Source organism: Streptomyces sp. NPDC003042, assembly GCF_053591315.1.
In genome coordinates, this window is record NZ_JBSFTP010000061.1 from 1 (window position 1) to 45,263 (window position 45,263).

The window sequence follows — 45,263 nt, forward strand, 5'->3', positions numbered from 1 at the left end:
GTGGCCTTCCTGGAGCCGCACATGGAGAAGACCGACGATGAGGGCAAGGGCACGATCGTGCTGGCCACGGTGCGTGGGGACGTCCATGACATCGGCAAGAACCTCGTCGACATCATCCTGACGAACAACGGCTACAACGTGGTCAACATCGGCATCAAGCAGCCGGTCTCCGCGATCCTGGAGGCCGCCGCCGAGCACAAGGCGGACGTCATCGGCATGTCGGGTCTCCTGGTGAAGTCCACCGTGATCATGAAGGAGAACCTCCAGGAGCTCAACCAGCGCAAGCTGGCAGCCGACTACCCCGTCATCCTCGGCGGCGCCGCCCTGACCCGCGCCTACGTCGAACAGGACCTCCACGAGATCTACGAAGGCGAAGTCCGCTACGCCCGCGACGCCTTCGAAGGCCTGCGCCTCATGGACGCCCTGATCGCCGTCAAGCGCGGCGTCCCCGGCGCCACCCTGCCCGAGCTCAAGCAGCGCCGCGTCCCCAAGCGGGACACACCGGTGCTCGAGGTGGACGAGCCGGAGGAGCCCGGCGGCCGCTCCGACGTCTCCGTGGACAACCCCGTCCCCACCCCGCCGTTCTGGGGGACCCGCGTCGTCAAGGGCATCCCGCTCAAGGACTACGCCTCCTGGCTGGACGAGGGCGCCCTCTTCAAGGGGCAGTGGGGCCTCAAGCAGGCCCGCGCCGGCGGGGCGACGTACGAGGAACTCGTCGAGAGCGAAGGACGCCCGCGGCTGCGCGGCCTCCTGGACAAGCTCCACACCGAGAACCTGCTCGAAGCGGCCGTCGTCTACGGCTACTTCCCCTGCGTCTCCAAGGGCGAGGACCTGATCATCCTCGACGAGCAGGGCAACGAGCGGACCCGCTTCACCTTCCCGCGCCAGCGCCGCGGCCGCCGCCTGTGCCTCGCGGACTTCTTCCGTCCCGAGGAGTCCGGCGAGACCGACGTCGTCGGCCTCCAGGTCGTCACCGTCGGATCCAGGATCGGCGAGGCCACGGCCAAGCTGTTCGCGTCCGACTCCTACCGCGAGTACCTGGAGCTGCACGGACTGTCCGTCCAGCTCGCCGAGGCCCTGGCCGAGTACTGGCACGCCCGCGTCCGCGCCGAGCTCGGATTCGGCGGCGAGGACCCGGCGAAGGTCGAGGACATGTTCGACCTCAAGTACCGCGGCGCCCGCTTCTCCCTCGGCTACGGCGCCTGCCCCGACCTGGAGGACCGCGCGAAGATCGCCGACCTCCTCCAGCCGGAGCGGATCGGCGTCCACCTCTCGGAGGAGTTCCAGCTCCACCCCGAGCAGTCCACCGACGCCATCGTGATTCACCACCCCGAAGCGAAGTATTTCAACGCGCGCTGAGGCGGACCGGCGTACACTGGTCGGTCCCATACAGGCCGGTCACCTGTTCCCCAGGGCACGTTTGCACGGGGCGAGGTGACCGGCCTTGTCGTCCCCTGCGAGAGGCCCGCGCATGACCAGCACCGTTCCCGCCCCCGTCACCCGTACGGCCGACGGGCACGCCCTGCAGGCGGTGCTGCTCGACATGGACGGCACCCTCGTCGACACCGAGGGCTTCTGGTGGGACATCGAGGTCGACGTCTTCGGCCAGCTCGGGCACCGACTGGACGACGCCTGGCGGGACGTGGTGGTCGGCGGCCCCATGAGCCGCAGCGCCGCCTTCCTGATCGAGTCCACCGGCGCCGCCATCGACCTCGCCGAACTCAGCGTCCTGCTCAACGAGAGGTTCGAGGCGCGGATCGCCGACCGGGTCCCGCTGATGCCCGGCGCCGAGAGGCTGCTGTCCGAGCTGGCCCGGCACAACGTGCCCACCGCCCTGGTCTCCGCCTCCCACCGCCGCGTCATCGACCAGGTCCTGCTCTCCCTGGGCCGCGACCGCTTCGCCTTCACGGTCGCCGGGGAGGAGGTGTCGCGCACCAAGCCGCACCCCGATCCGTACCTGTTCGCCGCGAATACCCTCGGCGCGCACCCCTCGCGGTGCGCGGTCATCGAGGACACCGCCACCGGGGTCGCCGCCGCCGAGGCCGCCGGCTGCCGGGTCGTGGCCATCCCCTCGGTCGGCCGCATCGAGCCCGCCCCGGGCCGGACGATCATGCGTTCGCTGGAAGACGTGGACGTGCCGTTCCTGCGCTCGCTCATCACTCCGCTGAACTGAACGCGCACGCTCGGTACCGAACGGTTCAGGGTCGAGCCCGGGGTCCCACGAGAGGATGTTCCGCCCCTCCGCCCGGAGGCCGAAATTCCATCCTCGACCGGGCCGTTGTGCCGGGTGACCTTGGTCACCAGCGAAGCGCTCCGCGGCCCTGGTCGGTCGTCGTCGGGGCTTCCCATGTGTCCGGATTGATCATCTCCTGACCCCATCTGCGCAGACTCCCGCATGAGCGGTCAGTCCGCACTGATCACCGTCCGATTACGTCCCGACTCCTGCCAATTCCAGCCATCCCGTCCCAGGCCACTAATGTCGACCGCGGGCACTACGCCGCACCTCTGCCGTACCGGACGCACACCCCTGTGCCGGTACCGCGTGGACCGATCGTCACACACCGGCCCGATCGTTCCGCCCTGAACGGGCGACCGCCGCGAAGTGCCCTTTACGCCGCTTTGAGCAAGCGCCGGGTGAGGGAGTACTTCCAGCATGAACCGCAAGACCATGGTGCTGACGGCCGCGGCCGGACTGCTCACCCCCACGCTGGCCGCCTGTGGCACAGCGGCCGGCGGGGGAGCGGGATCCGGAACGATCGTCGTCGGGACCACCGACCGGTTCGAGGCAGCCGACTACGCCCCCGCACCCTTCGACCCCGCCCACGCCTACGACGCCGGCGCGTGGAACGTACTGCGCCAGACCGTCCAGACGCTGATGCGCACCCCCCGCGGCGGCGGCCGGCCCGTCCCCGAGGCGGCGTCCGACTGCCGCTTCACCGACACCGGCAACGAAAGCTACCGCTGCACCCTGCGCCCGGGCCTGAAGTTCGCGAGCGGCGACCCGCTCACCGCCAAGGACGTGAAGTTCTCCATCGACCGGGTCCTCGCGATCAAGGACGAGAACGGCCCGTCCACCCTGCTCTCGACCCTCGACACCGTCGAGGTCAAGGGCGCCGACACCATCGTCTTCCACCTGAAGACCGCCGACGCGACCTTCCCGTACAAGCTCTCCACGCCCGCCGCCGGCATCGTCAGCGAGAAGAACTACGACGCCAAGAAGCTCCGCGCGGGCTTCTCCGTCGACGGCTCCGGCCCCTACACGATGAAGCCCGAGGTCAAGGACAACCACCTCGTGCGGGCCGTCTTCACCAAGAACCCGCACTACCAGGGCGACATCAAGCTGCGCAACGACAAGGTCGAACTGCGCTCCTTCGACGACTCCGCAGCCATGGGCAAGGCCCTCACCAGCGGCTCCGTCCACGTCGTCTCCCGCACCCTGTCGCCCGCACAGATCAACGAGTTCTCCGCCAAGGCACCCAAGGGCGTCAGGCTCGTCCCGATGCCCGGCCTGGAGATCCGCTACATCGGCTTCAACACCGAGGCCCCCGTGGTCAAGGAGAAGGCCGTACGCCAGGCACTCGCCGCCGCCGTCGACCGGGGCGCGCTCATCTCCAAGGTCTACGGGAACTCCGCGCAACCCCTGTACTCGCTCGTCCCCACGACCGTCGCCGGCCACGTCAACTCGTTCTTCAACAAGTACGGCGAGGCCAACACCGCCAAGGCCGCGAGCCTGCTCAAGGACGCCGGGATCAAAACCCCGGTGAAGCTCACCCTGAACTACACCACGGACCACTACGGCGACGGCACCGCCGCCGAGTTCGAGGCCCTCAAGACCCAGCTGAACTCCACCCAGCTGTTCGACATCACCGTCCAGGGCAGCGAGTGGGGCGACTTCCGTCCCGCGCAGAAGAAGGGCGACCACGCCGCCTACGGGCTCGGCTGGTTCCCCGACTACCCGGACGCCGACAACTTCCTCGCCCCGTTCCTGGAGCAGGACAACTTCCTGGGCACCCCGTACGCGAACCCCGCGATACGCACCAGGCTCATCCCCGAATCCCGGCGCACGGCCGACCGTACCGCCGCCGCGCCGGCGATCACGGAAATGCAGGACATCGTCGCCGAGGACGTGCCCGTCCTGCCCCTGTGGCAGGGCAAGCAGTACGTCGCCGCACGCGACGGGATCACCGGAGTCGAGTGGTCCCTCAACGCAATCTCCGACCTCCAGCTGTGGGAACTCGGCCGGGGCGTCAGCAGCTGACCCCCCGACCAGCACGGCAACAGCAGCCGGCAGCTCTCCCGCAGGCCGGCGTCGCAACCGATCAGACAAGACTGAAGGACATTCGCGTGAAGAGACGTAACCAGTGGTTGGCGGCCCCGCTCGGCGCAGCCACCGCCGCCGCGCTGCTCAGCGGTTGCGGTTCGCAGGACGGCTCGGCCGCAGGCAGCGGCAAGGGCGTGGTCATGGGTATATCCGACAAGGTGAAGTCCACCGACCCCGCGTCGGGTTACGACCCGGGTTCCTGGCTGCTCTTCAACAACGTCTTCCAGTCCCTGCTGACCTTCCCCAAGGGCGGCACCATGCCCGAACCCGACGCCGCCCAGAGCTGCGCCTTCGAGGGCACGGACAGCAAGGTCTACAAGTGCGTACTGCGCCCCGGCCTGAAGTTCAGCAACGGCAACGACCTGACCTCCAAGGACGTCAAGCACTCCTTCGAGCGCACGCTGAGGATCAATGACGAGAACGGCCCCGCCGTGATGCTCTCGTCGATCGCCGGCATCGACGTCCCCGACGCCAAGACGGTCGTCTTCCGCCTCAAGACCTCCGACGCGACCTTCCCCAGCAAGATCGCGGCGGGCGCGGGCTCCATCGTCGACCACACCGAGTACCCCGCGGACAGGCTCCGTACGGACGGCAAGGCCGTCGGCTCCGGCGTCTACAAGCTGGACGCGATCAGCGCCAAGAGCGCCAACTTCTCGGTGAACGACTCGTACAGCGGCAAGGCCAAGCCGAAGAACACCGGCGTCACCATGAAGTTCTTCAACGAGGACCAGGCCGCCCTGCGCAAGGTCCTCGAAAGCGGGGACGTCGACTTCGCCTTCCGCGGCCTCGCCGCCAAGGACATCGCCGGCCTCGCCTCCAAGACCGGCGACCAGAAGGTCGAGGTCGTCCAGGGCACCGGCGCCGAAGTCCAGCACCTGGTGTTCAACATGAACGACCCGGTCGCCGGAAAGCTCCCCGTCCGCAAGGCCATCGCCTTCCTCGTCGACCGCGAAGCCCTCGTCAAGGACGTCTACGACTCCACCGCGACCGCCCTGTACTCGGTCGTCCCGGCCGGCATCGGCTCGCACAACACCGCCTTCTTCGACCGCTACGGCGGCAGCCCCCAGCCCGAGAAGGCCAAGGCCGTCCTGCGCGCGGCCAACATCAAGGACAAGGTCAAGATCACCTTGTACTCGACACCCACGCGCTACGGCCCGTCCACCGACCAGGAATTCCAGCTCATCGCCAAGCAGCTCAACGAGAGCGGGCTGTTCGACGCGGACGTGAAGTCCGTCGAGTTCGAGCAGTACGAGAAGGACATCCAGGACGGCAAGTACGGCATCTACGTGAAGGGCTGGGTGCCCGACTACCCGGACGCCGACAACTTCACCCAGCCGTTCTTCGGCCCGGACAACGTGCTCCGCAACAACTACGACAACAAGGAGATCTCCGGGACGATCATCCCGTCGACCTCCGCCAAGTCCGACCGCGCCACCGCCGGCGCCGACTACAACCGCCTCCAGGACATCGTCGCCGAGGAGATCCCGCTCCTCCCGCTCTGGCAGGGCAAGCAGTACGCCGTCACCCGCCAGAACGTGACCGGCCTCCAGTGGTCCCTCGACGCCTCCACGGTCTTCCGCTTCTGGGAGATCCGAAAGGGCTGAGCACCACCGGAACGCACGAGGGGCCGGCAACCGCACCACGCGGCTGCCGGCCCCTTCGTCGTCCCCGCGGCCCGGGGACCTACTGGCCGGCTCCCGGCCGCACCAGACCACTCTCGTACGCGTACACCGCCGCCTGCACCCGGTCGCGCAGAGCCAACTTCGTCAGCACATGCCCCACATGCGTCTTCACCGTCGTCTCGCTCACGAACAGATCCGCCGCGATCTCCGCATTCGACAACCCGCGGGCCACCAGCTTCAGCACCTCGACCTCACGCTCCGTCAAGGTCCCCAGCGCATCCGGGACCCTGTCCTCACCCGACGGCAGATGCCCCGCGTACTTGTCCAACAGCCGCCGCGTGATGCTCGGCGCGAGCATCGCCTCGCCCGCCGCGACCACCCGGATCGCCTGCACCAGCTCGTTCGCGGGCGCGTCCTTCAACAGGAACCCGCTCGCCCCCGCCCGCAGCGCCTCCACCACGTACTCGTCCAGGTCGAAGGTGGTCAGCACCAGCACCTTCGCCGGCCCGTCACGCTCCGGACCAGTGATCTGACGCGTCGCCTCCACCCCGTCCATCCGCGGCATCCGGATGTCCATCAGCACCACATCCGGCTGCAACGCCCGCACCTGGTCCAGCGCCTGCAGACCGTCCCCGGCCTCACCCACCACCACCAGATCCTGCTCGGCCTCCAGAATCATCCGGAAACCAGTGCGCAGCAGTGGCTGGTCATCGACCAGCAGGATGCGGATGGCCACAAGGAGTACCTCGAATTCATGAAACGGCTTCGACGGGACGCCGCCCATTCTGCCCTGACCGCACGATCAGGATTCCGCGGGCCGACCCCCCTCGACAGCCGGCCTCGGCACGATCGCCAGCGGATAGGCCGGGGGAGTCCCACCGAACTCCGGACACACCGCCTGATGATCACACCAGCCGCACAGCTTCGTCGGCCGAGGCCGCCACACACCCGTCTCCGTAGCCTCCCGGATCGCCTCCCACAACGCGTGCAACTTGCGTTCCACCAGCTCCAGATCCGCCACCACCGGGTCGTACGTCACCACGTCCCCACTGCCCAAATACACCAGCTGAAGCCGCCGCGGCACCACCTGCTTCAGCCGCCACACCACCAACGCGTAGAACTTCATCTGGAACAGCGCACCCTCGGCGTACTCCGGCCGCGGCGCCTTGCCCGTCTTGTAGTCGACGATCCGCACCTCACCCGACGGCGCCACATCCACCCGGTCGATGATCCCGCGCAACCGCAGCCCCGACTCCAGCTCCGTCTCCACGAAGAACTCCCGCTCCACCGGCTCCAGCCGCGTCGGGTCCTCCAGCGTGAACCAGCGCTCCACCAGCGCCTCCGCCTCCGTCAGCCAGCGCGCCAGCCCCGCCCCCTCGTCCCCCGACGGGAACAGCTCCGCCAGCTCCGGCTTCGCCTCCAGCAGCCGGTCCCACTGCCCCGGAATCAACGCCTTCGCCCGCGGCGCCGTCCGCTCCCCCGCCGGATGATCGAAGAGCCGCTCCAGCACCGCGTGCACCAGCGTCCCCCGCGTCGCCGCCGCACTCGGCTTCTCCGGCAGCCTGTCGATCACCCGAAACCGGTACAGCAGCGGACACTGCATGAAATCGCCGGCCCGCGAAGGGGACAGCGAAGTGGGCCGCGCAGCGCCCGGCGCCGCCTCGCCATCGGCCGCGCCTGACACAGCACCGGAGCTCATCGTCATGCGTAAAACCCTAAGGCCCACCACCGACAGCACGCGCATACCATCGACGACAAGCCCCATCGCACTGCATGATCGGAGCATCACACCCCGCTACAGCCGCACCCGCTCCAGCACACCGCCCCGCATACGCGGCGCGAACCACACCGGAACCACACGCACCGAACGCACCGAACGAAGGAAAGCCGTGGCAGACACCGACGAAACCGGCGAGCGCGCACCCAAGCGCTCCGACCCGGGCGGCGGCATCCTCATGGGCCGCCCCTTCGGCGTGCCCGTCTACGTCTCGCCCAGCTGGTTCCTCGTCGCCGCCCTCATCACCTGGGTCTTCGGCGACCAGCTCGACCGCGTCCTGCCCGACCTCGGGCCCGCCCGCTACCTCGTCTCCCTCTTCTTCGCCGTCGCCTTCTACGCCTCGGTCCTCGTCCACGAACTCGCGCACACCATCGCCGCACTCCGCTTCAAACTCCCCGTGCGACGCATCAGACTCCAGTTCTTCGGCGGAGTCTCCGAGATCGAGAAGGAATCCGAGACCCCCGGCCGCGAATTCGTCCTCGCCTTCGTCGGCCCCCTGCTCTCCCTCGCCCTCGCCGGGATCTTCTACCTCGCGATGTTCGCCGTCGACCCGGCCACCGTCCCAGGCGTCCTCCTCGCCGGCCTGATGATCTCCAACCTGCTCGTCGCGGCCTTCAACCTGCTCCCCGGCCTACCCCTCGACGGCGGCCGCATGCTCCGCGCCGTCATCTGGGGCATCACCGGCAAACCCATGGCCGGCACCGTCGCCGCCGCCTGGGTCGGCCGCGGCCTCGCCGTCACCGTCCTCCTCGGCCTGCCCCTGCTCACCCACACCGGCCTCCTCGGCAACCCCGCCCAGGAGATCGGCGGCATGGACACCGTCATGGACGCCCTCCTCGCCGCGATCCTCGCCGCCATCATCTGGACCGGAGCCGGCAACAGCCTGCGCATGGCCCGCCTGCGCGAACACCTCCCCGAACTCCAGGCCCGCGCACTCACCCGCCGCGCCATCCCCGTCGAGAACACCACCCCCCTCTCCGAGGCCCTGCGCCGCGCCAACGAGGCCGGCGCCCGCGCGCTCGTCGTCGTCGACGGCCACGGCGACCCCACCGCCATCGTCCGCGAGACCGCCATCGCCTCCGTCCCCGAACACCGCCGCCCCTGGGTCGCCGTCAGCACCCTCGCCCAAGACCTCACCGACGGCATGAAGGTTTCCGCGGAACTCACCGGCGAGGAACTCCTCGACCACCTGCGCACCACCCCCGCCACCGAATACCTCGTCGTCGAACCAGGCGGCGAGATCTACGGCGTCCTGTCCACCCTCGACGTCGAAAAGGCCTTCGTGAAGGCCATGGCGCGGCCCCACTCCTGAAGCCAATACACTGGTCACATGTCCGAACCGACCGGTGCCGCCCGCCGACGCGGGCCCTTCGAGGTCGGGGACCAGGTCCAGCTCACCGACCCCAAGGGCCGCCACTACACGTTCACGCTCGAAGCCGGGAAGAATTTCCACACCCACAAGGGTTCCTTCCCCCACGACGAGCTGATCGGTGCCCCCGAGGGCAGCGTTGTCCGTACCACGGGCAACGTCGCATACCTCGCGCTGCGTCCCCTGCTCCCCGACTATGTCCTGTCCATGCCCCGCGGCGCCGCCGTGGTCTACCCCAAGGACGCGGGCCAGATCCTGGCCTTCGCCGACATCTTCCCCGGCGCCCGCGTCGTGGAAGCGGGAGTGGGCTCCGGCTCCCTGAGCAGCTTCCTGCTGCGCGCCATCGGCGACCAGGGCATGCTCCACAGCTACGAGCGCCGCGCGGACTTCGCCGAGATCGCCACCGCCAACGTCGAGCGCTACTTCGGCGGCCCCCACCCCGCGTGGCAGCTGACCGTCGGCGACCTCCAGGACAACCTGTCCGACACCGACGTCGACCGCGTCATCCTCGACATGCTCGCCCCCTGGGAATGCCTCGACGCCGTCTCCAAGGCGCTCGTCCCCGGCGGCATCCTGTGCTGCTACGTGGCCACCACCACCCAGCTCTCCCGCACCGTCGAGTCCATCCGCGAATTCGGCTGCTACGCCGAGCCGCAGCCCTGGGAATCGATGATCCGCAACTGGCACGTCGAGGGCCTCGCCGTCCGCCCCGACCACCGGATGATCGGCCACACCGGCTTCCTCGTCACCGCCCGCCGCCTCGCGGACGGCGTCGAACCCCCGATGCGCCGCCGCCGCCCCTCCAAGGGCGCCTACGGCGACGACTACGACGGCCCCGGCAGCGACCGCTCCGCGTAGTCCCACCCTCCAACACCAAGGCGCTGCGGCGCAGTTCCCCCAACGAACCGGGAACTGCGCCGCAGCGCCTTTTCGTTGCCGCGGTGACGATCCGGCCACCGTCCCATCCGGTCCGGACCCGGCCGTTCCGCCCGCGTGTGACGTATGGCACGATGCTGGCTCCCCGTCACCCTTCGCACAGGAGACACCCCGCGTGCTGCACAGCCCCGTCGAGCCGGGCCCGACACTGGAAGACCTGGCACACCGTCGCGCCGGCCCCGTCCACTGGCTCGCCACGGCCACCGCCATGGCCGCCGTCATCGCCGGCGCGGGCCTGCTCCAACCCGACCCCGCCGGCGCCGCCCACACAGCCGGCACCACGAGCGGCCCACAAGCCGCCGCCCCCGACGCGCACAGCGCCCCGTACCCCCTGGACTGCAAGGGCGCACCGCACGCCGTCACCGACACCGCCCAGGGCGACCTCGACGGCGACGGCCGCCCCGAAACCGTCGCGGCCGTCCGCTGCCAGGCCGGATCCGGGACACCGCCCCACGCGCTCTACGTCCTCACCCCGGCGCCCACGACAAAAGCGGGGCCCGCGGGCCCGCCACGCGTCGTGGCCACCCTGCTGGACCCCGCCCGACGCCAGAGCGTCACCGCACTCACCGTGCGCGACGGCTCCGTTACCGCGAGCCTCCTCGGCTACTCCGCGCCCGAGATCCCCCGCTGCTGCCCCGACCGCAAGCAGCTCGCCAAGTGGCGCTGGACCGGCGGAAAATTCCGCCAGGAGCTGACGGACTCGGCCGCCGCGAGTGTTTGAACCGTCACTGCGCGTCCGGGCCGTACACCTCGACCCTGTCCGAAACGCGCCTTACGTGGATACAGTCACCAGGACATTCCTTGGCCGAATCCACCACGTCCTGGAGCAGCGTCAGAGGAACCGGAGTCGTCGCCCCCACGTCCTGGAGCAGCTCGTCCTCAGAGCTCTTCACGTACGCCAGACCGTCGATGTCCAGCTCGAACACCTCCGGCGCGTACTGCACGCAGATGCCGTCCCCGGTGCAGAGGTCCTGGTCGATCCAGACCTCCAGCGGCTGCCCAGGCCCGCCGGCGCCGCTCGTGGGAGCCTCCTGCTGCACGGTCATATCTCCTGCCGTTCCCTGCGCTGAGTGATCCGTCCCGGACACAACTCGCGGCAAGTCGCGCGAGCCCTGACGGGTGTTGAACACTTCGACCTTACAACCGGCTGCTTTCCGATGTTGAAGGGTGGGTATTTCCTTGGAGTGAGGGAGTACGCAAGGGTGAAGATCGGACACACCTCTACCGTCTTTGTGATCTAGGGGTTTCAATCACCACCAGCCCAGGTAGGGTCAGGAAGCGTCCAGCTCCCCTTGGAGGAGGTGAGGACCGTGGCAGCCCACGACGACGACATCAACCGCGGCATCCGGCCCGGGCGAGGGTCTGAGGACCCCGCCGGCCAGGTTGCCTATCTCGAGCAGGAAATCGCCGTCCTGCGACGTAAGCTCGCCGACTCTCCGCGTCACACGAGGATTCTCGAAGAGCGGATCATCGAGCTCCAGACAAATCTGGCAGGCGTCTCCGCGCAGAACGAACGACTGGCGAATACGCTCCGTGAGGCCCGCGACCAGATCGTGGCCCTCAAGGAGGAAGTCGACCGGCTCGCACAGCCGCCGGCCGGCTTCGGTGTCTTCCTTCAGGCGAACGAGGACGGCACCGTCGACATCTTCACCGGCGGCCGAAAGCTCCGCGTGAACGTGAGCCCCAGCGTCGACCCGGAAGACCTCCGGCGCGGCCAGGAGGTCATGCTCAACGAAGCACTCAACGTGGTCGAGGCCATGGAGTTCGAACGGGCCGGGGAAATCGTCACCCTCAAGGAGATCCTCGAGGACGGCGAGCGAGCCCTGGTCGTCGGGCACACCGACGAGGAAAAGGTGGTGAGGCTCGCCGAGCCGCTCCTGGACATCACCATCCGCGCCGGCGACGCCCTGCTGCTCGAACCCCGCTCCGGCTACGTCTACGAGGTCGTCCCCAAGAGCGAAGTCGAGGAACTCGTCCTCGAAGAGGTTCCGGACATCGACTACTCCAAGATCGGCGGCCTGGGCAACCAGATCGAGCTGATCCGCGACGCCGTCGAACTCCCCTACCTCTACCCCGACCTCTTCAAGGAGCACGAACTGCGGCCGCCGAAGGGCATCCTGCTCTACGGCCCGCCCGGATGCGGCAAGACGCTCATCGCCAAAGCCGTGGCCAACTCCCTTGCCAAGAAGGTCGCCGAGGTGACCGGCCAGCCCGCGGGGAAGTCCTACTTCCTGAACATCAAGGGCCCCGAGCTCCTCAACAAGTACGTCGGCGAGACCGAGCGGCACATCCGCCTCGTCTTCCAGCGTGCCCGGGAGAAGGCGAGCGAGGGCACCCCCGTCATCGTCTTCTTCGACGAGATGGAATCCCTCTTCCGCACCCGCGGATCCGGAGTCAGCTCGGACGTGGAGAACACCATCGTCCCGCAGCTGCTCGCCGAGATCGACGGCGTGGAAGGCCTGGAGAACGTCATCGTCATCGGCGCCTCCAACCGCGAGGACATGATCGATCCGGCCATCCTGCGCCCCGGCCGCCTCGACGTGAAGATCAAGATCGAGCGCCCGGACGCCGAGGCCGCGAAGGACATCTTCGCGAAGTACCTCAAGGCCTCGCTGCCCCTGCACACGGACGACCTGTCCGAGCACCAGGGCTCCTCGGCCGGCACCGTCCACAGCATGATCCAGACCGTCGTCGAGCAGATGTACGCCGAAACCGAGGAGAACCGCTTCCTCGAGGTCACGTACGCCAACGGCGACAAGGAAGTCCTCTACTTCAAGGACTTCAACTCGGGCGCCATGATCCAGAACATCGTGGACCGTGCGAAGAAGATGGCCATCAAGGCCTTCCTCGAGCACAACCAGAAGGGTCTTCGGGTCGCCCACCTCCTCCAGGCCTGCGTGGACGAGTTCAAGGAGAACGAAGACCTGCCCAACACCACCAACCCGGACGACTGGGCCCGCATCTCCGGAAAGAAGGGCGAGCGGATCGTATTCATCCGTACGCTCGTCACCGGAAAGCAAGGCGCGGACACCGGACGCTCCATCGACACGGTGGCGAATACCGGTCAGTACCTCTGATGAAGCGGGCGGCTGCGGGTGCCCACGGCGGGCACCCGCAGCCGACTGTTTTACCGCCCGCTCTTTTCGGCCGGTGACAGGGCAAAGTCAATGACTGAAATGATCTCCCCACCAGCGCGGAGTGGTTCTAGGCTCTTCCGTACCGCCGGTCGCGCAGTGCGGGGACGGGCACCGCACATGACGCACCGGAGCACCAGCGGTACTTGAGCGCCGCTCCCGAACGGGAGCGCCGCCGGGCAAGGAGGGCCGCATGACCGTACGGCGAGTAATGGGAATCGAAACGGAGTACGGGATCTCCGTTCCGGGACACCCGAACGCCAATGCCATGCTCACCTCGTCCCAGATCGTCAACGCCTACGCGGCGGCGATGCACCGGGCGCGACGCGCCCGCTGGGACTTCGAGGAGGAGAATCCACTGCGGGACGCCCGGGGCTTCGACCTCGCCCGCGAGGCCGCCGACAACAGCCAGCTCACCGACGAGGACATCGGCCTGGCCAACGTCATCCTCACCAACGGAGCGCGGCTCTACGTCGACCACGCGCACCCCGAGTACAGCTCCCCGGAGATCACCAACCCGCTCGACGCCGTCCGCTGGGACAAGGCCGGCGAACGGATCATGGCCGAGGCCGCCGAGCGCGCCGCCCAGCTCCCCGGCGCCCAGCCGATCCACCTCTACAAGAACAACACCGACAACAAGGGCGCCTCCTACGGCACGCACGAGAACTACCTGATGAAGCGGGAGACCCCCTTCTCGGACATCGTGCGCCACCTGACCCCCTTCTTCGTCTCCCGCCAGGTCGTCACCGGCGCCGGCCGCGTCGGCATCGGCCAGGACGGACGCGAACACGGCTTCCAGATCAGCCAGCGCGCGGACTACTTCGAGGTCGAGGTGGGTCTGGAGACCACGCTCAAGCGCCCCATCATCAACACCCGCGACGAACCGCACTCCGACGCGGAGAAGTACCGCCGGCTGCACGTGATCATCGGCGACGCCAACCTCTCCGAGATCTCCACCTACCTGAAACTGGGCACCACGGCGCTGGTCCTCTCCATGATCGAGGACGGCTTCATCAACGTCGACCTGGCCGTGGACCAGCCGGTACGCACCCTGCACCAGGTCTCCCACGACCCCGACCTGCACCACCTGATCACGCTGCGCAGCGGGCGCACCCTGACCGCCGTACAGCTCCAGATGGAGTACTTCGAGCTGGCCAGGAAGTACGTGGAGGAGCGGTTCGGGTCCGACGCGGACGAGCAGACCAAGGATGTCCTCACTCGGTGGGAGGACGTCCTGGGCCGGCTCGAGACCGACCCGATGAGCCTGTCGGGGCAGCTGGACTGGGTCGCCAAGCGGGAGCTCCTGGAGGGCTACCGCAGGCGCGACGGACTGGACTGGGACGCGGCGCGGCTGCACCTGGTGGACCTCCAGTACGCGGACGTACGGCCCGACAAGGGGCTGTACAACCGTCTGGTGGCCCGCGGGAAGATGCAGAGGCTGGTGGAGGAGCCGACGGTGGAACGGGCGGAGACCAAGCCGCCGGAGGACACCAGGGCCTACTTCCGCGGCCGGTGCCTGGAGCAGTACGCCGACGACGTGGCGGCGGCCTCCTGGGACTCGGTGATCTTCGACCTCCCGGGCCACGACTCCCTCCAGCGCGTCCCGACGCTGGAGCCGCTGCGGGGCACGCGGGCGCACGTCAAGGAGCTCCTGGACCGCTGCCGCACGGCGCAGGACCTGGTGCGGGTGCTTTCGGGGCGCTGAGCGGGCCTGAAAGGCCTCCGGTCCGGGAATCATGAATACAGCCGGACGTTATGAACAACTGCGGGGACGAATGTCGGACCCTCCTTGTAGGGTCCGACGTAGGGTCTGATCTTGAGAGGGGTCCCGATCCGGGGTCCTTCGACGTGAGCGTGCGAACCGAGCGGGGTGAGGTAGACATGGCGACCAAGGACACCGGCGGCGGACAGCAGAAGGCGCAGCGCTCGACCGAGGAGGTCGAGGAGGCGGCGGTCGAGGAATCGACCGACCTCAAGGAGCGCCAGGAAAAGCTCTCCGACGACGTCGACTCCGTACTTGACGAGATTGACGACGTCTTGGAAGAGAACGCCGAGGATTTCGTGAGGTCGTTCGTGCAAAAGGGTGGCCAGTAAAGCTCCTTTAGGAACTTGGCCTTCGAATCGAAGGTGCGGGGGGTGGGCGTGGTCGAGGTGGCGCCTGAAGGAATGAAGCGTTGCTCGCGCTGTAAGCGTGTTCAACCATTCGAGGCCTTCGCGAGTAATCGCTCGATGCGGGACGGTCTTCAGGCGTACTGCCGCGAGTGCCAGGCCGATCACTACAAGCGGCAACAAGAAGCGAAAGGGCGGACGGTGCGGGCGAAGATCCCCGTGCCGTCCGGCCACAAGCGGTGTCCCCAGTGCGGGGAGATCAAACCTCATGCGGAGTGGGAGCGGAACAAGACGAGCTCGGACGGTTGGGCCAGCTACTGCCGAGAGTGCCGAGCGCAACGGAACCGGGCCGCTTACTTCAAGCGCCACTATGGGATTACCGAGGCTGAGCGTGATGACATGATCGCGGCTCAGGACGGGGTCTGCCTGCTCTGTCAGGATGCTCCGGCCGAGCACGTTGATCACGATCATCAGACGGGTAAGGTCCGAGGCGTACTGTGTTTCAGCTGTAACGCCGCACTGGGGCAGCTCAAGGATCGGCCGGACGTCATACGGCGTGCAGCCGCTTACGTGGAAGGAAACCTGTGGAAGCCAACAATCGTGGCACAGGGCGTCTACCGGCAGCCTTCCTGACGCCGGGGTCGTCGTCCTTCATGGACTTCCTGGGCGCGCACTCGCCCGACATGCTGCCCGGCAACCGCAAGCTGCCGGACGGAGTCATCGAGGCGCCGCACGGGACGACCATCGTGGCCGCGACCTTCCCCGACGGGGTCGTGCTCGCCGGTGACCGGCGGGCGACCATGGGGAACATGATCGCGCAGCGGGACATTGAGAAGGTGTTCCCGGCGGACGAGTACTCGGCCGTCGGCATCGCCGGTACCGCCGGTCTGGCCGTGGAGATGGTCAAGCTGTTCCAGCTGGAGCTGGAGCACTTCGAGAAGGTGGAGGGGGCGACCCTTTCCCTGGAGGGCAAGGCGAACCGGCTGTCCACCATGATCCGGAGCAATCTGGGCATGGCGATGCAGGGGCTGGCCGTCGTGCCGCTCTTCGCCGGCTACGACGAGGCCAAGGAGAAGGGCCGGATCTTCTCCTACGACGTGACCGGCGGCCGCTCCGAGGAGCACGGCTTCGCCGCCACCGGTTCCGGTTCGATCTTCGCCCGCGGTTCCATGAAGAAGCTGTACCGCGACGATCTGACGGAGCAGCAGGCGACCACCCTGGTCGTGCAGGCTCTGTACGACGCCGCCGACGACGACTCGGCGACCGGTGGCCCGGACCTGTACCGCCGGATCTTCCCGATCGTCACCGTCATCACCGACGAGGGCTTCAGGAGGCTCAGCGAGGCGGAGTCCTCCGAGCTCGCCCGTGCCATCACCGAACGGCGTATGGAGCAGCCCGACGGGCCGCGCGCCGCCCTGCTCTGACCGTTCGTCGCCCCGTAGGAGCCCAGAAGAAAGGGACGGACAGCCGGTGTCGACTCCGTTCTATGTGTCACCCCAGCAGGCCATGGCCGACCGGGCGGAATACGCCCGGAAGGGCATCGCCCGCGGTCGCAGCCTTGTCGTGCTGCAGTACGCCGACGGCATCGTGTTCGTCGGCGAGAACCCGTCCCGTGCGCTGCACAAGTTCAGCGAGATCTATGACCGGATCGGCTTCGCGGCCGCCGGTAAGTACAACGAGTACGAGAACCTGCGGATCGGCGGTGTGCGGTACGCGGATCTGCGCGGTTACACCTACGACCGTGACGATGTGACGGCCCGTGGGCTGGCGAACGTGTACGCGCAGACGCTCGGCACCATCTTCTCCAGTGCCGGTGAGAAGCCGTACGAGGTGGAGCTGGTGGTGGCGGAGGTCGGTGCGACCGCCGCCGGGGACCAGATCTACCGGTTGCCGCACGACGGGTCGATCGTGGACGAGCACGGTTCGGTCGCGGTCGGCGGGAACGCCGAGCAGATCAGTACGTTCCTGGATCAGCGCCACCGGGAGGGGATGACGCTGCCCGACGCGTTGAAGCTGGCGGTGCAGGCGCTGTCGAGTCAGGCCAATGGCGCCGACAAGACGATTCCGGCGGAGCGGCTGGAGGTCGCGGTGCTGGACCGGACGCGGGCGCAGCAGCGGAAGTTCAAGCGGATCCGTGGGCGGCAGCTGGCGCGGTTGCTGGAGGCGGATGTTCCGGCGGCGGCTCAGGCGGATGCCGTGTCGAACGAGCCGGAGGACGAGGCGGAGTAGTGCTGCGTGTGTGAGGCCCCGGTCTGCCCCTTGGGGGTGGGCCGGGGCTTTGTCGTGTCCGGGTTCAGTGGGCGGGGGCGGGGCCCGAGGAGTCGCGGACGATGAGGTCGACGGGGATGTCGGGGGCGTTCCAGGGGGTGCCGTCGAGGACGGCGAGGAGGGCGGTCATGCCCTGTTCGCCGACGGTTTCGGCGGGGAGGTGGACGGTGGTGAGTTCGGGGTCCACGGCGGTGGCGAGGGCGAGGTCGTCGAAGCCGGTGACGGAGAGGTCTTCGGGGATGCGCAGGCCGAGGCGGCGGGCGGCTTTGCAGGCGCCGGCGGCGAGGATGTCGTCGTCGCAGATGACGGCGGTGGGGCGGTTGTGGGGGGCTGCGAGGGCGATCTCCGCGGCCGTGCGGGCGCCGTCGACGCTGAGGGGGGCGCGTACGGTGCGCAGCTCGGCGTGGGGCGCGAGGTGGGTGGTGAGGGCTTGGGCGCGGATGTCGAAGGTCCAGGAGTCGACGGCGGAGGCGAGGTGCAGGAAGCGGCGGTGGTGGAGGGTGAGGAGGTGTTCGGTGACCTGGCGCATGCCGTCGGCCATGGCGAGGTTGACGTGGGCGGCGGCGTTGCCGGTGGTGGGGTCGCTGTCGAGCATGACGAGGGGGAGGTCGTCGCCGCCGATGGCGTCGAGGGTGTCGGCGGCCATGGAGGAGGCGATGACTCCGTCGAGGGCGGCGCGGGCGGAGGCGAAGGGGTCGCGGGCGGGGCCGGTGCCGTCGGGGGAGGGGTAGAGGACGACGCCGAAGCCGTGTTCGGCGGCGATGCGGGCGGCGCCGGTGTAGACGCGGGCGAAGAACTCGTTGGTGAGGGCGGGGACGACGAGGAGGGCGGTGCGGGTGCTGCCGAGGCGGAGGTTGCGGGCGGCGAGGTTGGGGCGGTAGCCGAGTTGGGTGGCGGTGTCGCGGACGAGGCGGGCGGTGCGTTCGGAGACGCGGCCGCGCCATTTTTCGCCGAGGACGAGGGAGACGGTGGCCTGGGAGACTCCGGCGGCGGTCGCCACGTCGCGGCTGGTGGGTCTCGTCACAGGGGGCTCCTGAAGTGCGAGGTCGGGGGGTGGGGGCGGTTCGTGGGGGTGGACCGGGGGGTTGGGGTCATGGTACGTATGACGGCCTCACGTTATACGTATTACCCGGCCGGGGCCGGGCAGGAAGGGGCGGACATGGCCGCGGGTTATGCGGAGCTGATGAAGACCCGGCACGCCGCGAGGCTGCTGGTGGGCACGCTCGTCGGCCGGCTGCCGAACGGCACCGGGCCGATCGCGATCGTGCTGTTCACGCGGGCCGAGGGGGGCAGCTACAGCCTCGCGGGGGCGCTCGCCGCCGTGTACGGGGTGGCGAATGCCGTGGGTCAGCCGCTGCTGGGCCGGGCCGTGGACCTGTACGGGCAGCCGCGCGTGCAGTTGCCGGCCGCGGTGGTGTCGGCGCTGGGCATGGTGTGGCTGGCGCTGGCCGGGACGGGTTCGGCGGCCGTGGCTTACGCGGCGGTGGTGGTGGCGGGGCTGTTCACGCCGCCGCTTGAGGGCGGTCTGCGGGCGCTGTGGCCGAGTGTGCTGGGCGGCAAGGAGGAGCGGGTCCACGCGGCGTACGCGATGGACGCGGTGGCGCAGGAGGTCATGTTCACGGTCGGGCCGCTGCTGGTGACGCTGTTCGTGTCGCTGTGGTCGCCGGCTGTGGCGCTGCTGGCCATCAACGCGATCGGTGTGCTGGGCGCGCTGTCGGTGGTGGTGTGTGCGCCGGCGCGTACGTGGCGTTCGGCGCCGCGTGAGGCGCACTGGCTGGGCGCGCTGCGTTCGCGCGGGCTGCTGGCGCTGCTGGGGGCGTTCTTCTTCGTGGGTACGGCGCTGGGCTCCATCACGGTGGCGGCGGTGGCGTACGCGGACGAGCACGGGGGTCAGGCGGTCTACGGCTGGCTGATGGCGGCGCTGGGTCTGGGCGCGCTGGTCGGGGGCGTGGTCTACGGGGCCCGGCAGTGGGCGGGCGCGCCCGAGCGGCGGCTGCGGATGCTGGTGGCCCTGCTGGCGGTGTGCTATTTGCCGCTGATGCTGACGGTGGGTCCGGTGGTGATGACGGCGCTGTCCGCGCTGGCCGGTGTGTTCCTGGCGCCGGCGATCGCCTGCGCGTTCATCGTCGTGGACCGGCACGCTCCGGCCGGCACGGTGACGGAGGCGTTCTCCTGGCTGGTCACGTTCTTCGGGGTGGGTGCGGCGATCGGTACGGCGGCGGCGGGTCCGGCGGTGGAACTGGGCGGTACGGCGGCCGGTTTCGCGGTGGCGAGTGTCGCGGGGGCGGCGGCCTTGTTGGTGCTGATGGCCACTCAGCGGGCGCTGGCGGGTCCGGGCCGCAGTCGCGCGGTGGCGGGCTCCTCGGATGGCGGCGCCGAGGGCTCGGCGGAGGGCTCGGAGGGGGGCTCCGCGGAGGGTCCGTCGGAGCGGCTCATCAGAAACTGATCGGAACGCCGCTCTCGAACCCGGTTTCAGAAGAGGGCAGAAGGCGTAATGTTCAGTCATGGACCGCCGCATTTTCGGGCTGGAGAACGAGTACGGCGTCACGTGCACGTTCAGGGGACAGCGCCGACTGTCTCCTGACGAAGTGGCGCGCTACCTCTTCCGCCGTGTTGTGTCATGGGGCCGCAGCAGCAATGTCTTCCTGCGGAACGGCGCCCGCCTCTACCTCGACGTGGGATCGCATCCGGAATACGCAACACCCGAGTGCGACAACCTGATCGAACTGGTCACTCACGACAAGGCCGGCGAGCGCATTCTCGAAGGCCTGCTCGTCGACGCCGAACGCCGCCTGCACGAGGAGGGAATCGCGGGCGACGTCTACCTCTTCAAGAACAACACCGACTCGGCGGGTAATTCGTACGGCTGCCACGAGAACTACCTGGTGGCCCGGCACGGAGAATTCTCCCGCCTTGCGGACATCCTGATTCCCTTCCTCGTCACGCGCCAGCTGATCTGCGGCGCGGGCAAGGTGCTGCAGACCCCGCGGGGCGCGGTCTACTGCGTCAGCCAGCGGGCCGAGCACATCTGGGAGGGCGTCAGCTCCGCCACCACCCGCTCCCGGCCGATCATCAACACCCGTGACGAGCCGCACGCCGACGCCGAGCGCTACCGGCGTCTGCATGTGATCGTCGGGGACTCGAACATGTCCGAGACGACCATGCTGCTCAAGGTCGGCGCCACGGACCTGGTGCTGCGCATGATCGAGGCGGGCACGGTGATGCGGGACCTGACCCTGGAGAACCCGATCCGGGCGATCCGTGAGGTCAGCCACGACATCACCGGCCAGCGCAAGGTGCGCCTCGCCAGCGGTCGCGAGGCGTCCGCCCTGGAGATCCAGCGCGAGTACTACGACAAGGCCGTGGACTTCGCCGAGCGGCGGGGGATCCGTACCGGGGTCGTGGATCAGGTTCTGGAGCTGTGGGGCCGGACCCTCGACGCGATCGACGAGGAGGATCTGGACCGGATCGGTACCGAGATCGACTGGGTCATGAAGTACCAGCTCATCGAGCGGTACCGGGGCAAGCACAACATGACCATGTCGAATCCGCGGGTCGCTCAGATAGATCTCGCGTACCACGACATCCACCGCAGGCGCGGGCTGTACTACCTGCTGGAGCGCAAGGGGCAGGCGGCGCGGGTCTGCAACGACCTCAAGATCTTCGAGGGCAAGTCGGTGCCCCCGCAGACGACGCGGGCCAGGCTGCGCGGGGACTTCATCCGCCGGGCGCAGGAGCAGCGGCGTGACTTCACGGTGGACTGGGTGCACCTGAAGCTCAATGACCAGGCGCAGCGCACGGTGCTGTGCAAGGACCCGTTCCGGTCGGTGGACGACCGGGTGGAGAAGCTGATCGCCGGGATGTAGCCGGATATGGGCGACGACAGAGTGTGACATCCCACAGATCTTCGGCAGGGCCCCGTACGAATCTCGTACGGGGCCCTGCGCACGGCTTAGAGTGGCGGGCGACCGCCCGCCGTCTGAGATCTGAGGAACACGTGCGCCGACTTGCCGGCCTTCTTGTCGTACCCCTGCTGCTGCTTTCGACGGCGGCCTGCGGTGACGGCAAGGGCTCCGACTCCACCGAAGCGAAGAACGGGATCCCCGCGATCACGGAGGGTGCCAAGTTCGGCGAGACGCCCACCCTGGCTCAGGGGAAGGGTGCTCCGCCCAAGGAGCTGAAGGTGGAGGTCATCAGCGAGGGCGACGGCCCGGCGCTGAAGAAGGGCGATGTCGCCCAGGTCAACTACTCCGGCCAGGTGTGGGACGGCAAGGAGCCGTTCGACGCGAGCTTCGGCAAGGGCAAGACCTTCGATGTGACCATCGGTGCCGGCATGGTCATCAAGGGCTGGGACCAGGGCCTGGAGGGCCAGAAGGTCGGCAGCCGTGTCGAGCTGGTGATCCCGCCGGAGCTCGGTTACGGAGCGCAGGGCTCCGGCGAGAAGATCAAGCCGAACGCGACGCTGGTCTTCGTCGTGGACATCGTCAAGGGTGCCTCCATCCCGGCCTCGGCCACGGGCAAGGAGGTCCCGCAGGACAGCAAGGACCTGCCGAAGATCGGTACGAACACGGACGGCAAGGAAGTCTCCGTGACCGTGCCGAAGGACACCGCGGAGCCCGCCAAGCTGGTGTCGAACTATGTGATCGAGGGCACCGGCCCGGTGGTCAAGGACACCGACAACGTCGTGGTCAAGTTCAACGGCAAGACCTGGAAGGACGACAAGTCCTTCGAGAGCACCTACGCCACCGACCAGACGGTGACCTGGCCGATGGCGGAGCTGTCGGTCAAGGGCCTGAAGGACGGCATCGTGGGCAAGAAGACCGGCAGCCGCATCCTGCTGGTCATCCCGCCGGACCAGGCCTTCGGGGACAAGGAGCAGGGCACCATCCCGGCCAAGTCGACGCTGGTCTTCAGCCTCGACATCCTCGCGGTGATGTAAGACTGTTCCGGTTGACCGTTTCGTACGTATGAGGAGCAGTTCCGTGAGCGACAAGCTCGAGAAGCCCGAGATCGACTTCCCCGAGGGCCCGGTCCCGACCGACCTGCTGATCGAGGACATCTGGGAGGGCGAGGGCGCCGAGGCCAAGGCCGGTTCCCGGGTCTCCGTCCACTACGTGGGCGTGGCCTTCTCCACCGGTGAGGAGTTCGACGCCTCGTGGAACCGCGGCTCCGCGCTCCAGTTCCAGCTCGGTGCCGGCCAGGTCATCACCGGCTGGGACAAGGGCATCCAGGGCATGAAGGTCGGCGGCCGTCGCAAGCTGACGATCCCGGCGCACATGGCGTACGGCGAGCGTGGCGCGGGCAACGCGATCGCCCCGGGCGAGACGCTGATCTTCGTCTGTGACCTGATGGCCGCCTGATCATCCGGCTGCTGACAGCTGTGGGCCCCCGCCGGACGGCGGGGGCCCTCGCTTTTGCCGGGGACCGCCGGGGCGGTACGGTCAACGGTCACGAGTGTGTGTGTCGAGAGCGGGGGAACGGCGTCGATGGCGATTGCCAAGGCCGAGCGGCTGATGAATCTGGCGCTGTGTCTGCTGGGGACCCGCCGGCCCCTCAGCAAGCGCGAGCTGCGCGGTTCCATCGAGGCCTATATGGAGGCCGGGAACGACGAGTCCTTCAACCGCATGTTCGAGCGGGACAAGGACGATCTGCGGGAACTCGGCCTGGTGATCGAGACGGTGGAGAACCTGGAGGGTGACACCGGCTACCTGGCCCGTCGGGACAGCAACCGGCTGCCGCCCGTCTCCCTCGACGCCGAGGAGGCCGCCGCCCTGGGGCTGGCGGCCAAGGTGTGGCAGCAGGCCCGCCTGGCGGGCGCGGCCAACGGCGCCCTGCAGAAGCTGCGGGCCGGCGGGATGCCGGAGGCCGGTGACCCGTACGAGGGCCAGCACAGCGCCATCGAGCCGCGCATCCCGGTCCACGAGGCGGCCTTCGAGCCGCTGATGCTGGCCTGCCGGGACCGGCGGCCGGTGGTCTTCGACTACCGCAAGTCCAATGCCGCGCGGCCCGAGCCGCGTCAGGTGGAGCCGTGGGCGCTGGAGTGCTGGCGCGGCCACTGGTACCTGGCCGGCTTCGACCGCGACCGCCGGGCGGAGCGGGTGTTCCGGCTCTCCCGGATCACCGGCAAGGTCCGCTCCCGGGCGGGCGCGTACACCGCCGAGGTGCCGGACGTGGTGACGGTACGGGAGACCGTGGCGAGGTGGGCCGGGGAGGGCGCGGAGCGTTCGGCGCTGATCCGGCTGCGTGCCGGGGCCGGGTACCCGCTGCGGGCGAAGGCCACCGCGGTGCGGGAGGGCGCGGACGGCTGGGACGAGCTGGAGATCCCGTACGGGCACGGGCTGGACGCCTGGCTCGTGGAGTTCGGCCCGGACGTCGTGGTGGTGGAGCCCGCGGACCTGCGGGCCGACGTGGTGGACCGGCTGCGCGCCGTCGCCCAGGGCTGACCGGAACATCAGTAGCAACGCCCTGAGGGGGAGACGTACAAGCATGGCTGCCAACGCCATCGACCAGACCCGCCGGATGCTGTCCCTGGTGACGTACCTGCGCGAGCGCCCCGGGGCGCACGTCGCCGACGTCGCGCGCGCCTTCGGCATCACCGAGGACGAGCTGATCTCGGACCTCGACGTGCTGCCCATGTGCGGGACCAGCTTCCGGGGCGGGGACCTGCTCGACATCGACACCGACGGGGAGCGCATCTGGTGGCGCAACCCCGACGCCTCGGGGGAGTCCACCGCCGAGCCGCTGCGGCTCGCCGCCGACGAGGCGACCGCGCTGCTGGTCGCAGCCCGGGCGGTGGCGACGCTGCCGGGCCTGCGCGAGAGCGACCGGGACGCGCTGCTGCGGGCCACCGCCAAGCTGGAGGCGGCCGCCGGCGAGGTCGCCGGGGCCAGCGCCCGGCTGTCGGTGACCTTCGAGTCCGAGGGCGGGGTCTTCGCGGACGTCGACCGGGCCATCGCCGAGCGGCGGCGGCTGTGGCTGCGCTACTACTCGCCCGCGCGGGACGAGCTGACCGAGCGCACCGTCGACCCGATCCGGCTCTTCGCGGTCGGGCACACGTACATGGAGGGGTGGTGCCACCTCTCGGAGGCCAGGCGCACCTTCCGCCTGGACCGGGTCGCCGAGATCAGGATCCTCGACGAGCGGGCCGACCCGCCCGCGATCGAGCCCCGCGACCTGTCCGAGGGGCTGGTCCAGCCGGCCGCCGAGGACCCCGAGGTGGTCGTCGAGGTCGGCCCCGGCGGACGCTGGGTCGCCGAGTACTACCCGCACGACAGCGCCGAGGAGCTGCCTGGAGGGGGCCTGCGGATCACCCTGCGCAGCCCCGACCCGGCTTCCCTGCGCCGCCTCGCGCTGCGCCTGGGCCGGGACGGGCGGATCGTGTCGCCGCCGGAGCTGGCCGACAGCGCGCGCAAGGCCGCCGCGGAGGCGCTCGCGGGGTACGGGGAAGAGCGTTAGGGAAGAACTGGGGAAGAGGGCGGGGCGAGAGGGAGCGGGGGGCGATGTCGACATCATCTGGGTCCGTGCAGGGCAGGGTTTCCGGTGCGCCGGGGCCGGCGGCGGGCGCCGGCCCGGCGGGGCCGGTCACCTTCAAGGCCGCCTGTCCCGAGTGCCGGGCCCGCTTCGAGCTTCCGGCGGCCGCGCTGCGGCTGGCCATCGGTGGCAGCCGGCGGACCACGTTCTACTCGTTCACCTGTCCCGAGTGCGCGGCCTCGGTCCGCAAACCGGCCGGTGAGCGCATCGTGGAGCTGCTGACCGGTGGTGGCGTGAGCACTCTGCGCAGCATCTGAGCCAGGCGTTAGGCTCCTCCCATGCTGTGGCCGATGCTCGCAATTGCCCTGGGCTTCCTCGGGGTCGCCGTCCTCTCCGTCCTGGCCGTACGGGTCTTCGTCGAGGTGCGGCGGCTGTCCGGCCAGGTGGCCGAGGCCAGCCGCCGCATCACCGAGGCCTCGGGCGACCTGGAGCGGGCCGCCACCGACCTGGCCCGGGCGGGCCGCGCCGCCCGTCCGTAGGCGCCCTTCAGGCCCCTCGTGTGTCGGCGGCCGCACGCCCATGGAAAAGGCGGCGGCGGACCCGTACCGTCTAAGCCGCACGGATACGTGGAGACCCCGGGGGATTGCCGGGCGTTAACCATCGGGGGTTACGATCCATGTGAGAGCGGGACCGGATCTTCGTCCGGAGCCGCCAGGCCACCACAACCAGCCGCTCCGGTGAGAAGGAAGACACACATGATCGGCAATCTGAAGCCCCTTGAGATCCTTCTGATCATCGCTGTCATCGTGCTGCTGTTCGGCGCCAAGAAGCTTCCCGAGATGGCCCGTTCCCTCGGCAAGTCGGCCCGCATCCTCAAGAGCGAGGCCAAGGCCATGAAGAAGGAAGGCGAGTCCGACGACGCCGCTGCGGCGGCCACCGCCGCTCCGGCCGCCGACCATGCCGCGCAGCAGCCCGTCGTCGCCCCGCGCACCATCCAGGCCGCGCCCGGTGACGTCACCAGCGCCCGGCCCGTCAGCGAGCCGAACCGCACCGCCCAGGGCTGACACCCGGTTCACACCGGACCGCCGGTCATCTGCAACGAGACAAGGGACGTGGGTTGCTCAAGTCTGCCCGCAAGCGGGGGAAACTAGACCAGCAGGCGAAGGACGCCGAAGGGCGGATGCCGCTCGTCGAGCACCTGCGCGAGCTGAGAAACCGTCTGCTGAAGTCGGTCGTGGCGATCCTCGTGATCACCGTCGTGGCGGCCTTCTTCTACAAGGACCTCATCGACTTCATGCTGAAGCCGATGCTGGACTCCGTCGGCTGTACCGACGGCGTGGTCTCGCAGCGCAACGGCCGCCCCTGCGCCGACATGACCGTCAACGGCCTCATCGCGCCGTTCTCGATCGCCCTGAAGGTCTCGCTCACCGCCGGTGTGGTGCTGTCCGCGCCGGTGTGGCTGTACCAGCTGTGGGCCTTCGCCGCCCCCGGCCTGCACAGCAACGAGAAGAAGTACGCGATGAGCTTCGTCGCGGTCGGTGCTCCGCTGTTCGGCGCGGGCGCGGTCCTCGCGTACAACGTCCTTCCGCAGAGCGCCACGATCCTGCTCGAATTCACGCCCGATCACGCGCGCAACCTGCTGCCGGTCGACGACTACCTCGACCTGGTCACGCGCATGGTCGTCGTCTTCGGCCTGGCCTTCGAACTGCCGCTCCTGCTGATCCTGCTCAACTTCACCGGCGTGCTGACCGGGAAGCGGCTGGCGAGCTGGTGGCGGGCGATGGTCCTCGGCATCACCCTCTTCGCCGCCTTCGCGACGCCCACCGGTGATCCGCTGACCATGCTGGCGCTGGCCAGCCCGATCGTCGCCCTCTACTTCATCGCGCTCGTCGTCTGCCTGCTCAACGACCGCAGGCGCCGGCGCAACGACCCCGACGCGGGTCTCGGCGACGACGAGGCCGCCCCGCTGGACCTGACCCCGCAGCCGGTCGGCGCGATGGAACCGGTCGCGGCCCCCTCCGCGCTGCCCGGACAGGACGACGGCGGGCGCCGGCGGATCAACGGATACGAAGACGCGACCTGAGCGTTTCCAGGATTTCGAGCGTTCCCGCCGCCTGAGCACTCCGCTTAAATGATCGCGACTGTTGTCGGAGGCGGCGGGTAGGCTCGAATCAAGATGACCGAAGAACTTTCACCCGCCGAGCGGTACGCCGCTGCCCGGATCCGCGCCGCCGAAGAGGCCACCTCGCTGGCCCCCTTCCGCGAGATGTACGAATTCGACCTGGACCCGTACCAGGTCGAAGCCTGCAAGGCACTGGAGGCGGGCAAGGGCGTCCTGGTGGCCGCCCCGACCGGCTCGGGCAAGACGATCGTCGGCGAGTTCGCCGTGCACCTCGCCCTCCAGCAGGGCCGCAAGTGCTTCTACACGACGCCGATCAAGGCCCTGTCGAACCAGAAGTACGCCGACCTGGTCAAGCGCTACGGCGCCGCCAAGGTGGGCCTGCTGACCGGCGACAACAGCGTCAACGGCGACGCGCCCGTGGTCGTGATGACCACCGAGGTGCTCCGCAACATGCTCTACGCGGGCTCCCAGGCGCTGCTCGGCCTCGGCTACGTGGTGATGGACGAGGTGCACTACCTCTCCGACCGCTTCCGGGGCGCCGTCTGGGAGGAAGTGATCATCCACCTCCCCGAGTCGGTGACCCTGGTCTCGCTGTCCGCCACCGTCTCCAACGCCGAGGAGTTCGGCGACTGGCTCGACACCGTGCGCGGCGACACCGAGGTGATCGTCTCCGAGGAGCGGCCCGTACCCCTGTGGCAGCACGTCATGGCCGGGCGCCGGATCTACGACCTCTTCGAGGAGGAGTCCGACCACGGAGGCCGCGGCTCCGCCCGCCGGGAGGTCAACCCCGACCTGCTGCGCATGGCGCGCGAGGAGAACAGCCGCACGTACACCCTGAACGACCGGCGGCGCGGCAGGACGGTCCGCGAGGCCGACCGCGAGCGGGAGCGCCGCTCCCGCGGCCGGGTGTGGACCCCCGCCCGCCCCGAGGTGATCGGACGGCTGGACAACGACAACCTGCTGCCGGCCATCAACTTCATCTTCAGCCGGGCCGGCTGCGAGGCCGCCGTCCAGCAGTGCCTGTACGCGGGCCTGCGGCTCAACGACGACACCGCGCGCCTCCAGGTCCGCGAGATCGCCGAGCAGCGCACCGCCTCCATCCCGGCCGAGGACCTGCACGTCCTGGGCTACTACGAGTGGCTCGAAGGCCTGGAGCGGGGCATCGCCGCGCACCACGCGGGCATGCTGCCCACCTTCAAGGAGGTCGTGGAGGAACTCTTCGTACGCGGCCTCGTGAAGGCCGTCTTCGCCACCGAGACCCTCGCGCTGGGCATCAACATGCCCGCGCGCACGGTCATCCTGGAGAAGCTGGTCAAGTGGAACGGCGAGCAGCACGCCGACATCACCCCCGGCGAGTACACGCAGCTCACCGGCCGGGCCGGGCGGCGCGGCATCGACGTCGAGGGCCACGCGGTGGTGCTGTGGCAGCGGGGCATGGACCCGGTGGCGCTCGCCGGGCTCGCGGGTACCCGTACGTATCCGCTGCGCTCCAGCTTCAAGCCCTCGTACAACATGGCCGTGAACCTGGTCAGCCAGTTCGGGCGGCACCGCTCGCGCGAGCTGCTGGAGACCTCCTTCGCGCAGTTCCAGGCGGACCGCTCGGTCGTCGGGATCTCCAAGCAGGTGCAGCGCAACGAAGAGGGCCTGGAGGGCTACCGGGAGGGCATGACCTGCCACCTCGGCGACTTCGAGGAGTACGCGCGGCTGCGCCGCCAGCTCAAGGACCGCGAGACCGACCTGGCCAAGCAGGGCGCGGCGCAGCGCCGGGCGCAGGCGGCCAGTTCGCTGGAGAAGCTCAAGCCGGGCGACGTCATCCACGTGCCGACCGGGAAGTTCGCCGGGCTGGCCCTGGTCCTGGACCCGGGCGTGCCGGCGGGCCGCTCCAACGGACACCGGGGCCACGAGTACACCGAGGGCCCGCGCCCGCTGGTGCTCACCGCCGAGCGGCAGGTCAAGCGGCTCGCCGCGATCGACTTCCCGGTGCCGGTGGAGGCCGTCGACCGGATGCGGATCCCCAAGACGTTCAACGCGCGCTCGCCGCAGTCCCGCAGGGACCTGGCGACCGCCCTGCGCAGCAGGGCCGGGCACCTCGTCCAGGAGCGGCACCGCCCCGGGCGGGCAGCGGCGGCCGACGACCGCGAGATCGCCCGGCTGCGCACCGAGCTGCGCGCGCACCCCTGCCACGGCTGCGACGAGCGCGAGGACCACGCGCGCTGGGCGGAGCGCTACTACCGGCTCAAGCGGGACACCCAGCAGCTGGAGCGGCGCATCGAAGGACGGACGAACACCATCGCCCGCACCTTCGACCGGATCCACGCGCTGCTCACCGAACTGGACTATCTGCGCGAGGACGAGGTCACCGTGCACGGCAAGCGGCTGGCCCGGCTCTACGGAGAGCTCGACCTGCTGGCCGCGGAGTGTCTGCGCGAGGGTGTCTGGGAGGGGCTGAACCCCGCCGAACTGGCCGCCTGTGTGTCGGCGTTGGTCTTCGAGGCCCGGCAGTCCGATGACGCGGTGGCGCCGAAGGTGCCGGGCGGAGCGGCCAAGGCGGCGATGGGAGAGATGGTCCGCATCTGGGGCCGGCTCGACGCGCTGGAGGAGGAGCACCGCATCAACCAGGCGGAGGGCGTGGGCCAGCGTGAGCCGGACCTCGGTTTCGCGTGGGCCGCGTACGAGTGGGCCTCCGGCAAGAGCCTGGACGAGGTGCTGCGCGAGGCGGAGATGCCGGCGGGTGACTTCGTGCGCTGGTGCAAGCAGGTCATCGACGTGCTGGGGCAGATCGCGGCGGCGGCGCCGGTGTCCTCCGCTCCGCCGTCCTCGGAGGGCGGCAGCACGGTGGCGCGCAATGCCCGGAAGGCCATGGACGCACTGCTTCGGGGTGTAGTGGCCTACAGCTCGGTCGGGTAGGCGCTTTTGGGGCTTCCTCCGAGACCCGGGATGGCCGGATCTCATCTCTTGCCATGATCGGTTCTGCGTGTCCTGTGCGACGATCGAAGTATGAGTGGGGGAACGGACGAAGGTCCGAGACGGGTCGGTCGGCCACGCGCCGATCAGCTGAGACCGCCGAGCGGCCGGCCGCCGCGCGAGGAACTCCTCTGCGCGGCGGCCGAGTTGTTCACGGTGCAGGGGTACGCGGCCACCACCACGCGGGCGGTGGCCGAACGGGCCGGAATGCGCCAGGCGACGATGTACCACTACTTCGGGGGCAAGGAGGAACTCCTCGCCGAACTGCTGGAGTCCACGGTCGCGCCTTCGCTGGCCGTGTCGCGACAACTGCTGGCCGAGACCGGCCGACCCGCCGCGGACCGGCTGTGGGAGCTGTGCCGTTCGGATGTGATGCTGCTGTGCGGGGGGCCGTACAACCTGGGCGCCCTGTACCTGCTGCCCGAGGTGCGGGGGCCGCGGTTCGGGCAGTTCCGGCGGATGCGGGAGGAACTGCGCGACAGCTACCGGTCGTTGCTCGACGCGACCTCCGTCGGCGCCGAACTGGCCGGGAACGAGGCCGGGCTGACCCTGCGCAACGATCTCGTCTTCGGGCTGATCGAGGGCGTCATGCTGATCCACCGCTCCGATCCGGCGCGCCCGGTGGCCGCCTTCGCGAACGCCGCGGCCGATGCGGCGCTGCGGATCGCGGGGGTCGCGGAGGTCGCCGACTAGGCCGCTTCCGGGCCCGCCTCCCAGCCGGGGCGGTCGTGCCAGGCCTGGAGGGTGAGGCCCGTCTCCAGGCGGTGGGTGAGGCCGGTGACCGGATCGGTGAAGGTCAGGGTCCTGGCCAGGAGCTGGAGCGGGCGGCGGTAGTCCGCCGGGTCCGCCGCCTCGGCGACGACCGGATAGACGGGATCACCGAGGATCGGCAGGCCCAGGCTGTTCATGTGCACCCGCAGCTGGTGGGTGCGGCCGGTGTGCGGGGTCAGCCGGTAGCGGCCCAGGCCGCCGCGGGTCTCGGTGAGCTCGACCAGGCTCTCGGCGTTGGGCTCGGCGCCGGGGTGCTCGACCGCCGCCATCACGCCGCGGATCTTCTCGATGTGGCTGCGGACCGTGCGGGGCAGCTCCAGCGCCGGGTCGTGCGGCGCGAGGGCCTCGTACTCCTTGTGGACCTGCCGCTTCTGGAAGAGCAGCTGGTAGGCACCGCGCTCCTGCGGGCGGATGCTGAACATCACCAGTCCGGCGGTCATCCGGTCCAGCCGGTGCGCCGGGCTGAGCGCGGGCAGGTCCAGCTCCCGGCGCAGGCGGGCCAGGGCGGTCTGCGTGACGTGGCTGCCGCGCGGGGTGGTCGCCAGGAAATGCGGCTTGTCCACGACGAGGAGGTGCTCGTCGCGGTACACGACGCGGATCGGGAAGGGGACCGGGGGCTCCGGCGGCATGTCCCGGTGGAACCACAGCCAGCCGCCCGGCTCGTACGGGTCCTCGGGACGCAGCACCCGACCGCCGGGGCCCAGTACCCGGCCGGTGGCGATCAGCCGGGCCATGGACTGCTCGCCGCGCGTACCGGCGTAGCGCTCGGTGAGGTAGTCGCCGAGCGCCCGCCACTTGCCGTCCGGGTCAGGGGGCAGCCGCAGCCGGACCGGGTCGATGCCGGCGAGCTGCGGGAGGGGCGAGGCGGGGACGTGGGATCTGCGGGTCATCAGGAACCAGGGTAGGCGGCTACGGCTCGGGTCATCGCCGGGTGAAGGTGCCCAGGTGGTTCTCGTCCAGGTACTCGACGCGGACCGTGTCGTCGGAGAAGGTCACCCCGGTGCGGCCCACGGCGTTCTCGCCGGTCGTCTCGAAGCTGAAGGTGTCGCCGTCGTAGTGGGTGAGGGGGAAGCGCAGGGGCTTGGGGCCCAGGCAGAGGGTCAGGCGGGTGTTGTCGCCGGTGCCGGTGTCGTCCACCGTCACGGTGAGCTTGCCGTAGTACGGGTTGTCGTACGTCCCGGTGTACGCGCTGGCGTCGCGGGCCGGTTGCGCGGTCGTGGGCGGGTGCGCGTAGTCGGTGGGGGAGCGGGCCTGGTCCTCCTGCTGGGCGTAGACCGAGGCCATCAGGCCGAGCCAGTCGGTCGTCGGCTTGCCGTGTTCGGCGGTGTCGAGAAGTCCAGGGCCATGGCGTCGGCGAGGCCGGTGGGGGCGGCGTTCGTCAGGACGACGATGCCGAGCTTCTCCAGGGGCAGCATGGTGACGTTGGTGTTGGCGCCGAGGTCGAAGGCTCCCGAGTGGCTCAGGCGCAGTCGGCCGGCGTCGTCGTAGGAGACGCCGGGCGCGGCCCCCCGCCCGTCGGCTCCGCCGGTGCCGGGGCCCGTGCGGGCCGGCTGTCGGGGCGCTGCCCCGGACCCGCGCCTCAAGCGGCGGCGGGCTGGGAGGTCGGCGACCACGTGCCCGTGCGGGTCGGTTGGCGGGGTGCTGCCCCTGGCCCGGGCCTCGTGCGTCGGAGGGCTGGAAGGCCCCGCCTCAGGCGGCGGCTGAGTGGAGGTCCTGTTCGGCTTCCACCGTGGCGTTCCAGTCGCGCTTGATCGCGCGCCAGCCCTCGTCCGTTTCGCCCTGGCGCCAGTAGCCCGAGATGGACAGGCGGTCGCGCGGGATGCCGCGGTCCAGGCGCAGGTGGCGGCGGAGTTCCTTCACGAAGCCGGCTTCGCCGTGGACGAAGGCGTGGACGTCCGCCGAGGGGAACTCCAAGGCGGTGATCGCCTCCACCAGGGCTGCGCCGACCGGGCGGTTGCCGCGGTGCAGCCAGACCGGGACGACGCCGTCCGGGGTGGAGAACCGCTGTTCGTCGGCGGGGCCGTCGATCTCGACGAAGGCGTGGACACGGGCGCCGGCCGGCATCCGCTCCATCGCGGCGGCGATCGCCGGGAGGGCGCTCTCGTCGCCCGCCAGGAGGTGCCATCCCGCCACGGGGTCGGGCGCGTAGGCGCCGCCCGGGCCGAGGAAGTGGACGAGTTCGCCCGGCTGGACGCGGGCCGCCCAGGGACCGGCGAGGCCCTCGTCGCCGTGGACGACGAAGTCCAGGGTCAGTTCCCGGCGGGCCGGGTCCCAGGCGCGGACCGTGTAGGCGCGCTGGCGCGGCCAGGCCTCGCGGTGGTGCGTCGAGCGGATCCGCTCCAGGTCCCAGGGCTCCGCGTACCGTACGCCGTCCGGCGCGAACAGGAGCTTCACGTAGTGGTCGGTGTACACGCCCGCGCCGAAACCGGCCAGCCCGTCACCGCCCAGCACGACCCGGACCATGTGCGGCGTGAGCCGCTCGGTGCGTACGACGACTGCGGTGCCGACCGTACGGGCGCGTCCTTCTGCCACGGTGTCTCCCCTGACTCCCCTGAAACTTAGGATTACCTAAGTTAGCATCTCAGGAGCGCAGCGCGCTGCTCAGGCGCGAGATCGCACCCCCCAGGCCCCAGCGATGGGCGAGCGCGTCCACCAGCTCGGGCTGGGCCGCCACTCGCGGCAGCGCCGGGTCGAAGGGGGGTAGCGGGACGTCGGAGGCCACCCGTACGACCTTGGGGGCCACCGCCAGATAGGGGCGGGATTCGTCGAGGCGCTTGCGCTGGGTGAGGGTCAGCTTCGACGTCCTGTCGTCGATCGCCGCCATGATCCCGGCGAGGTCCCCGTACGTGGCCAGCAGCTTGGCCGCGGTCTTCTCACCGATGCCCGGTACGCCCGGCAGGCCGTCGCTCGGGTCGCCGCGTAGCAGCGCCAGGTCCGCGTAGCCGGGGCCGTCGACCCCGTACTTCTCCCGCAGCCAGGCCTCGTCCGTCACCTGGAGCATGCCCACGCCCTTGAGGGGGTAGAGCACGCGGCGCTGCCGGGCGTCGTCCACCAGCTGGTAGAGGTCCCGGTCGCCGGTGACGATGTCCACCGGACCCTGCGCGCGGGCGGTGAGCGTGCCGATCACGTCGTCCGCCTCGTACCCGGCGACCCCGACCCGGGCGATGCCGAAGGCGTCGAGCGCCGCCTCGATGATCGGCACCTGAGGGGCGAGGGTGTCCGGGGTCTCCTCGATGTCGGGCGCGCCCTCGTTCTCCTGCGCGACGCGGTGCGCCTTGTAGGACGGGATCAGCGCCACCCTCCAGTGCGGCCTCCAGTCGGCGTCCATGCAGGCCACCAGATCGTCCGGGTGGTGGTCCTGGACCAGCCTGCCGATGAAGTCGAGCAGCCCGCGCACGGCGTTGACCGGGGTCCCGTCGGGCGCCTTCACGGAGTCCGGCACTCCGAAGTAGGCGCGGTAGTAGAGCGAGGCGGTGTCCAGCAGCATCAGGCGTCGTGTCGTCACGCCCCCGATGATGCCGCACCGTGACCGCGTGCTGTGGCGGGCCTCCGGCGGCCACGTAGGGTGACCGGATGCCACGGAAACCGACCAGGACGCGGGCTGCTTGGCTCCAGCGCGCGAACCGGAGGCGGTTGCTGCGTAAGGTGCTGTACAGCACACCGAAGTGTGACGGCGTACAGGGGAGGGCAGCCCCGAGATGAACGACAAGGACGACAAGCGCGGCCGGGACGACCGGGACGACAAGGAGAAGGAGAAGGACTCCAAGGAGCCCCTCCGGGTGGGCGTGGCCGTGCGCAAGCGGCGCCGCGCGCTCCACCTGACCCTCGCCGCGGTATCGGCGCGCAGCGGCCTGTCCGTCCCCTTCCTGAGCCAGATAGAGAACGAGCGGGCCCGGCCGAGCATGCGTTCCCTGGAGCGGGTCGCGGACGCGCTGGAGACCACGGCCGTCGACCTGCTGGCCGCCTCCGACACGGCGCGCACGGTGGACCTCGTACGCGCCGGTGACGACTCCGGGCTCACTCCGATGCCGGGCGTACGGCCCCTGGTACGCGGGCACCACCAGCTGCACGCGCTGGAATTCACCGGGGACCAGGACGCCGGACGCGAGTACCAGCACCGCAACGACGAACTGATGTACGTGGTCTCGGGCGCCTGCCAGGTGGAGGCGGAGGGGCGGGCGTACCGGCTGGAGAGCGGGGACGCGCTGTTCCTGTCCGGCGGCGTACGGCACCGCTGGCGGGCCATGACCGAGGACACCCGGCTGCTGGTCGTCGCGGTCGGCGAGCACATCGACGCCATCTCCGAGCCGCCGTCGCCGGGGCGCTGATCCGGTGCGGGTCGTCTCCCTCGTACCGTCGCTGACCGAGGCGGTGGCGGTGAGCGCGCCGGGGCTGCTGGTCGGAGCCACGGACTGGTGCACGCATCCGGCGGACCTCGGTGGCGCGGCGCGGATCGGGGGGACGAAGAACCCGGACGTACGGGCCGTCGTGGAGCTGCGCCCGGACCTGGTGATCGCCAATGAGGAGGAGAACCGGGCCGCCGACCTGGCGGCGCTGCGCGCGGCCGGGGTCGAGGTGCTGGTCACCGAGATCCGGGATCTGCCGCAGGCGCTGAGCGAGCTGGACCGGGTGCTGGTGGGGGCGCTGGGGCTGGAGCGGCCCGGGTGGCTGGCGGACGCGGAGGCCGCGTGGGCCGATCCGGCGCCGGCCGTCGGTCCGCTCACCGCCTTCGTGCCGGTGTGGCGGCGGCCCTGGATGGTGCTGGGGAGGGACACCTTCGCGGGGGACCTGCTGGCGCGGCTGGGGGTGCGCAACATCTACGCCGGGCACGCGGAGCGGTATCCGCGGGTGCCGGTGGCGGAACTCGCGGCGGGCGGCGCCGAGCTGGTGGTGCTCCCGGACGAGCCGTACCGCTTCACCGCCGAGGACGGGCCCGAGGCCTTCCCGGAGCTACCCGCCGCCCTGGTCAGCGGCCGCCATCTGACCTGGTACGGGCCCTCGTTGGCCGAGGCCCCGGCGGTCCTGGCGCGGGCCCTGCGGGCGGCCGGGCAGGTCAGCGGGGCGCGGCCAGGAGACGGCCGGTGAACAGGCCGCGCAGGGTGTGGCCGGCGGCGAGCAGCCAGGCGGTCAGCAGGCCCACGAAGAGGGCGGCGGCCAGCCAGGCGAAGGCGTCCAGACCGGTGTGGCGGGCCAGTCCGGCGGCGCCGGTGACGCAGGTCCCGACGGGGAAGGTCAGCGCCCACCAGGTCATGGCGAAGGGCATGCCCCTGCGCGCCGCCCGGACCAGCATTGCCGAGGCGAGCGCGAGCCACAGCAGGGCGAACCCCATGACGGGGACTCCGTAGACGACCGCGAAGGCGGTCAGGGCGTCCGCGTAGGGGGCGCCGATCGACCGGGGGGCCATGTCCGCGAGCTGGTTCACGGCGGTGGTGGACTGGCCGAGGGGGCCCAGTACGAGGAACAGGGCCGGGGTCAGCACGAGGGGCAGCGGGCCGTCGAAGACGAGCCGGCCGAAGATCAGCGGGAGCAGCAGCAGGGTGGCGAGCAGGCTGATGCCGAACATGGCGTAGCAGGCCAGCAGCATCGCCGCGCGGGGCTGGCCGGCGGGCAGGTGGGGTATGAGCAGCGGGCCCAGGGCGGCGGAGACCATCGGGGCGACCACGGGCAGCAGCCAGACGGGCGTGGCCTGCGCGGCCTCGACCTTGTGGCGGACCACCATCAGGTAGGGCACGACCACCGCCATGGCCAGGCCGATCGCGGTGCCGGCGGTGAACAGCACGGCGTCGCCGATGACGGCCGCGCGCTCCCCGACGAGGTCCTTGCCGACGAGCAGGGTGCCGCCGCCGACGGCCAGCAGCGCCATCGACAGGCACCCGTAGAAGGGGGCGACGGCGGGGTCGAGGAGGTGGGCGCGGGCCTGGTCGCGGTGGTGGAGCCAGTGTCCGGCGCGGGCGGTGAGCAGGACGGCGAGCAGGGTGGCGGACAGGGCCCAGAAGAGCTGGCAGGCGACGCGCTGGCCGGGGAGCTGGTACGGGAGGGTCGCGCCGGCGTTGGCGATGATCGCCGTGCCCATCACGGCGGCGTACCAGTTGGGGCCGAGGTGGCGCAGCGCGGGGACCTTGTGGGTCCGCGGCGCGACTGCGGTGCTCTCGGCGGGGAGGGGGCGCACGAGGGTGGTGACCATGGGTCCAGCGTCGCGCCGGGTGGGAGAGGGCGGCAGGGGCCACTGTCCTATGAGGTCATAAACTGACGTTATGGCTAACGAGGAGTGGGTACCGCTGGCGCACCGCGTGCCCGATCTGGGCGCGCTGGAGCTGCTGCTCGCGGTCGCACGGGTCGGCAGCCTCAGCGGCGCGGCCCGGCGGCTGGGCATCACGCAGCCCGCGGCGAGCAGCCGGATCCGGGCGATGGAGACGAGGCTGGGCGTGGCACTGGTGGACCGTTCGCCGCGCGGGTCGACGCTGACGGCGGAAGGGGCCCTGGTCACGGACTGGGCCCGGCGGGTGGTGGAGGCGGCCGAGGCCTTCGACGCGGGCGCGCAGGCGCTACGGGGCCGCCGCGATTCGCGACTGCGGGTGGCGGCCAGTATGACCATCGCCGAGTACCTGCTGCCCGGGTGGCTGATCGCGCTGCGGGGGGAGCGGCCGGATACGGCGGTGTCGCTGCACGCCGGGAACTCGGCGGTGGTCGCACAGCGGGTCCTGACCCATGAGGCGGACCTCGGCTTCGTGGAGGGGCTCTCCGTACCGGAGGGGCTGGACTCGGCCGTCATCGCCGAGGACCGCCTGGTGGTGGCCGTGGCGCCGTCGCACCGGTGGGCCCGACGGACCCGCGCGGTGGCGGCGGCGGAGCTGGCCGAGACCCCGTTGATCCTGCGCGAGCGGGGGTCGGGGACGCGGCAGGTGCTCGACGCGGCGCTGGCGGGGTACGGGGGGCTGGCCGAGCCGCTGCTGGAGCTGGCGTCGACGACGGCCGTGAAAGCGGCGGCGGTGAGCGGGGCCGGGCCGTGCGTGCTGTCGGAGCTGGCGCTGGGCGACGAGCTCGCGGGACGGCGGCTGGTGACGGTTCCCGTCGCCGGCGCCGAACTGGGCCGGGAGCTGCGGGCGGTATGGCCCACCGGCTCCCGCCCGGCGGGCCCGGCCCGCGACCTCCTGTCCCTGACCCGCGCCCGCCCGTAGCCGGGGTGCCGGCGCCGGGGGCGGTGTCGCCGTGCCGACAGGGGGTCCGGGGCCGGCCCCGGTTTCGGGAAGGGGCAGGGTGGTGGACAGGCCCCGCGCAGCGACACCGGGCACGGGAACCTGCGCCCTGACGCGCACCCGCGCAGTGGCGCCCAGGCGCCCGGCCGGACGGGCTCCGGTCGGGCGGGGAGGGCGTCCCGTGCAGCGGCACCGGGGCGCCGGGTCCGAGGGGGCCCTTCGTCAGACGGCGCGGGCGGCCGAGAGGGCCGGGACCGCCGCGCGATCACCGGCGGCTTCGATCAGCGCCGCCATCACCCGGGTGTCCTTGTCGCGTTCCGGGTGCCACTGGACGCCCACGACCCAGCGGTCCGGGTCGGGGACCTCGATCGCCTCCACCGTGCCGTCGAGGGCGTACGCGGAGACGACCAGGTCCCGGCCCAGGCGTTCCACCGCCTGGTGGTGGTACGTCGGAACCTCCGCCTCCTCCGGGACCAGCGCCGCGTACCGGGTGCCCGGGACCGGGCGTACGGGATGCCAGGAGGTGAGGGCCGGGGTGTCCGCGTGGCCGTCGATGTGCTGGATCAGGGTGCCGCCCAGGGCGACGTTCAGCGCCTGCATGCCCCGGCAGATGCCCAGCAGCGGCAGCCCGGTTTCCAGGGCCGCACCGATCAGGGCCAGTTCCCATGCGTCGCGGACCGTCGCCGGGGCGCCGGTGCGCGGGTCGCGCGGGGCTCCGTAGTGGACCGGGTCCACGTCGGGTCCGCCCGCCACGATCAGGCCGTCCAGCCGCTTCAGCACCTCCGCCGCCCGCACCGGTTCGTCCGGCGGCAGCAGCACGGCCGCACCGCCCGCCGCCTGGACGAGTTCGTAGTAGCCGGTGGGGACGAGGGCGGTGGGCAGGTCCCACACGCCGTAGCGGGTGGATTCCTCCACGTAGGTGCTGATGCCGATGAGCGGCCTGGGCACGGGCTTACCTCCGGAGTGGTGCGGGGCACGGTGACGAGGGGCTGGTGATGAGGGGCTGGTGACGACGGGGCTCAGGATTTCAGTCGCGGGTCAACTCCGCCTCGGCTTCCGCCAGCGCGGCGAACTCCTCTTCCGGCGCCGAGGCCACCAAGTGGTGCCGACTGTAGATCGCGAAGTAGGCGAGGGCGACGCCGTACACGGCGAGTGCGATGAATGCCGCGTCCCTGTCCACCAGGAAGGTGGCGACCAGGGCCGACAGGGCGAGGACGAAGGCGACGGACGAGGTCAGGACGCCGCCGGGGGTGCGGTACGGGCGCTCCAGGCCGGGCTCGCGGCGGCGCAGGACGATGTGTGAGAGGGCCATCAGCGCGTAGGAGATGGTGGCGCCGAACACCGCGATGTTGAGCATGCGGGCGCCGTTGCCGGTGGCCGCCGCGAGGGCGAAACCGATCGCACCGGGAATCACCAGACCGAGGTACGGGGCCTTGCGCCGCGAGGTGAGCGACAGGAACCGCGGGAGGTAGCCGGCCCGGGAGAGCGCGAACAGTTGGCGGGAGCCCGCGTAGATGAGGGAGAAGAAGGACGCGACCAGTCCCGCGAGTCCCGCGTAGTTGACGAAGCGGCTGAGCGCGGTCGGCCCGCCGTCCCCCTCCAGCGCGACGACCAGGGGGTTCCCGGCGGACTTCACGGCGTCGGAGCCCTGCGCGCCGGTGGCCGCGAGGAAGGTGATCAGGGCGAGCAGGACGAGGATGCCCATGGAGATGGAGAGCGCCTTGGGCATGGAGCGGACCGGGTCCTTGGCCTCTTCGGCGGCCAGCGGCACGCCTTCGACGCCGAGGAAGAACCACATCCCGAAGGGGAAGGCCGCCCAGATGCCGAGGACGCCGTACGGCAGCCAGGAGCTGGAGCCGAACGCGGTGGTGTCGACGGCGATGTCGTCGAGCGAGGCCGCGTCGAACTCGGTGAAGGCGCCGACGGCGAAGATCAGCAGCGCGGCCACGGCGATGGCGGTGACGACGAGGCTGAAGCGCAGGGCCTCGCCCACGCCCCACAGGTGGACGCCGATGAAGACGACGAAGCAGCCGAGGTAGACCGGCCAGCTGGAGGTGAGACCGAAGAGGCCGAGGGATTCGACGTAGTCGCCGATGAAGATGACGATCGCCGCCGGGGCCAGGATGTACTCGATGAGGATGGCCGTGCCGGTCAGGAAGCCGCCCCAGGGGCCCAGCGCCCGGCGGGCGAAGCCGTAGCCGCCGCCCGCGGTCGGCAGGATGGTCGACAGCTCGGCGAGGGAGAACACCAGGCAGGCGTACATCGCGCCCATCAGGACGGTGGCGATGGCGAGGCCGCCGAAGCCGCCCTTGTCCAGGCCGATGTTCCAGCCGGAGAAGTCCCCGGAGACCACGTAGGCGACGCCGAGTCCGGTCAGCAGGAGCCAGCCGGCGCTGCCGCGGCGCAGGGTGCGGCGCTTGAGGTACTCCGCGTCCGCGCCGCCGGGGGAACCGGACCCGGGCGGTGCGGACGTGGGCACGGGTGCGAGGTCGTCGGCCATGTGCGCTCCAGGCTAGGGCAATGGTTGTGAGGCGTACCTTTGCGTCAGGGGAGTGGAGCGCGCAAGACCCGTGCGTTAAACAGCGGTTACGAAAACCTCCTCGGCCCCTCCGGACTGACCGGCCGCCGCCCTCACCGCCGCCCCAGCGCCCTGCCCCGGCACCATGCCCACTGCCCCGCCGCTCATGTCAGGAATCCGCGCAGCAGGGCGGCCGTGCCGCAGCAGTGCTCGCGCATCGTCGCGCGCGCCCCCTCGGCGTCGCGTTCCAGGACCGCCTCCACCAGCGCCGTGTGCTGCTGCTGGGAATGCTCCAGGTTGCGCACCAGCAGCGGGATGCAGTCCAGCAGGTCGTTCACGGTGGCGCGGACGGCCGCGTACTGGGCCGTCAGCGTGGCGGATCCGGCGAGTTCGCACAGGGTGAGGTGGAAGAGGGTGTCCTGGCGGCGGTAGTCGCTGAGCGGGGCGTCGTGGGTGGCGCCCAGCGCGCCGAGCAGCCGCTCGGAGTCCTCCTCCGTCAGCCCCTGGGAGGCGCACAGCCCGGCCGCGCCCACCTCCAGGACCTCGCGGAAGCGCAGCGCGTCCTCGATGTCGACGCCCGCGACCCGCCGCCGCAGCTCCTCCTCGGCTCCGCCGGCCGGGGTGTCCGGGCGGGCCAGCACAAACGTTCCTCCGTACCGGCCGCGCCGGGCCTCCACGAGGCCCTGGTCCTGCAGTACCTTCAGCACCTCGCGCAGGGTGACCCGGCTGATCCCCATCCGCTCCGCCAACTCGCGCTCCGGTGGGAGCCGTTCCCCGGCCGGCACCAGACCCAGCCGGACCACCTGGAGGATCTGCTCCAGCGCCTCCTCGAAACCGTTGCCCGCCCGCACCTGCCGCAGCACGGGATTCAGCCGCGCGATCGCGCCACCCTCGCTCGCCGTGTCGGTCATCTTCGGCTCCTCCCCTTCCCAAGCAATGGTTCTATTCAATACCTTAGGCCCACTCGGCTCACCGAAGGAGAGATTCCAGTGGTAGACCGCAAGCCGCCGCTCGCGCCCGGGGAGCTCCGCGCCCTCGTCGCCAGCGGCGAGATCGACACAGTCGTCCTGGCCTTCCCCGACATGCAAGGACGGCTCCAGGGCAAGCGGTTCGCCGCGCAGTTCTTCCTCGACGAGGTCCTCGCCCACGGCACCGAGGGCTGCAACTACCTCCTCGCCGTCGACACCGACATGAACACCGTCGACGGATACGAGATGTCCTCCTGGGACCGGGGCTACGGCGACTTCGCCATGCACCCCGACCTCGCCACCCTGCGCCGCATCCCCTGGAACCCCGGCAGCGCCTTCGTCCTCGCCGACCTCGCCTGGAACGACGGCTCGCCCGTCGTCGCCGCACCGCGGCAGATCCTGCGCCGGCAGCTGGAACGCCTCGCCGAGCACGGGTACACCGCGATGGTGGGCACCGAGCTGGAGTTCATGGTCTTCCAGGACACCTACGAGCAGGCCTGGAACGCCGACTACCGCGGCCTGACCCCCGTCAACCAGTACAACATCGACTACTCCGTGCTCGGCACGGGCCGCGTCGAACCCCTGCTGCGCCGCATCCGCAACGAGATGCAGGCCGCCGGCCTGGTCGTCGAGTCCGCCAAGGGCGAGTGCAATCTCGGTCAGCACGAGATCGTCTTCCGCTACGACGAGGCGCTCACCACCTGCGACCAGCACGCGCTCTACAAGACGGGCGCCAAGGAGATCGCCGCGCAGGAGGGCGTCTCGCTCACCTTCATGGCCAAGTACGACGAGCGCGAGGGCAACTCCTGTCACATCCACCTCTCGCTCAACGATGCCGACGGACGCAACGCGATGGCCGGTGAGGGGTCGGACGGTGCCCCTTCACACGGTGACACGGCAATGTCACCGGTGATGCGGCACTTCCTGGCCGGACAGCTCGCCGCGCTGCGCGACTTCTCCCTTCTCTACGCCCCGAACATCAACTCGTACAAGCGTTTCCGCCCCGGATCCTTCGCCCCGACCGCGGTCGCCTGGGGCGTCGACAACCGCACCTGCGCCCTGCGCGTGGTCGGCCACGGCCGTTCCATGCGGTTCGAGAACCGCCTCCCCGGCGGAGACGTCAACCCCTACCTCGCCGTCGCGGGCCTGCTCGCGGCCGGTCTCTACGGCATCGAGCACCGCCTGGAACTGCCCGAGGCCTGCACGGGCAACGCCTACACCGGCGACTACGCGCACGTCCCCACCACCCTGCGCGAGGCCGCCGAGCTCTGGGAGAACAGCGAGATCGCCAAGGCCGCCTTCGGCCCCGAAGTGGTCGCCCACTACCGCAACATGGCGCGCGTCGAACTCAACGCCTACGACTCGGCCGTCACCGACTGGGAACTGCGCCGCTGCTTCGAACGCCTGTGATCCACCACCGACCGCACCGCACCGCACCGAACCGAAGTCTGTGAGGCACCACGTGTCCGATGTGCTGGCCCCATTCGATCTGAGAGTGCTGAATCCGGCCACCGAGGAAGTCGTCGCCACCGTCCCGGCCGCCACACGGGACGACGTCGACGCCGCCGTCGTACGAGCCACCGCGGCCCAGCGCGCCTGGGCGGCCGCGGCCCCGGCCGACCGGGCCAGACTGCTGCGCCGCTTCGCCGCGGTCGTCGACGGACACGTCGAGGAACTGGCCCGCGTCGAGGTCCGCGAGGCCGGCCACACCATCGGCAACGCCCGCTGGGAAGCCGGCAACGTACGCGACCTGCTCGACTTCGCCGCCGGGGGAGTCGAGCGGCTCTCCGGCCGCCAGATCCCGGTCGCGGGCGGGATCGACGTCACCTTCCTCGAACCCCTCGGCGTCATCGGCGTGATCGCCCCCTGGAACTTCCCCATGCCGATCGCCGCCTGGGGGCTGGCGCCCGCCCTCGCCGCGGGCAACGCCGTCATCCTCAAGCCCGCCGAGACCACCCCGCTCACCGCCCTGCGCCTCGCCGAACTCGCCCTCGAAGCCGGGATCCCCGAGCACCTCTTCCAGGTGCTCCCCGGCCACGGAGCGGTCACCGGGGACGCACTGGTCGAGCACCCCGGAGTCGCGAAGATCGTCTTCACCGGCTCCACCCGCGTCGGCAAGCAGATCATGTCCAAGTGCGCCGACCGGGTGAAGCGGGTCACCCTCGAACTGGGCGGCAAGAGCCCCAACATCGTCTTCGCGGACGCGGACCTGGAAGCCGCGGCGGCGGCGGCTCCGATGGCCTTCCTCGACAACACCGGCCAGGACTGCTGCGCCCGTACCCGGATCCTCGTACAGCGCTCCGTCTACGACCGGTTCCTGGAGCTGGTCGCCCCCGGCATCGAATCCGTCCGGGTCGGCGACCCGCTCGACGAGAAGACCCAGATGGGCCCGCTCATCTCGGCTCTGCAACGCGACCGCGTACGGTCGTATGTCACCGATGACCTTGCAATGATCCGCGGCACCGCCCCCGAAGGCCCCGGCTTCTGGTACCCGCCGACCCTCGTCACGGACGTTGCCCCCACGGCGCCCGTGGCCTGCGAAGAGGTCTTCGGCCCGGTCGCCGTCGTCCTGCCCTTCGAGGACGAGGAGGACGCCGTACGCCTGGCCAACGCGACCGAGTACGGCCTCTCCGGCTCCCTGTGGACCCGCGACATCGGCCGCGCGCTGCGCGTCTCGCGCGCCGTCGCCGCGGGCAACCTGTCCGTCAACTCCCACAGCAGCGTCCGCTACTGGACCCCGTTCGGCGGATACAAGCAGTCCGGACTCGGCCGCGAGCTCGGACCCGACGCCCTCACCGCTTTCACCGAGACCAAGAACGTCTTCATCAGCACGGAGGCCTGAACGCCATGACCGACCGCACCGAAGAGATCATCTGCCGCCGCCTGGTCGGCCGCACCGCCGTCATCACCGGAGCCGGCAGCGGCATCGGCCTGGCCACGGCCCGCCGCCTGGCCTCCGAAGGCGCCAACGTCGTCTGCGCCGACATCGACGCCGCCGCCGGAAAGGCCGCGGCCGACGAGGTCGGCGGCCTCTTCGTCCAGGTGGACGTCACCGACAAGGAACAGGTCGACGCCCTCTTCAAGACGGCCTACGACACCTACGGCTCGGTCGACATCGCCTTCAACAACGCGGGCATCTCCCCGCCCGACGACGACTCGATCCTCACCACCGAACTCGACGCCTGGCGCCGGGTCCAGGACGTCAACCTCACCTCCGTCTACCTCTGCTGCAAGGCCGCCCTGCCCTACATGAAGGCGCAGCGGCGCGGCTCCATCATCAACACCGCCTCCTTCGTCGCCATCATGGGCGCCGCCACCTCCCAGATCTCCTACACCGCCTCCAAGGGCGGCGTCCTCGCCATGACCCGCGAACTCGGCGTGCAGTTCGCCCGCGAGGGCATCCGCGTCAACGCCCTGTGCCCCGGACCGGTCAACACCCCGCTGCTCCAGGAGCTGTTCGCCAAGGATCCCGAGCGGGCGGCCCGGCGCCTGGTGCACATCCCGCTGGGCCGGTTCGCCGAGCCCACCGAGATCGCCGCCGCCGTGGCCTTCCTCGCCAGCGACGACTCCTCCTTCGTCAACGCCACCGACTTCCTCGTCGACGGCGGCATCGCGGGCGCGTACGTGACCCCGCTCTGGGAGCAGGAGGCGTAAGGGCGCCACCACCACGACAGCCGGGCGGGGGGGCGGGAGACAGCGCCCCCCCCACGGGAAAGAA

Annotated in this window: 44 protein-coding genes; 31 read left to right on the plus strand and 13 right to left on the minus strand. The window is 70.4% G+C overall.

Annotation, left to right across the window (positions count from 1 at the left end):
* From ACWDYJ_RS25935 to ACWDYJ_RS25950, 4 genes are all read left to right on the plus strand, one after another.
* The coding region (locus tag ACWDYJ_RS25935; RefSeq protein WP_451567982.1) for a vitamin B12 dependent-methionine synthase activation domain-containing protein at positions 1-1,359 on the plus strand (1,359 nt) is incomplete at its 5' end.
* Between the two features lie 112 nt (positions 1,360-1,471).
* On the plus strand, positions 1,472-2,173 hold the full coding sequence (locus ACWDYJ_RS25940) for an HAD family hydrolase (protein ID WP_451567983.1): 702 nt from the start codon (positions 1,472-1,474) through the stop codon (positions 2,171-2,173).
* 480 nt (positions 2,174-2,653) lie between these two features.
* Positions 2,654-4,258, plus strand: a complete 1,605-nt coding sequence (locus tag ACWDYJ_RS25945; protein WP_451567984.1) for an ABC transporter substrate-binding protein — start codon at positions 2,654-2,656, stop codon at positions 4,256-4,258.
* An 86-nt stretch (positions 4,259-4,344) separates the two neighbouring features.
* Positions 4,345-5,925 carry an ABC transporter substrate-binding protein gene (locus ACWDYJ_RS25950; protein ID WP_451567985.1) on the plus strand — a complete coding sequence of 527 codons (1,581 nt, stop codon included), beginning with the start codon at positions 4,345-4,347 and terminating at the stop codon, positions 5,923-5,925.
* Between the two features lie 79 nt (positions 5,926-6,004).
* Here the strand turns inward: ACWDYJ_RS25950 and ACWDYJ_RS25955 are convergent, their stop codons facing one another.
* Complete coding sequence (locus ACWDYJ_RS25955; protein WP_451567986.1) at positions 6,005-6,679, minus strand: response regulator; 675 nt, start codon at positions 6,677-6,679, stop codon at positions 6,005-6,007.
* Between the two features lie 66 nt (positions 6,680-6,745).
* Complete coding sequence (locus tag ACWDYJ_RS25960; RefSeq protein ID WP_451568022.1) at positions 6,746-7,642, minus strand: RecB family exonuclease; 897 nt, start codon at positions 7,640-7,642, stop codon at positions 6,746-6,748.
* 190 nt (positions 7,643-7,832) lie between these two features.
* Between ACWDYJ_RS25960 and ACWDYJ_RS25965 the strand changes: the two genes are divergently transcribed.
* The 3 genes from ACWDYJ_RS25965 to ACWDYJ_RS25975 all read left to right on the plus strand — a co-directional run bounded on the left by ACWDYJ_RS25965 (position 7,833) and on the right by ACWDYJ_RS25975 (position 10,746).
* Positions 7,833-9,032 carry a site-2 protease family protein gene (locus ACWDYJ_RS25965; protein WP_451567987.1) on the plus strand — a complete coding sequence of 400 codons (1,200 nt, stop codon included), beginning with the start codon at positions 7,833-7,835 and terminating at the stop codon, positions 9,030-9,032.
* An 18-nt stretch (positions 9,033-9,050) separates the two neighbouring features.
* Entirely contained in the window at positions 9,051-9,947 is an 897-nt protein-coding gene (locus tag ACWDYJ_RS25970; RefSeq protein WP_451567988.1) for a tRNA (adenine-N1)-methyltransferase, read from the plus strand.
* Between the two features lie 193 nt (positions 9,948-10,140).
* Positions 10,141-10,746, plus strand: coding sequence for a hypothetical protein (locus tag ACWDYJ_RS25975; protein ID WP_451567989.1), 606 nt, complete (start codon positions 10,141-10,143; stop codon positions 10,744-10,746).
* A 4-nt stretch (positions 10,747-10,750) separates the two neighbouring features.
* Here the strand turns inward: ACWDYJ_RS25975 and ACWDYJ_RS25980 are convergent, their stop codons facing one another.
* Complete coding sequence (locus ACWDYJ_RS25980; RefSeq protein ID WP_451567990.1) at positions 10,751-11,071, minus strand: ferredoxin; 321 nt, start codon at positions 11,069-11,071, stop codon at positions 10,751-10,753.
* Positions 11,072-11,335: 264 nt separating this feature from the next.
* On the opposite strand from ACWDYJ_RS25980, the gene arc reads away from it, so the two are divergent.
* The 6 genes from arc to prcA all read left to right on the plus strand — a co-directional run bounded on the left by arc (position 11,336) and on the right by prcA (position 17,497).
* Entirely contained in the window at positions 11,336-13,102 is a 1,767-nt protein-coding gene (gene arc, locus ACWDYJ_RS25985; RefSeq protein WP_451567991.1) for a proteasome ATPase, read from the plus strand.
* A 250-nt stretch (positions 13,103-13,352) separates the two neighbouring features.
* The gene (dop, locus tag ACWDYJ_RS25990) at positions 13,353-14,864 is read left to right on the plus strand and encodes a depupylase/deamidase Dop (protein ID WP_451567992.1); all 1,512 of its coding nucleotides are present in this window, start codon (positions 13,353-13,355) and stop codon (positions 14,862-14,864) included.
* 176 nt (positions 14,865-15,040) lie between these two features.
* Positions 15,041-15,253 (plus strand): ubiquitin-like protein Pup, encoded by a 213-nt coding sequence (locus ACWDYJ_RS25995; protein ID WP_133898495.1) that lies wholly within the window; start codon positions 15,041-15,043, stop codon positions 15,251-15,253.
* 72 nt (positions 15,254-15,325) lie between these two features.
* Complete coding sequence (locus tag ACWDYJ_RS26000; protein ID WP_451568023.1) at positions 15,326-15,901, plus strand: endonuclease VII domain-containing protein; 576 nt, start codon at positions 15,326-15,328, stop codon at positions 15,899-15,901.
* A complete protein-coding gene (prcB, locus tag ACWDYJ_RS26005) occupies positions 15,853-16,692 on the plus strand; it encodes a proteasome subunit beta (protein ID WP_451567993.1) in 840 nt (279 codons plus the stop codon). Before ACWDYJ_RS26000 ends, prcB begins: the two co-directional genes overlap by 49 nt.
* Positions 16,693-16,738: 46 nt before the next feature.
* Complete coding sequence (prcA, locus tag ACWDYJ_RS26010; RefSeq protein ID WP_451567994.1) at positions 16,739-17,497, plus strand: proteasome subunit alpha; 759 nt, start codon at positions 16,739-16,741, stop codon at positions 17,495-17,497.
* A 64-nt stretch (positions 17,498-17,561) separates the two neighbouring features.
* On the opposite strand, the gene ACWDYJ_RS26015 is transcribed toward prcA, so the two are convergent.
* Complete coding sequence (locus ACWDYJ_RS26015; RefSeq protein WP_451567995.1) at positions 17,562-18,560, minus strand: LacI family DNA-binding transcriptional regulator; 999 nt, start codon at positions 18,558-18,560, stop codon at positions 17,562-17,564.
* 135 nt (positions 18,561-18,695) lie between these two features.
* Here ACWDYJ_RS26015 and ACWDYJ_RS26020 point away from each other — a divergent pair, with 135 nt between their 5' ends.
* The 12 genes from ACWDYJ_RS26020 (at position 18,696) to ACWDYJ_RS26075 (ending at position 30,785) form a co-directional block, all read left to right on the plus strand.
* On the plus strand, positions 18,696-19,982 hold the full coding sequence (locus ACWDYJ_RS26020) for an MFS transporter (protein WP_451567996.1): 1,287 nt from the start codon (positions 18,696-18,698) through the stop codon (positions 19,980-19,982).
* A 58-nt stretch (positions 19,983-20,040) separates the two neighbouring features.
* Entirely contained in the window at positions 20,041-21,402 is a 1,362-nt protein-coding gene (gene pafA, locus ACWDYJ_RS26025; RefSeq protein WP_451567997.1) for a Pup--protein ligase, read from the plus strand.
* Between the two features lie 131 nt (positions 21,403-21,533).
* A complete protein-coding gene (locus ACWDYJ_RS26030; protein WP_451567998.1) occupies positions 21,534-22,475 on the plus strand; it encodes an FKBP-type peptidyl-prolyl cis-trans isomerase in 942 nt (313 codons plus the stop codon).
* Positions 22,476-22,503: 28 nt separating this feature from the next.
* A complete protein-coding gene (locus tag ACWDYJ_RS26035) occupies positions 22,504-22,896 on the plus strand; it encodes an FKBP-type peptidyl-prolyl cis-trans isomerase (protein WP_451567999.1) in 393 nt (130 codons plus the stop codon).
* Positions 22,897-23,022: 126 nt separating this feature from the next.
* Entirely contained in the window at positions 23,023-23,979 is a 957-nt protein-coding gene (locus ACWDYJ_RS26040) for a helix-turn-helix transcriptional regulator (protein WP_451568000.1), read from the plus strand.
* Positions 23,980-24,022: 43 nt separating this feature from the next.
* Entirely contained in the window at positions 24,023-24,991 is a 969-nt protein-coding gene (locus tag ACWDYJ_RS26045) for a helix-turn-helix transcriptional regulator (RefSeq protein WP_451568001.1), read from the plus strand.
* Between the two features lie 44 nt (positions 24,992-25,035).
* On the plus strand, positions 25,036-25,323 hold the full coding sequence (locus tag ACWDYJ_RS26050) for a hypothetical protein (RefSeq protein ID WP_451568002.1): 288 nt from the start codon (positions 25,036-25,038) through the stop codon (positions 25,321-25,323).
* 21 nt (positions 25,324-25,344) lie between these two features.
* Positions 25,345-25,545 carry a hypothetical protein gene (locus tag ACWDYJ_RS26055; protein ID WP_451568003.1) on the plus strand — a complete coding sequence of 67 codons (201 nt, stop codon included), beginning with the start codon at positions 25,345-25,347 and terminating at the stop codon, positions 25,543-25,545.
* A 216-nt stretch (positions 25,546-25,761) separates the two neighbouring features.
* Positions 25,762-26,070, plus strand: coding sequence for a Sec-independent protein translocase subunit TatA (tatA, locus tag ACWDYJ_RS26060; protein WP_451568004.1), 309 nt, complete (start codon positions 25,762-25,764; stop codon positions 26,068-26,070).
* A gap of 53 nt (positions 26,071-26,123) precedes the next feature.
* Positions 26,124-27,089 (plus strand): twin-arginine translocase subunit TatC, encoded by a 966-nt coding sequence (tatC, locus tag ACWDYJ_RS26065; RefSeq protein ID WP_451568005.1) that lies wholly within the window; start codon positions 26,124-26,126, stop codon positions 27,087-27,089.
* Positions 27,090-27,182: 93 nt separating this feature from the next.
* Complete coding sequence (locus ACWDYJ_RS26070) at positions 27,183-30,035, plus strand: DEAD/DEAH box helicase (RefSeq protein WP_451568006.1); 2,853 nt, start codon at positions 27,183-27,185, stop codon at positions 30,033-30,035.
* Positions 30,036-30,125: 90 nt separating this feature from the next.
* Positions 30,126-30,785 carry a helix-turn-helix domain-containing protein gene (locus tag ACWDYJ_RS26075; protein WP_451568007.1) on the plus strand — a complete coding sequence of 220 codons (660 nt, stop codon included), beginning with the start codon at positions 30,126-30,128 and terminating at the stop codon, positions 30,783-30,785.
* On the opposite strand, the gene ACWDYJ_RS26080 is transcribed toward ACWDYJ_RS26075, so the two are convergent.
* The 5 genes from ACWDYJ_RS26080 to ACWDYJ_RS26100 all read right to left on the minus strand — a co-directional run bounded on the left by ACWDYJ_RS26080 (position 30,782) and on the right by ACWDYJ_RS26100 (position 34,350).
* Positions 30,782-31,753 carry a pseudouridine synthase gene (locus tag ACWDYJ_RS26080; RefSeq protein WP_451568008.1) on the minus strand — a complete coding sequence of 324 codons (972 nt, stop codon included), beginning with the start codon at positions 31,751-31,753 and terminating at the stop codon, positions 30,782-30,784. The genes ACWDYJ_RS26075 and ACWDYJ_RS26080 overlap by 4 nt on opposite strands.
* Before the next feature lie 31 nt (positions 31,754-31,784).
* Positions 31,785-32,147 (minus strand): DUF3471 domain-containing protein, encoded by a 363-nt coding sequence (locus tag ACWDYJ_RS26085; protein WP_451568009.1) that lies wholly within the window; start codon positions 32,145-32,147, stop codon positions 31,785-31,787.
* Positions 32,147-32,446, minus strand: coding sequence for a hypothetical protein (locus tag ACWDYJ_RS26090; protein ID WP_451568010.1), 300 nt, complete (start codon positions 32,444-32,446; stop codon positions 32,147-32,149). Before ACWDYJ_RS26090 ends, ACWDYJ_RS26085 begins: the two co-directional genes overlap by 1 nt.
* Before the next feature lie 106 nt (positions 32,447-32,552).
* A complete protein-coding gene (locus tag ACWDYJ_RS26095; protein ID WP_451568011.1) occupies positions 32,553-33,395 on the minus strand; it encodes a siderophore-interacting protein in 843 nt (280 codons plus the stop codon).
* Positions 33,396-33,444: 49 nt separating this feature from the next.
* Entirely contained in the window at positions 33,445-34,350 is a 906-nt protein-coding gene (locus ACWDYJ_RS26100) for a 5'-3' exonuclease (protein WP_451568024.1), read from the minus strand.
* A 211-nt stretch (positions 34,351-34,561) separates the two neighbouring features.
* Here ACWDYJ_RS26100 and ACWDYJ_RS26105 point away from each other — a divergent pair, with 211 nt between their 5' ends.
* Positions 34,562-35,191, plus strand: a complete 630-nt coding sequence (locus ACWDYJ_RS26105; RefSeq protein ID WP_451568012.1) for a helix-turn-helix domain-containing protein — start codon at positions 34,562-34,564, stop codon at positions 35,189-35,191.
* Positions 35,192-35,195: 4 nt separating this feature from the next.
* A complete protein-coding gene (locus tag ACWDYJ_RS26110) occupies positions 35,196-35,948 on the plus strand; it encodes a helical backbone metal receptor (RefSeq protein ID WP_451568013.1) in 753 nt (250 codons plus the stop codon).
* On the opposite strand, the gene ACWDYJ_RS26115 is transcribed toward ACWDYJ_RS26110, so the two are convergent.
* Positions 35,917-37,047 (minus strand): TDT family transporter, encoded by a 1,131-nt coding sequence (locus ACWDYJ_RS26115; RefSeq protein ID WP_451568014.1) that lies wholly within the window; start codon positions 37,045-37,047, stop codon positions 35,917-35,919. The genes ACWDYJ_RS26110 and ACWDYJ_RS26115 overlap by 32 nt on opposite strands.
* Positions 37,048-37,117: 70 nt before the next feature.
* Here ACWDYJ_RS26115 and ACWDYJ_RS26120 point away from each other — a divergent pair, with 70 nt between their 5' ends.
* A complete protein-coding gene (locus ACWDYJ_RS26120; RefSeq protein WP_451568015.1) occupies positions 37,118-38,041 on the plus strand; it encodes a LysR family transcriptional regulator in 924 nt (307 codons plus the stop codon).
* 240 nt (positions 38,042-38,281) lie between these two features.
* On the opposite strand, the gene ACWDYJ_RS26125 is transcribed toward ACWDYJ_RS26120, so the two are convergent.
* The 3 genes from ACWDYJ_RS26125 to ACWDYJ_RS26135 form a co-directional block, all read right to left on the minus strand.
* Positions 38,282-39,007, minus strand: a complete 726-nt coding sequence (locus ACWDYJ_RS26125; protein WP_451568016.1) for a gamma-glutamyl-gamma-aminobutyrate hydrolase family protein — start codon at positions 39,005-39,007, stop codon at positions 38,282-38,284.
* 79 nt (positions 39,008-39,086) lie between these two features.
* A complete protein-coding gene (eat, locus tag ACWDYJ_RS26130; RefSeq protein ID WP_451568017.1) occupies positions 39,087-40,559 on the minus strand; it encodes an ethanolamine permease in 1,473 nt (490 codons plus the stop codon).
* 182 nt (positions 40,560-40,741) lie between these two features.
* Positions 40,742-41,488 (minus strand): FadR/GntR family transcriptional regulator, encoded by a 747-nt coding sequence (locus ACWDYJ_RS26135; RefSeq protein ID WP_451568018.1) that lies wholly within the window; start codon positions 41,486-41,488, stop codon positions 40,742-40,744.
* 78 nt (positions 41,489-41,566) lie between these two features.
* On the opposite strand from ACWDYJ_RS26135, the gene ACWDYJ_RS26140 reads away from it, so the two are divergent.
* From ACWDYJ_RS26140 to ACWDYJ_RS26150, 3 genes are read left to right on the plus strand one after another with little or no spacing between them, the layout of a single operon-like run.
* Positions 41,567-42,955, plus strand: a complete 1,389-nt coding sequence (locus ACWDYJ_RS26140) for a glutamine synthetase family protein (protein ID WP_451568019.1) — start codon at positions 41,567-41,569, stop codon at positions 42,953-42,955.
* A gap of 40 nt (positions 42,956-42,995) precedes the next feature.
* Positions 42,996-44,387: an aldehyde dehydrogenase family protein gene (locus ACWDYJ_RS26145; protein ID WP_451568020.1), complete on the plus strand. Its 1,392-nt coding sequence runs from the start codon at positions 42,996-42,998 to the stop codon at positions 44,385-44,387.
* A gap of 5 nt (positions 44,388-44,392) precedes the next feature.
* Complete coding sequence (locus ACWDYJ_RS26150; RefSeq protein ID WP_451568021.1) at positions 44,393-45,199, plus strand: 3-oxoacyl-ACP reductase; 807 nt, start codon at positions 44,393-44,395, stop codon at positions 45,197-45,199.
* Positions 45,200-45,263 lie beyond the last annotated feature (64 nt).

Bases quoted from the DNA above. Each gene is read 5' to 3' on its own strand.
- ACWDYJ_RS25940 (WP_451567983.1), top strand. From the start codon at position 1,472: ATGACCAGCACCGTTCCCGCCCCCGTCACCCGTACGGCCGACGGGCAC.
- ACWDYJ_RS25945 (WP_451567984.1), top strand. From the start codon at position 2,654: ATGAACCGCAAGACCATGGTGCTGACGGCCGCGGCCGGACTGCTCACC.
- ACWDYJ_RS25960 (WP_451568022.1), bottom strand. From the start codon at position 7,642: ATGAGCTCCGGTGCTGTGTCAGGCGCGGCCGATGGCGAGGCGGCGCCG.
- ACWDYJ_RS25970 (WP_451567988.1), top strand. From the start codon at position 9,051: ATGTCCGAACCGACCGGTGCCGCCCGCCGACGCGGGCCCTTCGAGGTC.
- ACWDYJ_RS25980 (WP_451567990.1), bottom strand. From the start codon at position 11,071: ATGACCGTGCAGCAGGAGGCTCCCACGAGCGGCGCCGGCGGGCCTGGG.
- dop (WP_451567992.1), top strand. From the start codon at position 13,353: ATGACCGTACGGCGAGTAATGGGAATCGAAACGGAGTACGGGATCTCC.
- ACWDYJ_RS25995 (WP_133898495.1), top strand. From the start codon at position 15,041: ATGGCGACCAAGGACACCGGCGGCGGACAGCAGAAGGCGCAGCGCTCG.
- ACWDYJ_RS26000 (WP_451568023.1), top strand. From the start codon at position 15,326: ATGAAGCGTTGCTCGCGCTGTAAGCGTGTTCAACCATTCGAGGCCTTC.
- ACWDYJ_RS26020 (WP_451567996.1), top strand. From the start codon at position 18,696: ATGGCCGCGGGTTATGCGGAGCTGATGAAGACCCGGCACGCCGCGAGG.
- pafA (WP_451567997.1), top strand. From the start codon at position 20,041: ATGGACCGCCGCATTTTCGGGCTGGAGAACGAGTACGGCGTCACGTGC.
- ACWDYJ_RS26035 (WP_451567999.1), top strand. From the start codon at position 22,504: ATGAGGAGCAGTTCCGTGAGCGACAAGCTCGAGAAGCCCGAGATCGAC.
- ACWDYJ_RS26040 (WP_451568000.1), top strand. From the start codon at position 23,023: ATGGCGATTGCCAAGGCCGAGCGGCTGATGAATCTGGCGCTGTGTCTG.
- ACWDYJ_RS26045 (WP_451568001.1), top strand. From the start codon at position 24,023: ATGGCTGCCAACGCCATCGACCAGACCCGCCGGATGCTGTCCCTGGTG.
- ACWDYJ_RS26050 (WP_451568002.1), top strand. From the start codon at position 25,036: ATGTCGACATCATCTGGGTCCGTGCAGGGCAGGGTTTCCGGTGCGCCG.
- ACWDYJ_RS26055 (WP_451568003.1), top strand. From the start codon at position 25,345: ATGCTGTGGCCGATGCTCGCAATTGCCCTGGGCTTCCTCGGGGTCGCC.
- tatA (WP_451568004.1), top strand. From the start codon at position 25,762: ATGATCGGCAATCTGAAGCCCCTTGAGATCCTTCTGATCATCGCTGTC.
- ACWDYJ_RS26070 (WP_451568006.1), top strand. From the start codon at position 27,183: ATGACCGAAGAACTTTCACCCGCCGAGCGGTACGCCGCTGCCCGGATC.
- ACWDYJ_RS26075 (WP_451568007.1), top strand. From the start codon at position 30,126: ATGAGTGGGGGAACGGACGAAGGTCCGAGACGGGTCGGTCGGCCACGC.
- ACWDYJ_RS26080 (WP_451568008.1), bottom strand. From the start codon at position 31,753: ATGACCCGCAGATCCCACGTCCCCGCCTCGCCCCTCCCGCAGCTCGCC.
- ACWDYJ_RS26085 (WP_451568009.1), bottom strand. From the start codon at position 32,147: ATGGCCTCGGTCTACGCCCAGCAGGAGGACCAGGCCCGCTCCCCCACC.
- ACWDYJ_RS26100 (WP_451568024.1), bottom strand. From the start codon at position 34,350: ATGCTGCTGGACACCGCCTCGCTCTACTACCGCGCCTACTTCGGAGTG.
- ACWDYJ_RS26105 (WP_451568012.1), top strand. From the start codon at position 34,562: ATGAACGACAAGGACGACAAGCGCGGCCGGGACGACCGGGACGACAAG.
- ACWDYJ_RS26115 (WP_451568014.1), bottom strand. From the start codon at position 37,047: ATGGTCACCACCCTCGTGCGCCCCCTCCCCGCCGAGAGCACCGCAGTC.
- ACWDYJ_RS26120 (WP_451568015.1), top strand. From the start codon at position 37,118: ATGGCTAACGAGGAGTGGGTACCGCTGGCGCACCGCGTGCCCGATCTG.
- eat (WP_451568017.1), bottom strand. From the start codon at position 40,559: ATGGCCGACGACCTCGCACCCGTGCCCACGTCCGCACCGCCCGGGTCC.
- ACWDYJ_RS26135 (WP_451568018.1), bottom strand. From the start codon at position 41,488: ATGACCGACACGGCGAGCGAGGGTGGCGCGATCGCGCGGCTGAATCCC.
- ACWDYJ_RS26150 (WP_451568021.1), top strand. From the start codon at position 44,393: ATGACCGACCGCACCGAAGAGATCATCTGCCGCCGCCTGGTCGGCCGC.